We start from the raw sequence: 57,671 nt of genomic DNA, 5'->3' as shown, positions 1-57,671 counted from the left end.
TACCCGGCTTGGTGCATGAAGAAGAAGATGGTGTTCTTGAAAAAATGATGAATACTAATTTATATAGTGCTTATCATGTTTCGCGTGGCGTTATCCCGCAAATGAAGAAAGATCGTAGCGGACATATATTCAATCTATGTTCAGTAGCGAGTATGAAAGCATATCCTAATGGGGGATCATACAGCATATCAAAATTTGCATTATATGGGTTATCCCAAGCTTTGAGAGAAGAGTTGAAGGAGTTTGATATCCGTGTCACTTCTATATTAGCCGGGGCGGTGAGAACACCTAGCTGGGATGGGGTGGAATTACCCGAGGAACGATTTATGAAACCATCCGATATAGCTGAAACCATCCATACGACTTATCGGTTGAGTGAGCGTACCGTAGTAGAAGATATCGTATTAAGACCGCAACTAGGAGACATATGATTCATACGTATTGTAATAGCCTTACTGATTATTCAAGAAGAAAAACGCGAGAAGTTTTTATTGGAGATGTTCCATTAGGAGGAAACAACCCCATAAGAGTTCAATCCATGACCACCGTGGATACAATGGATACGATGGGATCAGTGGAACAAGTACTACGAATGGTTGAGTCCGGCTGTGAATACGTGAGAATCACCGCTCCGAGCATCAAGGAAGCACAGAACCTGGAAGAAATAAAGAATGAGTTACGAAAGCGAGGTTGTGATGTGCCTTTGGTTGCGGACATTCATTTCACTCCTAATGCAGCAGAATTAGCAGCTAAAATTGTTGAGAAGGTGCGAGTGAATCCCGGCAACTATGCTGATAAGAAGAAATTTGAGCAGATCGAATATACGGATCAGGCGTATGCAGATGAATTGAGGAGAATCGAAGATAAATTTTCGCCGCTGGTTGAAATTTGTAAAGCCAATAAGACTGCTATGCGAATTGGAACCAATCATGGTTCACTCTCTGACCGGATTATGAGTAGGTATGGGGACACCCCGCTGGGGATGGTAGAATCTGCATTGGAATTTATCCGGATCTGTGAAGCGATGGATTATAAAGACCTGGTGATCTCTATGAAAAGTAGCAATCCTCAGGTGATGGTTCAAGCCTATCGATTATTGGTTAATAAACTGGATGAAGAAGGTCTTGAACCTTATCCATTGCATTTGGGAGTAACGGAAGCCGGGGAGGCAGAGGACGGCCGAATTAAGTCTGCTGTTGGAATAGGAACATTGCTTGAAGATGGATTAGGAGATACGGTTCGTGTCTCACTAACAGAGGAGCCTGAGGTGGAAGCTCCCGTAGCTCAGATCATGGTTGATCGTCTACAATTCAAGGCTCAGCAAGAAATAATAGAACCAGCCAATGGCTGGCCAATTAACCCCTTTGAGTATCACAGAAGAACGACAAGTGAAGTACTCAATTTTGGTAATGAAAATGTGCCGAGGGTGATCGCAGATTTTTCTAAAAAGTCAAAGATCGAACTGAAGGATTTGAAGTCGATTGGTCATTCTTATTTACCTGAGTTAGACAAGTGGGGGATGAACGATCTAGGGGCAGACTACATTTATACAGGATCAAATCCAATCCAGTTTATGCTTCCCAATGGTCTGAAAGAGGTCATGGACTATGATGTATGGAAATCTTGTAGTGATCAAGTAAATAAGTTTCCATTAATAACTGATTTACAAAGTGTTGAAGATCTTAATGAGAAGTTAAACTTCATATTAGTTGATACGGACCATTACGACCAAACAATCTTTTGTTTTGTGGAAAAAAGTGCCAATTCAGTGCTTGTACTGCATTCTGAACAGGCTCACGCCATTGCAAGTATCCGAAGGTTTGTAGTAGAGCTATTAAATCAAAATATCCAGGTACCTGTGGTCTTGCAACAGTCATATCCTGATCTTTCTGAAGACGAATTAATGATCTATGCCTCTACTGATGCGGGTACTTTATACATTGACGGGATTGGGGATGGGATCATGCTTTCACCTGAGAAAACTCCTTCAGTCGAGCAGTTGAAATTGTATAACAATACGGCCTTCGGAATCCTACAGGCGGCTCGTACCCGGATTACAAAAACGGAATATATCTCATGTCCATCTTGTGGTCGAACGCTCTTTGATTTACAGGAAACCACCGCCATGATTCGTAAGCGAACTGATCATTTGAAAGGTGTTAAGATCGGTATTATGGGATGCATTGTAAATGGTCCCGGTGAAATGGCAGATGCTGACTTTGGGTATGTCGGTTCCGGCAAAGGAAAGATCACACTTTACAAAGGGCAGGAGGTTATCAAGCGAGGTGTTCCTTCCGAGCAAGCACTGGACCAACTCATCGAGTTGATTAAGGAACACGGGCGGTGGGTAGAGCCGGAAGGCGTGGAAGCGTAAATATTATTCAAGTTTTAGATCTGACTATTTTGATTGAATCCCTTTACTATTAGCCAAATTCCAAGAAAAACTTCGTTCAATCCTAATGGCATCATGATCATCATTCCTCCTGCTGAGGTGCCAAAGATGTTTGCTGTGATTTCAATAAATAGTAGGGTTACCGCCAGGAAGCCCCATGATGCAATCCATTTTGGAATAAGCCTCGAATAAAACAATAAACCATAAAGAGACCAGGCACCAAGACAATAGATCAATAGGCTGATATTTTGAATATTACCTCTTATATTTCTTAAATAATACGCTAAGGATTCAAGATTAGATGTTTCAGCAATGGTAGCATCTCCAATTTCACTTCCTATTTTTAGTAACCCAAGCAATAAAATTCCACTAATCATAAAGCCAACCAGTTCAGTCAGTCGTTGACCAGCATACCACAGAGCTACTCGCTCACTGAATCGTTTCAATACAGGAAAGAATAAAATTGCAATTGCAAAAACAGATGCACCACAAAGTAGATCTAATAGCATTGCACCCCTTACCAGATTTTCATTGTCAGAGAGCTCGTTGAGATAATTGGTTGAATATAAGATAGGTTCCAGAATGACACTGTAACTAAGTACTGCAGCGACCATTTGAACGATATATAAAACTCCAATGATCTTTGCTGTTTTGTTGATACTCATCCGATTAGCTTTTAGTATAAAGTATTGATGAGCAAAACGCTGGCATAGTTGCTTTAAGCTTACAATTTTTTATGGATACATTCAGAACTTAAGCCAGGGAATATAAGTGACGTGCTTACGACAAAGGGTTTAAGACAACCATTGACGAGGCTCAACAATTTTTGATCTTTATAGGAAAGCGGTAAATTGATTAGGTTCTTAAAAACATAATATCACCAATGCCAACCAAAAAGATCTGGAAGAAAGTTCTCGATGATGCTTCAAAGTTGAAAGATGATCGGGTAATGACCGTTACCGCTGGCCACAAAAGTTTTTGTCTTACACGCCATAAAGGAAAATTTGGATGTCTGGATAACAAATGCCCACATCAAGGCGGACCCTTAGGTGAAGGATCCATCGAGAATGGCTTGCTAAGGTGCCCATGGCATGGGTGGGATTATGATCCGATTTCAGGGAAGGCTCCCGGATTTGACGATGGGGTAGAATCATTCCCAGTGGAAGTACGTGATGATGGAGTCTATGTAGAAATAGTGGAGGAGGAATCTAAAGAGCGCACCGTATCCGATGTAATGATCGAAACCATGGTCAATGCAGGCGTTACACATGCCTTTGGGATGGTAGGTCACTCAAATCTTGGCGTTGCAGACGCAATGAGACGTCAGGAGGAATTAGGTAAGCTAAAGTTTATCGGAATTAGACATGAAGGTGCAGCTGCATTTGCAGCTTCAGCTTATGGAAAAATTACAGGGAAGCCTGCTGCGTGTTTTGGTATTGCTGGACCAGGAGCTACCAATATGTTTACCGGAATGTGGGACGCAAAAAATGATCGCGCACCCTTATTAGCACTTTCAGGTCAGGTGCAAACACAGGTAGTTGGTACCGGAGCATTTCAAGAAGTGGATTTGGTTTCAGCTTTCGAGTCAGTAGCTGATTTTAACCATCGTGCACAATCGGATAGTAAGCACTCAGAATTGATGGCCCTCGCGGTAAAGCATGCTATAGTAAATAGAGAAGTTTCTCACATCACCTTCCCAGATGATGTTCAGGTGATCAGTTCGGATAGTCAAGCAGGTTCACTTGAGAACAGAATAGCTGATCATAAGATCATTCCACCCAAAGAGGTGATTGATGAGGCGATTACTAAAATCAAAGCTTCCCAACGACCAGTAATAATCGTTGGTCATGGTGCCCGATTTGAGATGGAGGCAATTACTGCGCTTGCCGAGCAATTGAACAGTCCAGTTCTTACAACCTTCAAAGGAAAAGGGCTTATTTCTGATGGTCATCCGTTGGGATGTGGTGTGCTGGGAAGGAGCGGTACTCCAATAGCATCCTATTTTATGAATGAGGCAGACTTGCTGCTTGTATTTGGAGCTTCCTTTTCCAATCATACGGGTATTACCTCCAAGATACCAACCATTCAAGTTGATTTCGATAGACTAGCATTGGCAAAGTTTCATGCGATCGATGTTCCGGTTTGGGGTGAATTAGGAGAAACTGCCCGTATCTTCAATAATCATCTAGAGTCCATTAAAACAGAGTTTGAAGACCGAAGGCCAGCAATCAAGGAGCGTTGGGCAATATGGCGAGAAGAGAAAGCCAAACGTCTAAAGGAATCGAATAATAATGGCCTTAGCTCAATTGCAGTATTTGAAGCAATGAACAAGCACATTCCCGCTGATGCTGCCATAGCGGTGGACGTGGGTAATAATACTTACAGTTTCGGTCGCTACTTTGAATGTAAAAATCAATCGGTGGTAATGTCAGGTTATCTTGGTTCCATTGGTTTTGGTTACCCGGCTTCCATGGGTCTTTGGGCGGCTGTTGGACACGAAAGACCTATCGTGGCAGTAACCGGAGATGGTGGTTTCGGACAGTATCCAATGGAGATCACTACAGCTGTAAAATACAACATGCCGATAAAGCATATTTTGCTAAACAATAACGAACTTGGAAAAATATCCAAAGAACAGCGTGCAGTAGAGTTTGATGTATGGAAAACAAGCTTACAAAATCCCAATTTCGCAGAATTTGTCAACAGCTGTGGTGCACTTGGTATTCGCGTGACAAAAGAAGAAGAACTAGATGATGCATTTGAGCAATTGCTTGCCCACGATGGACCTGGGACAATAGAAATTATGACTGACGCATTATTAATCTAATATGTTTCAGTCATTCACCATATTGCTTAGCCTCGCCGGTCTCCTTAGCTATATCAACCATAAGTTTATAAAGCTGCCCAGTACTATAGGAATGACTATGCTCGCTATTATCATGGCTATTCCTTTAGGGTTGCTAGAAGTATTTAGTCCAGACCTATTTCATCAGACCTGTACCATTGTCACAACACTGGATTTCAAGACGTTACTTTTTGATGTGATGCTCAGTCTGCTACTATTTGCCGGAGCATTGAATTTGCAGGTGCGAGATCTCTCGATGGAACGTAAATCAATCCTGTCTTTTGCGACGCTTGGCGTATTGATCTCAACTGCCTTGATTGGCTTTTTTATCTATTGGACCACTTCTTTGATTGGTATTGAGCTTCCTCTTGGCTATGCATTGATCTTTGGTGCATTGATTTCACCGACAGATCCAATAGCGGCACTAGCTATATTGAAAGAGCTCGGGGTAAAGAAGTCTTTGGAAAGTAAGATCGCAGGGGAATCGCTTTTCAATGATGGCATTGGCGTTGTGGTCTTTGTGTCATTGGTCAATATCTTCACTATGAGTGAAGAGGGAGTTGGTTTTGCTGAAGTGGTCAGCGTTTTTGCTGAAGAAGCAATAGGCGGAATGGTTGTAGGAGTACTACTCGGGCTTATTGGATTTCAATTGCTCAAGTCTATTTCAGATGAGCCTAAAATAGACATTATGCTTACGCTGGTGATATCAATGGGTGGCTATGCATTGTGTGCAGCGCTTGGGGTGTCAGGTCCGTTGGCAATGGTATTTGCTGCATTGATAATTGGTGAAAAACTAAGAGGAAGCCTTGCGTTTTCTTCTGAAGGAAAGAAGGAAATGAATGTTTTCTGGGAGGTGTTGGATGAAATTCTTAATGCCGTTCTCTTTGTTCTTATTGGATTGGAGGTTCTGATACTTTCGTTTGAATGGAATTTTTTACTGGTTAGCGCTCTGGCAGTACCTCTTGTATTACTAGCCAGGTATATTACTGTGTTGGTGCTTTCTAGACTATTTCCAGATAAAGAAGATTCAAACCCAGATGCTACTTCCAAAATTCTTACTTGGGGTGGTTTACGAGGCGCAATCTCTGTGGCATTGGCGCTTTCACTTGATCCTTCACCATATCGGGAGTTTATCCTTTTTGTCACCTATTCCGTGGTGGTATTCTCTATTCTGGTACAAGGCTTAACCATTAAAGGAGTTGCAGAGAAATTAAAACTGACAGTAAAATGAGAAAAATACTGTTTTACATCATGCTCTTTCCTGTGATAATCTTTGCGCAAATGAAGGAAAGCGGTGTAGCTCCTGGAGCCAGCATGGTGCTAGGCGAACATACTGGAGTGAATCTTCGATTTCATTATTTCCCCAGTCATAAAATGTGCTTTGGTTTTGAGAGTAACCTTTTCCCAAAGTCAGGGCATTCGCTTTCTGAAGGAATGGAAATTACATTCAATGGTCACTTTATTTTCGAGATGTCTGAACACTGGGGTCTTTATCCACTGTTAGGTGCTGGTTGGAAAAATTTGAAAAATGAATCTGGATTTAGAGCATTGACAGGCGCGGGTGTTCATGGAAACTATGGAAGGTTAGCACCATATGTAGAGTACATATATAGCAGTGGGTTTGAACCAGAAGGAATTTTTATTGTCGGTACATTTTTCACATTTAAAATAGGCAAAGAATAGACTATGATTGACTTTCAGCATTTAAATATCCCTGTTAAGATTGCCTCATTTAGCGATTTGGCTCAGAAGGAACCGACTCATGCACAAGTCTTGGGCACAGATTTGGTTATTATTAGATACGGCGAGGAAGCCTCAGTCCTTTATGGAAGGTGTCATCATCGGGGGGCCTTGCTGGCAGATGGATTCATCGATGGGAAGAACCTGATCTGCGGAGTTCACAACTGGGACTATCGATATGATACAGGTGTTAGCGCTTATGCACCAGATGAAAGGCTCAAGAAGTTCAATCATAGCATCAAAGATGGAGGTCTTTATATCGATCAGGCTGAGATTGAGGAATTTGAAGACAAAGAGGTTCCGCCTCGATTCAATGAGGATGAATACCTGGGCAAGTATCAGGACACGCACCCAGAAGCACCTGAGCCTTACAATGCGTACATCCAATCACTAGCTAAGAATGGCTTGAAAGAGTTTGGTCATCATGGACAAACTACAGCCATGGGAGTAGAACGTGATTTGCTCCCCAACTGGAACGACATCCAGTTTTTACCAGCTCAGCTGAGCAGAAAGCCATTATTGGATGAAGATGACATAGACACTTCAGTCATCATTGGTCCAAAGGCTAAAAAGCCACTCAAATTAGATATTCCACTATTTGTATCAGACATGTCTTTTGGTGCACTCTCGAGGGAAGCTAAAATCGCTTTGTCTAAAGGAGCCGAGATGGCGGGAACAGGTATTTGTTCCGGAGAAGGAGGAATGCTGGAAGACGAGCAAAAAGAAAACTCGAAATACTTGTATGAACTAGCTTCGGCTAAGTTTGGCTTTTCGTGGGATAAGATGAAGAAAGTACAAGCCTTTCACTTTAAAGGAGGACAAGGGGCTAAGACGGGGACCGGCGGGCATTTACCAGGACACAAAGTAGTGGGAGAGATAGCTGAGGTTCGCGGACTAAGCGAGGGTACTTCAGCTATTAGCCCTGCAACATTTACAGATATAAAGACCGCCAAGGAATTTGCAGCTTTTGCAGATACAGTACGTGAGGAAAGTGGAGGTGTTCCTATTGGCTTTAAGATTGCTGCTTCTCGCATTGAGGAAGACATAGATTTTGCTCTGGATTCGGGTGTGGATTATATCATTTTGGATGGACGAGGAGGAGGAACCGGTGCGGCTCCCATTGTGCTGAGAAACCACATCAACGTGCCAACTATTCCTGCATTGGCGAGGGCCAGAAAACACCTGGATAAGGTAGGAGCAGAAGGGATTAGCCTGGTTATTACGGGTGGATTACGTGTTCCGTCTGATTTTGCGAAAGCCATGGCGATGGGTGCTGATGCAATTGCCGTTTCAAATTCCGCGTTGCAGGCCATCGGGTGCCTGGGTATGCGGGCCTGTCATACTGACAATTGTCCGGTAGGAATAGCTACGCAAAAACAAAATCTGAGGTCAAGACTAATAATAGAAAAATCAGCTGAGCGCCTAGCAAATTATTTCACTGCATCAGCCAACTTAATGAAAGTAATTAGTCGTGCTGTCGGGCATGATAGCTTATCCAAGCTGAGCATGGAAGATTTATCGACCTTCGATCGCGACATGCATCATTTAACAGGAATTCAATACGCCGGTGTGAAATCATGATACAAGTTATAGATGCATTTTTGGGAATACTCGCACTCTACCTCATTTTGGGATTAGCTTTTAGTATATACTTCTATGCGAGAGGGGCATCCAAAATTGATGAAGGAACTAAGGGAACACCCTGGCATTTTAAATTGATCATTTTACCAGGCGTGGTGCTTTTATGGCCAAGCCTGTTCATCAAACTTTTCAAAAGACATGACTAAAAACCTGCGCAAGAGGCACTTGATTGTATGGATCATCATTGTTATAGTAATATCCTTTTTGATGATAACCGCACGAATGAATGCACCTGTTTTTAAGGGAGATCAACCAATAGAACAAGAGAGCCCATGAGTGTTTCCTACACGTCCATACTTTGGAACAAGAATAAGAAGCGGTATGATCTGGCCATATTAATAGTCATTGTACTTTTTATCGCCTCCTTCACTATTCTGAATTTGGTTACGAATCCTGAGGTCACATTCGAGACAAACCTGATTCGGTCATTCGGTTGGCTGTCTATTTTGCTTCTGCATGTAATTCTCATCATCGGTCCGCTCGCGCGTTTGAATTCTAAATTCAACATCATTTTGTATAATCGGAGACACCTGGGTGTCACGATGTTCTTGATGGGACTCATTCACGGCGGATTTAGCATCCTTCAGTTTCATTCACTGGGGAATATGAACCCGATCCGATCGGTGTTTTTATCCAACCTGAAATATGATTCGCTGATGTACTTCCCTTTTCAAACGTTGGGCTTTTTTGGTCTCATTATTCTTGCATTAATGGCTGTAAGCAGCCATGATTTCTGGTTAAAAAACCTTGGGGTTAAGACTTGGAAAGCACTTCACATGCTAGTATACGTGGCATATGGGCTATTGATTATGCACATCTTATTGGGTGCACTTCAAAATGAAACAAGCCCGGTCATCTTTGGTATTGTAGTAGTAGGATTTGTCTTGGTTGCGGGACTACATATAAAAGCTGGCCTGAAGGAGCGAGGGTTAGACAAAGAGATCAGCTCGCATAAGGTCTACATCCCGGTTTGCACAGTAAATGAGATTGAAGAAGACCGTGCAAAGATATTTACCTTAAGTGGGGAGCGAGTTGCAATATTCAAGTACAACAATAAGATATCTGCCATTAACAATGTATGCAGACATCAGGGAGGGCCACTTGGAGAAGGAAAGGTAATAGATGGGTGTGTCACCTGCCCATGGCATGGCTATCAGTATCTGCCAGGGAATGGTCAATCTCCACCACCATTCACGGAGAAAGTAGAAACATATAGGTTGAAACTGGAGGGAGACTTGGTGATGATTGATCCTAGACCCAATGAACCTGGGACAGAAGTAGAACCAATAATGCTATGAAAGACGACTTTTATATAGGCTGGAGCAATGAAGCTCCCCAAAGCCACACATCAAAAGCAAAGCTCTTTTTTGTAGGGGTATTGATCGGTATGGTATCCATTGGTGTGATTTATGTAAAAAACCAACATGGATACATCGATAGTATTTACGATTATGGTATCATTCAAGAATTTTCCGGCTATTTGGTGAAAGATCCGATCTGGGGATTGAGAGTAGAAGAAGATGGTAAGATCAAGACAATTCCCTTGGTAGGTTTTGGAAAAATGGGGCCTGACCGGACACTTTCTAAGATGATGGAGACTCATGAGCTGAAGGAAGGAACCATGGTCACGCTCAGAGGTATGGTATTTCATTATCAGGATAAATATTGGATGGAGCTAACGGAAAGAGAAAATAGTCTTGTTTCAGCAGGTAGCCAGACGATGGTTGATCGAAATATAAGAATGATAGGTTATAAAGAACTAGAGGGTGAAATTGTAGATCCTAAATGTTTCTTTGGGGTAATGAATCCAGCAGTAAAAGCTGTTCATAGAAGTTGTGCCATTCGTTGTATTTCGGGTGGTATGCCACCGCTTTTAGCTATTCGTGAGAATGGCATATTTGTAGATTACTATTTTCTACATGGCAAAGAGATGGAATCCATTGCAGACCAGATTTTACCCTATGTAGGCGTTCCTGTAAAAGTCTCTGGAGTAGCTGCAATTTATGATGACTGGAAATCTCTCATAATCGATGTGTCCTCGCTCACTTTGAATAAAGAAAGCGAGACCTCAGCCATCGCCTTTTGTTACTAAGGGATTAAATTCACTATAATAAGACCTATTTAGAATTTAACTTGTTTGGGAGTGGACGCAGAGAGGTTAGATGTGTATCACAGAGACGGAATAGCCATCAATGGATATGACGTTGTAGCTTATTTCACAAAGAATCAAGCAATCAAAGGTCAGGCGAAGTACGCGTGCCTTTGGCGCAAGGTGATGTGGCAATTTAGCAGCGAGGGGCATTTGCAAATGTTTAGCGAAAATCCTGAAAAATATGTACCTCAATACGGTGGATTTTGCGCATTTGGTATGTCCAACGGATACAAAGCAAAAACTAAATCAGAATCTTTTTCCATTATTGACGGAAAGCTTTATCTCAACTTCGCCAATTATGTGAAAAGACGGTGGACGGAAAAGCATAAAGAGCACATTCTGTCTGCCAATCACCAATGGGATAAGACCAAAGAATCAATTCCAATCAAAGCTCATCCAATACCAATCTGGTGGAAATACAAGCTTTTGAAGCTCATAGGTAAGGATTTGTTTGACTGATGCATGCAACTCCTCAAAACCTGCAGGGTCTTTATTAAAACCTTAACCATATGTCTGTATCTTTTTCTACCATAGCTTCCTTATTTGCCGGGTTACTAGGCTTTATTGTCTTGCTCTTTTTTCTTGGAAGCCAAAGAAGATCTCAACATAGATTTCTTATTTACTTTCTGTTGATATTAATCTACCTGCAGGTGTATTCTTTCACCTTTCATTCAGGATTGATGTTAAAATTTCCTGCTATTTTGAATACAAACATTCCGCTGGTTTTTCTTCTAGGACCTTTTCTGTATACCTATATATGTCACTTGCAGCAGAAAGCTCTTTCGAAAATATCGCTGGCGTTTCATTTGATGCCTTTCATCTTCGTTGCTCTATATTTTTTTAATTTTTACTTGCAGGAGGAGGGCTATAAATTCAATATTTTAGCAAATGAGATAGGAGCAGAATTGGTGACCAAACCGTACAATAAAAGCTTCCAATCCGATCCTTGGAATTTGAATGGATGGATTGTCGTTGAAATTCAATGTTTACACTTATTTGTCTATGGCATCTTATCGTATCTAAGTTTAAGAAAATCTGAAATACGATCGAAATGGCTTTTGCTGCTAACTTTTGGTTTGATCTTAGCTGCTATGATTTTGTTTTTCACTCAAGGAGGAGTGATTAACGGTGTACGTTTTTTAGGCACATTCCTGCCAAAGCCTTCTAATGATTTATTTGCTGCCATTTTACTTTATGTTGCTGCCATTTATTTGATCATAAACCCCAAAGCTTTCATAAAGTATATTCCAAAGTATAGAAAGTCTTCCCTCGATGAAGATTGGAGAAAGCGGAAAGCAGAAGCTCTACTTACCACACTTGAGAAGAATAAACTCTACCTTAATACCAACCTTTCACTTCAACTTGTCGCAGACGTAATGGGAATAAAGAAACACCACTTATCTCAAGTAATCAATCAGGAACTTGGGTGTACATTTTTTGAACTCATAAATCGATACAGAATCAAAGAGGCCAGACATGTCTTGAGTCAGGAAGAAGATTGTAAAATGGAAGCCTTGGCATATCAGTTAGGATATAGATCAAAGTCTGCTTTTTTTAATGCTTTCAAAAAAGAGACAAGTCAGACACCCGGCCAGTTTGCCAGAGGTATTTAGTTTTTCCCGTTCCGTAAAAACCCAATTTTTCAGGATCTGTTCATTAAGGCTTACAGTGTGCCGTATCTATGTCTTATGAAAAGGACATTTTTATTGATTGCATTACTTGCTCAAGGACTAGCAGGTTGCACACAACTCACGCCAACAGAACAGATGATTAAAGATTTGGATTATCTGAATAAAAAGATCCAAAGACAATTCGATTCATTCACACCCATTGTAAAGGATAATTTTCAATCTGAAATAGCGACGATAAAATCAAACCTTAGTAACCTAAAACCATACGAATTTCCGTGTGAAATCATGCGCGTGCTTTCCATGCTAAAAGATGGGCACACGGAATTAAACATAGGACAATTGAAGGTGGGGTTTCATAGATTGCCATTGCTTTTATACAATTATGAAGGAGACTTTCGCGTGGTTGGAGCACATGAGAATTATGCAGAGTTGTTGGGAGCTAAAATTGTTTCAATATCTGATACGCCAATCGATGAGGTTTTTGCCACGCTCAAGAAACGAATGTCTGCCGACAATGACAAGGAATATCTGCATGCGGGCCCAGGCTATTTGATACTTACAGAGCTTTTGGCTTGTATGTCTATTACAAATGATCCGCAGAAGGCACGAGTTTCGTTTGAATCAACGAATGGAGATCTCATCCAAAAAAACTTTGAAGGATTAACTGCTGAAGAATACCAAAATGGCAATTGGAGGTACGCTAGAGAGAGCGAACCTCCGCTATATCTAAGCAATAGAAAAGACAGTTACTGGTATCATTGGTTAGCCAAGGAAGGTGTTATGTATGTTCATATATCACGATTGAATAATCAAAAAGGGACTTCATCCATTAAGAAATTCACTTCCACACTATTTGAAGAAGTAGACCAAAAGAGGCCTTTCAAGCTGATCATAGACGTTAGGCTAAACAACGGCGGAAATTATAACCTTAGCAGACCGATCGTAGAGGCTATTAAAGAAAGGGAGTGGTTGAATCAAAAAGGAAAGTTGTGGATGATCACAGGAAGACGAACCTTTTCTGCAGCAAGCGCAATGGCCATATTTCTCATTAAAGAGACTGAAGTTACACTTATAGGTGAATCAGGACGAACACATCCCAATCAAGCTGATAACAATGAATACATGAGTCTTCCATACTCTGATTACCTGATTGAATATACCACTAAGATTAAAAAACACTGGCCCGAAAGGCCTCAGCTTACTATGATCCCTGTGGACATTGAAATTCTACCAGATTTTGAGTCGTATCGGCAGGGAAGAGGTATAGTAATGGAATATATTCTTAAGCAGTAAAACGTGATAAATGAGTCACAGTCCTCTTTTGTCTTGACTCATGTCTTCACCTCTGCATATCCTTCTGTTTCAGTAAGCGCTTTATTTATGTCATGGACGATAATATCCAATTCTTCACATGCTTGATTAAGGATTTTGATGAGTTCATATTGCTCCGGATTATTTGTAAAGTCCATTTGGTTCAAGATATTAAGTGTGCCCATAACTTTTGCCAATGGAGCTCTTAGCTCATGTGAATTTTTAAATGAATATACCTGAAATTGGACCATTTGATCCAATATTTTCTTGGTACGCTTATCAAGAACATTTTCAAGGTTTTTATTGATAATGGTTATCTCTTTATTAGCAAGCACAAGCTCACGCGCCTGTTTCTCAATCTTCAGTTTTTTATCAAGCAGCTCTGTTGTGAATTTTTCATTCATCCTTTTAAAAAAGATCATAGCTGTTATAAAAATACAATATGCTGCTATAGCAATTGCACCAAAGCCAGGGTAGTTCCTAGAATCAAATCCCATTTCATAATAACCAACACCGGCTACTTTATGGATAAAATCGAAAAGGACCAATGGTATCAAGCTGCTGAGTATACCAATGGTCATATAGAATTTTTCTTTAAAGCTAAAAATCAGAATAGGTATAATTGAAGTAGCCAGAATGAATAGCCGAGTCATGTAATACATCGCTTCATCAATCTGAGTAATATCAAAAAGCTTATTGTTTATGGATACGTAAAAGGGAAAGACAGAACACATTAATGTCAACAGAAGACGACTTGCTGTTGACCATCCTATACGATTTAAAATGAAGATTCCTGAGAAGGCGGCAATATTTCCAAATAGCAGCTTTTGATTAAAAAAAGTAAAGCCGCTGTTTTTATAATTGAATAGGTATAAGCCTAACAAAATTAAGAAAGTGATGAAAACAAGGCGATTGGTAAAAGTGATGTGTCTGGCTTTATTCGAGTCAAAAACTTGCTCTACTCCATTATGTGAAATGAAATCCCAAAGTTTTTGAAGCTTACTAACCATTAAGTATAAGATAAGTGAATTAATTGAACTTAATAATGATGAATTTGTTTCACAAATAATAATTCGAACAATAATACTGACAGGGCTCTTACTCAAATGATTAAATGTGGTTTACAAATTCTGTAAAAACCTCCTTGTGTCTGTCAAGATTTAAATCCGGCGATACCGAAACCCGAGCGATATAATCCTTATCGGACTCTTTGGTTGTTCCTTGAGTGGATGTTGCGGGAATGGTCCAGTAGCATCCTTTCAGCTGCCCATAACTCACGCAGTACTTGCTATCTTCGGGAATCTCAGTGATCATCATTTCAATGAGCTTGTTATTCAACCCTCGTTTGTAGGCTTCTCTTTCATTCTCAGAATCTCCTTTGGTGGGAAGGTCCAATGAAAATACTGATGGGGTAAAACCTTCTGCCGCAAGCTCTTCAGATACAAAATTGATCTTAGCTGTTGGTAACGTCTTTTTGATGAATGTCACAAACTCTCGTGTGTTTGCATATGCTTCGGCAATCCGTTGAATCATTGAAGGCATTTGTTCTGCAAGGATGGTTACCTGTAGATCCGTAGCTTCATTATCACAGAGTTTAAGATGCTTTTCTATTGCGTCCATCAATCCCTCTGCCTCTTTATTTGCCACACAGTATCCAGCGGTACACTTACCTCCACTTGGAAATTTCGAACCACTCACATATGAGATCGCTCGTGAGGTTGAGAGGTAACCTTTCTCCGTAAGAAACTGGATATTTGGACAAAAGGTCTGATCCAAAATAAAGACAGGATCAATAGCCACTTTACCTGCAGTTGTAGTTCGTTTTTTACTTAATACGGCCTTCAGCTCTTCCATTTCAGGCACTTCAACTCTGGGATTGGTAGGAATCTCCGCGATGATAAAAGGAATGGCATCCTCATTGGCCACCTGATTTAATATTTGTTCTAAACTTTGAACCATATCATACTCACCATCTACGTGAAGGTCTACGACATTTACCGCCTCCAGGCATGCGGCTACCCGTCTGGCCTGATCGTTTGTACCTCCATAACAATTGGTGGGAACAATGAATTTAATGGACTTACCAGGGTGTGATTTGATAGCATCATCGATCAATCCCATCATGATGGCGTACTGAATGGATAGTCCACTTGAGCCAATCAACGCTTTTGACTGGGTGCCGGTAATGGATTGGATGGTATCTACAACCATAGCTTTATCCTTTGAAACATCCTTTGAAGAGTCCGCTAGTGATCCGCTTCCTGTTAGCTGTCTCAATGCTTTTAGGCAATTAGCGGGAGTCATCGCAATGGTTTCTCTACGTCTAACATGCTGAATTTCAGAGATGTAAGATGAATTTTCCTCACCATTAATTAATAAGATACTGCCCCAATTCTTATGATTGGTGATGAAGAAATCGATATCTGCCTGTAAGTCGAATTGATCAAATTCTTCCGCCTTAGTTACGAAAATCGTACTGCCATTATATGCTTCGAGTTGAGCGATAGAGGCCACTTCTTGCAATTCGAAATGGTACCCGTAGACTCGTTTTATTTCATTGGCATTGAATGCCGGAGGCAGCTGATCTGTATAAACAATTCGGGTATTTCTATTGTCCAGCAAGTTCTTTCTCAGTACAGCCAGAATAGGAATCGATCTGGATGAAAAACTGATGACATTATCCGGATGCGTATCATTCAGATTCGCGATAGCCCACTCCAGCACTGTAGATAATGGATGTCCAAGTCGGATGTAATCATATGCGGTTGGAAGCTGGTTCAAGGCAGCAGCGTCTGAGTTACTATCTTTATACAGCATTTCAAATGCTTCCAGAAATTCAGTTTTTGCCAATTCCTCATTGTAGATATCTAGTCGATGAGTCGTCAGATTTATCCAGTCGGATGGTACGTTTTTCAGAAGGTCTTTGAGGTAGTTCAGTAACTTATCGCTATTCATCGTTTCGGATGTTGTCTATTCTTTATTAATGCTACAACCCAACTTCTTTCTTTAATAATTCCCTGAAAGTCGAATTTAGCGCGCGCAAAGATAAGGACCTCATTACAGAACCTTTAGGAATAATAGGCATTGATTCTGTTGCTTAGCCAATAGATTGTGCTTTAAGTCACTTTGATTAATTTGAAGAATTAACCACCTTGACAAATGCAATACTACGACCCAAACACCCTTTCCTTTATTCTTAATGATGTACACCAACTTGAAGAGCTGCTAAAAACAGAACGGTTTTCTGCTTACGACAGGCAATCGATTGATCTGTTGTTGGATGCAGTAAAGGATTTCAGTGACTCGGCATTGCATCCGTACGTTAAGGAAATGGATGAGAAGCCTTCATACTTCAAAGATGGTCGTGTTAAAATTCATGATCAGTTCGGGCCAATTTTTAAAAAGGCCGGAGAAATGGGCTTGGTTGGTGCATTTATGGATGAAGAAGATGGGGGAATGCAGTTGCCATTAATTGTATTCAATGCATTGTATTTCATTACTGAGGCAGCTAATAATCATGTTTCTGGTTATTTGGGACTCACAGCAGGAGCATCTAATCTAATTATCAACTTTGGTACGGATGAACTAAAACAGAAGTTCGTACCCAAGATGCAGGAAATGCAGTGGGGTGGGACCATGTGTCTGACAGAGCCTCAGGCAGGCAGTTCGTTATCAGACATTACTTCGTCGGCCACACCTAAAGGAGATGGTACTTACTCGATTAAAGGACAGAAAATATTCATCTCAGGAAGTGATCATCAGTTCGCTGACAATTTTGTGCATCTGGTCTTGGCCAGAGTTGAAGGAGCGCCTGCAGGGACAAAGGGTGTCTCGCTATTTGTCGTACCTCAGTACCTGGTAAATGATAATGGCAACATTGGTGATTATAATCATGTAGACATTGTAGGTGAACATGAAAAACTGGGTCAAAGAGGATACTGTACAAATCATTTGGCATTTGGTGATAGCGGTGAAAGTATCGGATATTTGGTAGGTCAGGAAAACAAGGGATTATCCTACATGTTTCAGATGATGAATGAGGCACGAATAGCTGTTGGTCGTGTGGGTACCGGGATTGCGTCAGCTGCCTACTATACCTCCTTGCAATATGCGAAAGAGCGTCCACAGGGTCGTAAGCTTCAGGGGAGTGGCAAGAAAGATCCGAGTCAGGAGCAGACCCTGATTATCAATCATCCGGATGTGAAACGAATGCTATTGCATCAGAAGGCAATTATGGAGGGGAGTTTGAGTGTCGTATTACAGTGCGCGTGGTATGTAGATAAACAGATGACTACTAGCGGAGATGAGAGCAATAATTATCATTTATTGGCCGAACTACTAACGCCAATTGCAAAAACCTATCCGTCTGAGAAAGGAAAAGAGGCCGTAGATACAGGGCTACAAGTTTTGGGAGGCTATGGATTCACTATGGACTTTATTCTGCAGCAATATTTGCGGGATATTCGCATCTGCTCCATCTATGAAGGAACCACTGGTATCCAATCGTTGGATTTGCTGGGACGAAAAGTGACGATGATGGAAGGTGCGGCTTTGAAGCTATTAGCGGGAGAGATCGAAACGACAATCAAAGCGGCAATGAGTAATGAGAAACTTAAGAGCTATGCATTGACATTAGGAGAGGGTACTAATCAGATTGAAACATGTCTCTCTCACCTGATGAAATATGCAATGGAAGGGAATCATGAACGCTACCTTGCCGACGCTACCATCTTCATGGATCTGTTTAGTATAATTGTGATTGGGTGGCAATGGCTAAAAATGGGAGTAGCGGTACTGGATCAAGATGAATCATTTAAGCAAAGCAAGCTGTATACGCTGGACTACTTCTACAAGTATGAGATGTCTCGCTTCAAAGGACTGCAAAAAACCATTTGTCACGACTCAGATGTAACTTTAAAGATGAGTGCGGAGATGTTTTGAGCCCAAAATCTTACAATGTGCTTAGCTGTGAGTTGCGTCCCCGGCTCCTCGTGGGTAGCGAATGCTTTCAACCATTTCCTGTACCTCTTCAGGAGGCGCAGGATAAAACCTGGAAATGGTAAATGAAATTACAAAGTTGACTACCATAGCAACAGTACCAAACCCCTCAGGTGAAATCCCAAACCACCAGTCATCCTTTGTGCCACCACCGAAAAGACCAAGTTTATATTTCATCATATAGAAAAGCATTAGGAGAATACCGATCACCATCCCAGCAATGGCGCCCTCCTTATTCATGCGTTTATCAAAAATACCCAGGATGATGGCGGGGAAGAAGGAAGCTGCTGCTAAACCAAAGGCCAGAGCCACTACCGCCGCAACGAAACCCGGTGGATTAATGCCAAAATATCCTGCAATGCATACCGCTATTACAGCTCCAATTCGAGCCCAGACTAATTCACTTTTTTCGGAAATATCCGGTTTGATCTGCTTTTTAATCAGGTCATGTGATATGCTTGCAGAAATCACCAACAGTAATCCAGCAGCAGTGGAGAGTGCTGCTGCCAGCCCACCAGCCGCAACCAACCCAACCACCCAGTTGGGAAGTTTGGCGATTTCCGGATTGGCCAACACCATGATGTCTCGATCGATGGTCAGTTCATTTTTGTTTGGGTCTGCTACATATTGGATCTTGCCGTCTTTGTTCTTGTCTTCGAAAGAAATGAGTCCGGTCTTCTCCCAATTGGAAAACCATTGAGGCATTTGACTATAATTCTTTTCTGCCACGGTTTCAATCAGGTTAGTTCGTGCAAAGGCAGCTATTGCCGGAGCGGTTGTATATAGAATCGCGATAAAGATGAGTGCCCAACCTGCGGACATCCGTGCATCACGTACCTTGCTAACGGTAAAAAATCTCACTATCACGTGTGGTAATCCTGCGGTACCCACCATTAAGGCAAATGTGATAGCAAATACATCAATCATCGATTTAGAGCCACTGGTATATTCGGCAAATCCGAGTTCTTTATGCAATCCATCCAATTTGTCCAGTAAGTAGGTCCCATCTGACAAAGTGCCCCCAAATCCAACCTGCGGGATGATGTTCCCAGTTAGCTGAAAAGAGATAAAAAAGGCAGGTACCATGAACGCAAATATGAGTATACAGTATTGTGCAACCTGGGTATAGGTGATCCCTTTCATTCCACCTAAGGTTGCGTAAAAAAGTACGATGATCATCCCGATAAACACGCCAGTATTGACAGGTACTTCAAGAAAACGAGCAAAGACCACACCCACGCCACGCATTTGACCTGCCACATAAGTAAAGGAAACGATGATAGCGCAAATTACAGCTACGGTTCTGGCAATATTGGAGTAGTATCGATCCCCGATAAAGTCCGGTACGGTGTACTTACCAAACTTCCTTAAGTAGGGGGCAAGCAGTAGCGCCAGGAGTACATAACCTCCAGTCCATCCCATGAGGTACACAGCCCCATCATACCCCATAAAGCTGATAAGTCCGGCCATTGAAATAAAGGATGCCGCTGACATCCAGTCGGCAGCTGTGGCCATGCCATTGGCTAGTGGAGAAACGCCTCCACCTGCCACATAAAAATCATTGGTGGAAGATGCTCGTGACCAGATCGCAATGATGATGTACATGGCGAAAGTGATTCCTACTAATGTGAAAGTCCAGCTTTGTACGTCCATTATTTGGCTATTTTTCGTCTACATCAAATTCTTTATCCAGCTTGTTCATCAACCGGACATAAACCAGTATAAGAATCACAAAGACGTAAATGGCTCCTTGTTGCGCAAACCAGAAGCCGAGTTTAAAACCTCCAATTCTAACACTGTTTAAGTTATCGGCGAAAAGAATTCCAGCACCATACGATACGGAAAACCATATTGTGAGGAGGATTAATAAGTATTTGAGGTTTCTGGACCAATACTTTTTTAGGTTGGGTTTCATGGTATGATTTAGGATTAGCAGATCTTCAAGTTTAGCAAAATAGGAAGAAATGCTTGAGAAACCTCGTTGACTGATAGCTAAAGTATAGGAGCAACGTGTTGAAAGCTAAAGCTGATAGTTGAGTTCATAGAAATGCGAACCATCGGATTGGTTGATATTTAAGGTACCGTTAATATTGGCTAGGTCTTCTGTACCCGAACCTTCAAGAATTGCTATTTCAAGTGTTTGAGTTTCTTCGTTCATGAAACCTTTATGTGCCAGGGTAAATGCACCTTTTTTTCCACCAACAGTGCCTGCAAACTCCTCAATAGCAAAATATATAGCTGCTCCACCTTCAATTCGCTTACTGATCATCTGTCCTGAAGCTTTTCCGATCATGTCTCCTTCATAGGTTTTGTTAAGCATAAATCTTCCGGCTGGTACCTCATCAGATTGAGGAGTCATATTGATTTCGAATTTCCCTTTTGCTATCATAATTAACCTCTTTAAGAAAATTAGAATTGCACGTTGTACTTTGCTTCAAATTGTGGAGGGATATCTTCTTTGTTTTCACCCAGGTTTTGTCTTAGATCTATTTCTATACCTCTGGCAATTGTTGATATAGGTACATCATTTGAAGTGCCTTCAAACGGATTATCACCTGTTCGTCCGATGCGTTCCATGGTGTGGAATACCCAACCCACGGCGGTGTAGACTGGTATCGAAAACCATATGAATATTTTTCCTATCGCTGGATATGAATCAGAAAGATTTGCTCCAATCTCCATAAATTGAGGTACAAGAGCCAGTGGCAGGAACATAAGTAAAATCCACATAAACCAATGGTTGAGGGTTGCAAACTGACGTGGGTAGGGGAAGTTCTTTATTCGCTCACTTTTACCCTGTAAATCGAAAAGATCTTTAAGTACTCCTTCCAATTCCAGGAAAGCAAATTCCCAGATTAGTCCTGACTCTTTTAATCTTCGGAGGTGGTGCGATTGCTGATAGAGTAAGGCAGTCTGTTTATTGTCTTTACCCATGATGTCCTCCATGTCTTCTTTGGAAAGATATGGATTTAAGTCTTCCGCTAAAGTTGTGAGTCGCTCTGGTGGGCGAATGCCCCATTCCTGATTCGTTTTCTGATTCACTGTGGTTTCCCATTGTTTTTGAGCACGCATAGCGTGACGTAGGGCTGTCATCCAGGCAATATGCCTGTAGGTAAGTGTCTTTACTTCGTTGTGAAGCTCTTTATCTGATAGCTTTTTGGTTGCATGTTCATTGTTGACCATATCCTGGATGAACATGCCAAAAGAGCGAGAAGTGTTTACTATGCCACCCCAAATTTTGCGAGCTTCCCAAATACGGTCATAGGTTGCATTATTTTGAAACCCAACAATAAACGCCACTGCAGTACCAATCAATGCAATAGGGGTCCATGGGATTTGGAGCCATTTAATATCCAGTAAAAAGTAGGCAAGAACCCATCCGGTAATGATGATTAAAATTCTTAGCGTATCAAATCGGGTCCAGATCGCTAGTTCAGAAAATTTATAGGTTCGTCGGGTATACATGGACAGTGGTAATTGACGCTTTCAACAAGGATCAATATGCTATTAGTTCAGCTGCACTAAAATAGTAATACTTGATGATATTCAGTTTTCAACAATACACCGTGCAGTCATGATGATTTAATAAGCATCAAGATCGTATGAATGACAGTTTTGACGTAGCTAAGTTTTTTTTACAAACTCAGATTTGAGCGCCATTGAACCAAACCCATCGATTTTACAATCGATATTGTGATCTCCATCTGTCAGACGAATGTTCTTCACCTTTGTGCCTGCTTTTATGGGTTTTGGCGCACCTTTTACTGGTAAGTCCTTAATCACAACTACTGAGTCCCCATCCTGAAGGGTATTCCCATTTGAGTCTTTTATCACTGTGGTGTCATCTACAGACTCCTCCTCATTCCATTCATGACCGCACTCCGGACACATCAATAGACTATCTGAAGGATAGGCATAGGGAGATTTGCAATTGGGGCATGGTGGTATCTCTGACATACCTGCAAAACTATTAAATCATCCTTTGACAAATTTGTATTCGTTGAGTCCTTTTTTTGACCCTACGCTATAAATACTTCTGTGCATTTAAGATCTAATTCCGCTTCGAAATCTTAGGCAAAAGAAAACCCGTCTCATTTTGAGACGGGCTTATTTAACCAATTATTATGATGAATTTACTATTCAACATTTATTACCCAGGTAAGGTCAATATCGGATTCTCCATCAGTTGCTGTGGAGGTTCCTGATTTAATACCAGGTTGGTGTTTTAGGATAACTCTGAAATCACCGTTACTTGATGTCACGTCGGATGTGGTCCATGTGGTTGAGAGTCCAACAGGGTTTCCATCCGCATCCTGGTCGTTATAATTAACATCATCCGATCGATTATCCACGTTACCATCTCCAGAAGGATCGCTGAAAATGTCATTTGTAAACTCAAAGAAGAACAAATGTTCATCGTCTTCTTCTTCAATTTCTTCTGTAATATTTTCTCCCTCTTCTGTGTTTTGAACAGTAATCTCTAGGGTATATGTCGTGCTTACATCCAATACGATTTCTTGTAATTGAAAATCAGCTGCTCCTTCTCCATCAGGGTCTGTCGCAGTAGCTATAACGGCTGTTCCACCTCCTTGTGGGATGAAAGTAAGGATGACCAAGTCAATGACTTCTTCTTCATTTTCCTCTGCGGGAACATCATCGTCGCTGCAGCTAGTAAATAATCCTCCAGTAACAATTATCCCGGTTAATAAGTATGATTTAAGGTTCTTCATTCCATTCTTTTTTATGCAATAATATTGCAAGTATACCGTGCGTTTTTAATAAATGCAACAATGTTGTAAAAATTAAAAAGAATAGCTTATAAATGCTTTCAGGTGGATACCTAAATCATCTGCGAAGTAGCGAGACTGATCTGTATATCTGCGGTAGGAAGTATTCAATAAATTTTGAGCTGAAACTTGAACGTTGAAATTGTTTTTCTGGTATTTAATGGCTGCATTCATGAGAAAGAAAGCACTTGGTGCAGATAGAAAATCAAAGGTTGCTGATCGATCAAATTCAATTTGCTCCCCTTCGGTAAACCTGTTCGCAGCAATTACAGGTGGCTGATGAGTTTGTCTTGCAGTCCAGGAGGGATTTAATGTTACGGTGAAATCACCAAGTTTTCGAATTAACTCTATTTGCAGATTGAGAGGAGGTATGCCAATGAAAGGTTGGTTGCTGGAAACATCTCTGGCATAGACATATGATACTTTCAATTCGCTTGATAGGTTTTGCCTCCAGGTCTTTTTAATATCCAGGTCTACTCCGGTGTAAAGTGCGTCTGTTTGATCATGAATGAAATATGGAAAAGTTCCCCTTACAGTATTGGTTAACCCATAGGGTCTAATAAAGAAATAATTTTGAATCCAATTGATATATGGAGTGAATTCAACACTTAATTGATCACGCTGAATGTCCAACGTACTAATCCACTTAACACCTCGTTCACTCTTAATTTCTTTTTGATCCTTTTGGAGAACTACTGCAGTAGAAATGCTGTCCTCTGAAGGAAACAGTTCATACCTCCAGAGTCCAAACTCAATGATGTTCTGGTGCTTTCCAAAGCTATATAGTTCATTGATATTCGGAGCTCTCCATGCTGTACCAATGTTTGATCGAAGAGAAATGTGTTCATTAAAGCGATGGATAAAACCTGAGGTAAAAGTAAAATTCTGATAATTCAGATTGTCTCTGTAGATATCATTGCTCGAGTCTCTTCCTCGTACATTCATGTTAAGAAAGTCAAATCTTACACCTAACTCATAAGTTATTTTTTCCTTGGTATATGATTCGATTGCGAACATTCCAAAGTTGGTATTATTATAATTCGGAACGAATGGTATGGTATTGGTTCCTGGGATGTTATCATTGTCTTGAGCGAAAAATTGAACTCCAACAGTTCCTGCCCAATTTCCTGAACTTGGGTGATCCCAGTCAAAATCAACCGTGTGGGTTTTCATTGCCAGATTGATTGCAGGACGGTCGTTATTTGTTCCTCTTCTTATATCAAATTCCCTTCTTTCGTTATGTTGAAAAGCATATTGAAGATCAAACTGCTGTTTTCCTAAGAAAATCGCTGTTTCAATTTTGAAAAGATCATGAACGGTTTCTTGTCTAGGTGTTCTGATCTCATATGAAAACTCGCGGGTATCATTCGGAATGTCTGCCCCAATAGCGTTGGCTAAATCAGTCAGATTACCGTTCACAGATCCTCGTAATATTCCAAGTTCTTGCTCAAAGTGACTGAAATACAAATCAATATCAATCCATGAAAAATGGTGGCGCGTGGCTGCAGAATAACCCATTTCTCTTTTTCCTGTATTTGTGAGATTATATTCTGGCGCGCGTAGGTCACCTTGTTTGGTTCCGTTAAAACTGATCATCCATGCGTTTTTTTCAAATCCAGCCTGAGCAGTCACTTCACCACTGATTGCCCTACCATTTGATTGGAAACCGGTATTAAATTCACCATTTAATTTGGTATTGTAGCTGGGAAGTTCCGGATTGAAAAGAATGACACCACCCAATGCGTCCGGCCCATAACGAACAGTAGAAGCACCTTTTATCAGCTCAATTTGATCAATTTGAGATGGATCAATCTCTGGAGCATGTTCAGACCCCCAGGCCTGATAGGAATGACGGACTCCATTATTAATAATAAGGACGCGATTAGAGTGTAAGCCATGAACAACAGGTTTGACAATGTTTTGCCCGGTTCGGAGCGTATAGACACCTGAAGCTTTAGCAAGTAAGTCACCAGCAGTGGATCCCATACCTTCCGATAAATCAACATCTATTTTTTTCGGGTTTAGTGTTTTTAATTCATGGGCATTTAATTCTTGCTCAACAACCACACTCTCAAGCAATGTTTCTTCTGAGGCCATGAAAATGATGGGCGTAGGATGATGAAAATCGTGGTGGTGGACCACAGTTTTATATCCAAGAAATCGTATTTCAAGGTCGATTTCATCCTGACAAATAGCTAGAATTTCGAATTGACCTTGATCATCTGCTACTGCTCCTAAGTTGGTATCCAAAACTTTTATGGTGGCGAAAGGTAGCGGCTCATTGGTGTCAATATCAAGGACTCTTCCTTTTACAGACCTATCGCATGGTGTTTGGGCATGGATCAGAAAAGGAGTGGAGAGTATAAGTAGAATAGAGAGAATTCTCATATTAGGCACAATTCGCGCATTTGCCATCTATAATCAGGTTAACTCCCTCAGCTTCATATCCATTTGGAAGTGACACTTTTGGCATGGACTGTTTTTCATCTAAACATTCTATTTGTCCGCAACTATTGCACTTAAAGTGGATGTGATTATGATCGTGATGATCAGGAGAGCAGGTATCATGACAAAGTCCGTAGGTTGCACTTCCGGTTTCATTCGGTATTTTGTGCAAAATGCCCGAATCCAAAAAACTATTAAGTGTTCGATAGAGTGTTACCCGATCATATTTTGTAAACCTGTTTTCCAGATCACCTTGTGAATGCGCACTTTTTTCATCCAGAAAATATTGCATCACATCTAGTCTGCAATCGGTGATTCGAAGGTTATGTTTTTTAAGGATTGTTTTTAAGTCTTCCACTGTGAGCACAAATATAGTTTATGCAACCTAATTGCATTAATTATTCGCAAACACTTTGCTTAAATTTGTAGTTCAACAGAATATGGAAAATCAAGAGCATAAAAATACCGAGCAGAAGGTCAATTATTTTGACTTTTCAGAAGTACTCACTTACTTCTTCAGGAAGAAAGACCCGAATCGGCCAAAGAGCTTTAACCTAAGAGCCATGCATACGATCAACAAGATCTCAATTTTGATGTTTTTGGGTGCAGTAATCATAATGATTGTAAGAGCGATCGGCAGAGCTTAAATTAGCTTCATGAAAAAAATACTCTGCCTAATCGCCTTAATGTCGATCATCTCTGTATCAGCACAAGATGATGATGCCATTGTTACCGATCGCCCCACTCAGTCTGCATCTTCCATGGTGATGCCCAGGGGTAATGCGTTAATTGAATATGGATTTATCCATGAAAAATCCGGAGATGTGTCCACTACCACTTTTGCAAATTTTTTGGTTCGGATAGGACTAATCGAAGGGGTAGAATTCCGCATCACGCAAAACATTCAGCAGCAATCCGATGAGCTAACTGACTCTAAGGTGAGCGGACTCTCACCTATTACCTTAGGAACAAAAATTCACTTAGTAGGGGAGCAAGGAGCTGTTCCTCAAGTAAGTCTACTTGGCCAGGTGACTTTAGCTAATGGAAAAAAACCTTTTCGCCCGAATGAAGCTATTCCGGAAGTCCGCTTAAATTTTTCAAATACACTCTCCGAATTTCTCTCGCTAGGTTACAATATTGGAATGTCCTTTCCTGAGGACAATACACAAACGTTGTATAGTGTGGTATTGGGCTATTCATTTCTACCCGGATGGTCGGTATTTGCAGAGCCGTATGGATTTTTTCAAGATGGTACATCAGATCACAGGTTCAATACAGGTTTGATTTATCTCTGTTCGAATAATGTTCAATTTGATATTTCAGCTGGCGTAGGACTTTCAGATATTTCCCCGGATCATTTCATTGGATTTGGTGCGGCTATTGGATTTTAATTCCTGGCTAAACTCCAGCTAATCCCCAGGTATACTTCTCTTCCATGGATTGGAGAGTAAGCATAGGCCGTATCGAAATTATCACTAAAGCCGATATTCGTATTTGGATCGTTAGTTCCTGTCAAAGGAGACCAGGGCTGTACATAATCAAAAATATTCTGTACCCCTCCGTATATGGACCAGCCCTTATTTAGAGTTTTTGATATCTGTAAATTGTGAATGGCAAATGGTGCCGATTCTGTTGGTCTTGGGGTGGATAAAGGTTCGCCATTTTCATCCAGGTCGAACACTTCAGGTAGAGCCATTGGACCCGTCACTCTTGCCGTATACCCTATCGTCATTTCCCATGGTTTGTGAGTATAGTTGGCCGTAAAAATTCCCGTCCATTTTGGTGCGAATTCGATGGAGCGCTTTTCTCCATTTTCCTTTTCTGTCACATCCTGAAGGTTGAAACCAATATTAAAGGCAAGGGGAGATGCTAACTCTTGCTGAAGGTTAAACCCAATTCCCTTACTTACGGCATATCCGTCCGTATTGGAATACCTTATTTGACCTTCACTTTCATAATCAGGAGTGATTTTATTGGTGAAATAGGTGTAAAAAAGATCCACATCTAACATGCCCTGGCTTTGGCCAAGGGTATAGATATGATTTAGGTTAAAAGAAAAGTTGTATGACTCCTCAGGTCGCAGTTCTTCCTCAATGATCACTTCTCGTTGGCCGGTTACAAAGGCATGATCTTCTGTGAAGAGGTTTACGATTCTGAATCCGGTCCCAAAATTTGACCGAAGAGTCGTCCATTGCGTAGGTTTATATTTAAGGTTGAATCTTGGTGCAGGAATTACGCCATGATCCTCATAATGATCTACCCGTAAACCACTAAGTGCGGTAAATCTTTCTGATAGCTTCCATTCATCCTGGATAAAGACACCCGGTGTATATTGATTATCAGGTGCGTTTTCACCATTTATTTGTGTCGCGATGGTATTATCATCATAGGACTGATAGCGGGAGGTAATGCCTGTTGTGAGTTGATGATTTTTGATTTCTTTCTCAAATATGAAATTAGTAAAGGCAATTTTTTGAGAAGCCTTGTAGAAATCTGCACCATAGTAGCTGTCCTGCTCGTGTGTGCTTAGCGAGTAATCAATTCGTATATTCTCTGAAAGGTCAAACTCATACGTACCAAATAGTTCAAAGCGGTGTGTATAGATACTCTCACCATAGATTTGATCGTTTCCTCTCAGTCTTTGGTAATTACGATCTGCTAAGAACTCCTCGACTCCATTTCTTCGATCTTCATAGTAGTACTTGCCGGAAATAGAGAATTTTTTATTTGACGGACGACTGATATCCCATTTAGTAAATAAGGAAATCCGATCAAGGTTGATGTTGTCTCCAAATCCATCCCGATTTTCATCGTCAAAGTCATTGATGTAAGCATAATTGAGCCCAATAAACCCGGAACTTTTCCCTACACGAGGAGCTAACGAGAAGTTTCCAAAAGACTCGAAGTGGGAGGTGCCCATAACATCTGCTGAGAATACAGGCTGGGTTGAAGGATCTTTCGTGATAATGTTGATGACCCCAGCTACTGCTTCCGATCCATAAAGGGTAGAACTCGGTCCTTTTATGACTTCAAAACGGTCAATGATCATGCTCGGAATTCCATTGAGCCCATACACCGATGCAAGGTTACCATAGATAGGAGACCCATCCATAAGTATGGCTGTGTAGGGGCCGGGAAGTCCATTGATGGAAATACTATTGGTAAAACAAACACCACACGCTACCACCTCTTGCACTCCGTTGACGAGTGAAATGCCCTCAACCACACTGGTGGCTGCAGCCGGGATGTAAGTATTTAAGTGTTTGGCGGTTATTACCTCAACCTTAACCGGGGACTGAGAAACAAAGGTTGGTTGCATAGTGCCGGTTACAACCACCTCATCCATAGTCAGGGTACTTTCTTCAAGTTTGAAAATCATTTTAGAAGTGGTAGGTACGGTAATTTTCTCACGGATCATCTTAAATCCAACTGAGCGCACTTCCAACGTATAAGTTCCATTGGGCACTTGATCGATTGTAAAGTCTCCGTTTGCATCCGTCACTGCACCATATTCATGTTCAAGTAATTGAACAGTAGCTCCAGGAAAACCTTCATCATCAAATTTGACGGTTCCGGTTAATTGGGTCTGCCCATATGTCCACAGTGGCAACATGAGTAGAATTTTAACTCCGACTGGTATAAGATTTCTTTTTTCCATTGCGATAAGGCAAAACTATTAATTAGTTGAAACAAAACAAAAATTTAGATCAGTCTAAAAATAAGATTACAATAATTTCCCTTTACAAAAGTGAGTGTAGGTGTCATACTGAGGCTGTTGAAGTATCAGACTTCAAACAAAAGCGTAGGTGTCATACTGAGTTTATCGAAGTATCTGTGGGCTGAAAGGGGATAAGTTGATAAAGATCCTTCGCTTTGCTCAGGATGACATTCTGGAATGATTTCTCGCTAACAAAAAGGGAGCGTAGCTGTCATTCTGAGTTTATCGAAGTATCTGCGCTGTGGGTATGGTCAGGACCATGACTGATGAAGACCCATCACTTCGCTCAGGATGACATGCTGATAGTGAATTCCCAATCTCTTTAATCAAAAAGTGCAGATGTCATACTGAGCCTGTCGAAGTATCTGTGTGTAGACTGTGTGTGAACATGAAATGGATGTCAGTGATGAAGATCTTTCAACAGGATCATCAATACAATCTGGATTAATTTGAATAGGAATTTTCGTCTTAACTTTCCAACATGCATATTGAAGAATTCCGTGAGTATTGCCTTGCTAAGCCTGGTACAACCGAACATACACCTTTCGGACCAGATACGCTGGTGTTCAAAGTCATGAACAAAATGTATGCGCTTACAGGGATCGAAACCTTCGAATTTATCAATCTAAAATGTGATCCGGAATACGCTGTTGAGCTGAGGGAGCAGTATGATGGTTCTATCCGTCCCGGATATCACATGAATAAACAACAATGGAACTCTGTCTATACAGATGGAGGGGTCTCTGATAATATGATAAGAAAATTGATTGACCACAGCTATGAGTTGATAGTGGAGAAATTACCCAAGAAATTGAAAGATGAACTTAAAACCCTAAAAGATGGAAATTGAAATACATAATGAGGAATCCGAAACCAAGGGATCATACTATGTAGAAATTGATGGAAACCGGGTAGCTGAGATGACATACTCTGTTGCTGGCTCAGATCGTATCATTATTGATCATACGGAAGTGGGAGATGCCCAGCGGGGGACAGGATTAGGAGAAAAATTGGTATACAGGGCAGTTAAAGATGCAAGAAATAAAGGCATAAGCATTGTCCCGCTATGTCCATTTGCCCGTTCGGTTTTCAATAAAAATGTAGATTTAAAGGATGTGCTCTAGCGTGATGGCCAGGGAATCAAACTGACTTAAATCATTCCGAGCATTAATGTAGGTCATTAGGGAAGTCTTTCTTAGTCAATAGGTTTACTAATATCCATTTAAAACCTGATGCTATGAAATCTGCTAAATCAATAGATGCCACTGAGGGTCTTCCTGCTGAGACTATTCAGAAGCTCTCGACCACTAATCAGAAAATAATTGATCAAAATAAAAGGCTTCAGATTTACGAAGGTCTTCTGAAAATTAAGCAAGAACGAAAAACTAAGGATTTAGCCATTAGACCTATGTTGTTCAATATAGGGATGACCCTGAGTTTACTTTTTGTGATTACAGCAATAAATTGGAAAACCTACGATGTGAAAGGGTTGGTAAGTTTAGGTGAGGTGGAGTCCGACCTTAATGAAATCATTGAAATACCCCCAAGTAGCCAGCAACCACCTCCACCACCAAAACAACAGGTCTTTAAGATAGAAGAGGTGAAGGATACAGAGATCATTGAAGAAATAGAAATGACCCTGGATGTTGAAGTCACTGAGAATGAAGCGGTTGAGGTTATCGATTTTGTGGTGCCTGAGGAGCCACCGGAGGAAGTTGAAGAAATTTTTGTCATTGTAGAACAAGAACCACTTCCTAAAGACGGTTTGGATGCATTTTATGCCTATCTGGCCGATGAGCTCGATTATCCATCAAGAGCATTGCGGCTAGGAATAACCGGTTCAGTTTTTGTCGAATTTGTAATTGAAAAAGATGGGCGAATTACACAAGCCCAAGTTGTGAAAGGCATAGGAGCCGGGTGTGATGAAGAAGCCATTCGAGTCATTCAAAATGCTCCAAACTGGACTCCTGGAAAGCAAAGAGGTATTCCTGTTCGTGTTAGGAAAATTATCCCCGTTCGCTTCATGATGGCAGATAGCAACTGATCGTTAATTGATTAAGGATTATTCGGTGCAAATCTGTAATTTGCATAAAATCCCTAATCATGCGTTTATTGATCATTTTATGCTTTTTTACCCTGATTTCATGTGCCACCCAAAAGAAAGAACCCATGAGTGATGTAGGTTTTGTACATCTGGCATTGGGTGATTCATACACCATTGGAGAGGCGGTAAATGTGGATGAAAGATGGCCTGTACAATTAGCTCACAGGTTAAGAAAAGACTCCATTAAGATCGACCCGGTCATCGTGGCTACCACAGGGTGGACCACTGATGAATTAATTTCAGGTATCGTTAAAGCTGATGTGGAAGGCCCTTATGATTTTGTTACGCTTTTGATAGGAGTAAACAATCAATACCGTGGATATCCAATAGATCAATATGAGAGAGAGTTCAAGCAGCTCTTAGATCAGGCCATAAAGTTTGCTGGTGGAAACCCATATAATGTGATGGTTGTGTCTATCCCAGATTACGGAGTGACTCCATTTGCTAAAAAGAAACTGCTGGATGCCGATAAGATTGCCCGAGAACTTGATAATTATAATGCCATAGCGGAAAAGATATCTAAGCTTCGGGATGTGCAATTTATTGATATCACGCCTGGTTCAAAAAAAGCAAAAGACAACTCGTCTTTAATCGCTTCTGATGGTCTCCATCCATCGGGGAAGATGTACAAAATGTGGGTAGATCAGATGTATGATCACGTGTTTAACAATCTTTCATCCAGATAAATCTACTAAAAGTTCAATTTCGTCGTTGATTTATCGGTATAACAGAAAATACACCTATTTTTGATCCAAATCACTGCTTGTCACAACCATTCTCAATGAAGAGGCTGATCATTCTTGTGTGTTATGTTTCCCTGATGTCATGTCAGGACAAAGTGATATGCCCTGCATTTCAGAGCACCTATATCCTGGATGACTCCACCCGAGATGCCTATTTTTCATACGTGTGGCAGTTGGATGAAAACACTCGCAACCAATACCTCGCTCAGCAAAGAGGATCAGATCCGAATGACTCACTTGGAGTTGTTGCGCAACCAAAAACAGACTACTACGCCTATGCCGGTGAAAAGGTGGTGCCCTGGAGGGTACAAAAACAGACCAAGTACGGAATCATCAAGCACACACCATACCCAATCAAGAAATATCAGCTCAGAACGGCTCCTATGGAAAATGTATTTTCTCCAGAGCCGGTTTCGAATGATTTTGTAGCGTCAGACTTTGGCGTAGACTCCCTTTCATTAGTAGCTGATTCTCTACGTTCTGATACATTGACAACACAACCAGTTGCTGCAGTTGAAGATGATAAACCTCGATATTTATATGGGTATGACCCGAGTGATAATTTTAATGTAGAGCAGGAGTACTACAATAAATATTTCGGTAAAAAATTTATAGATAATCGTCCTAAACCAACACCCAGGGTTGTTCAGTTAGATTCATTAGGTAATGCGGTTCCGGATTCTACTCAAACAAAAACCCCGTTCTTCAAAGGCCTTTTCAAAAAGAAACAGAAAAGCGATAGTACGACAATTCCAGTAGAAACTCCTACTCCGGCACCTACAACAGAGGAGGGTACAGAGGAAGAAAGTGGAAATGGCTAATCCCCAACCATTAGTTTCTGTAATTCTACCCTTTTATAATGCACCTTTTCTTAAGGAATCCATTCAGAGTATACTAAATCAGTCATATTCAAATTTTGAACTGATACTTATTGACAATGCCAGTACGGATAATTCATCTGCAGTGGCAAAATCCTTTGAACATATATCCAATGTACAGCTGCTGAGGGAACCAGAAAAAGGAGTTGTTTTTGCATCCAATACAGGAATGCAAAGTGCTAAAGGCTCCTTGATCGTCAGAATGGATGCAGACGATATTGCGTATCCTAATCGACTCAAATGGCAGGTAGAGGCGTTTGAAATAGAACCCTCACTTGGCTTAGTTTCCGGCTTAGTTGAGTATATGGGTCCAAAGGAAAATGAGGGCTTCAGGCACTATGTAAATTGGCTCAACGATATTCAAACTGAAGATGAAATACGGATCAATCAATTTGTTGAGTTTCCAATAGCAAATCCAACTATCATGATTCGAAAGGAGGTTGTAGAACAATTCGGAATGTACGAGGAAGGAGACTTTCCCGAGGACTATGAGTTTTTTCTACGACTCCAATCTCATGGAGTAAAGATGAAAAAGGTGAATAAAATCATTTTAAAATGGCGTGATCTGGAAACTCGCCTGACCCGAACGGATGACAGGTATGCTCAGGATTCATTTTTTAGGATTAAAGCAAAGTATCTGGCACAGTGGCTGATAAAGAATAATCCCTTTCACCCGAAAGTTTATTTATGGGGTGCTGGGAGGTTATCCAGAAGAAGGAGTGAATACGTGATAGAAGAAGGAGTTCAGGCAGTAAAATTCATTGATGTAAAGGCAGGAAATCATACCATTCATTATTCCGATGTACCTGAAAAAGATGAGGCGTTCATTGTTTCCTACGTAGGCAATCGTGGAGCTAGGGATGAAATAAGAGACTTTCTGAATGGCAGAGGCTATATAGAAGGCATTAATTACATTATTGCATCATAATAAGTCTAAAAATTTTAGTATTTCATAATTTTTACTAATTTTAGCATCAAATACTAATTCATGCAGTTAGCAAAGGATTTGATACTAGATGATTATTATAAGCTCAAGATTTCTTCAAAGAAGTTACATTCCGGACGGTATCAAGTCAAATTCTTTGCCACGATCAGAAGAGATAAAGAACTTTATGGATACGTATTGGTGGAAGCGGAAGAAACCCTCAAATCTGTGATAAGTAGGATTAGAAGAAGATTGAAAGAGTTAGATAAGAGCGTAGAATACCGTCACTTTCACTTGTTTAATGTGGGTCAAGAAGCACAACCATCCAACCTAATCATTTTTGAATAATGGCACGAATACCAAATAACATCAAGTTTCTTAGAAAGAAGAAAGGCTTCACACAGGAAACATTTGCACAGACCTTGGGAATCAATAGACCATCTGTAGGTGCTTATGAAGAGGGTAGAGCAGACCCACGCCTGACTACACTTTCGAAAATGGCAGAGCTCTTTGAGGTGACAGTTGATGAATTGATAAATGAAGACTTGACGAAAGAAAATCGGGTACCCAAACAGAACGTGAAGGTTCTGGCTGTGACAGTAGATGAAAATGCGGATGAAGAATTCATCCAATTGGTGCCTACCAAAGCTGCAGCCGGGTATACAAATGGTTTTGCGGATCCGGAATACCTAACAGACCTCCCTCGGTTCCATCTTCCAGTCTTACCAAAAGGAGGAACGTATCGTGCTTTCGAGATTGCAGGAGACTCCATGCTACCAATTGTTTCCGGGAGTATTATCATTGGAAAGTACGTGGAACAATTGTCATACATACGAAATGGTAACACCTATGTGCTGGTTACACAATCTGAAGGGGTCGTCTACAAACGGGTATTCAACTACATTGAAGAGAAAGGCAAGCTATTTTTAGTCTCAGATAACAAGTCCTTTAGTGCATATGAGTTGGATCCTGCTGAAGTTGTAGAGATTTGGGAAGCCAAAGCTTATATCTCTGTAGAATTTCCTGATCCAAATACATCTGATGATTTATCTATGGATCAATTGATGGGTATGATTGGAAATCTTCGAAATGATGTCGAACGCTTAAAGAAGAGTTCTGACTAAACGCATTATTCCACTTCTTTCAATTTAACTTTGACCTTCAAAATGAGGGTCTTTTTTTTCATATTGATTTCTGCACTCATTTCTTGTTCTTCGCCGGACAAGGAAAAGATCACTGTGCCTAAACTTCATGCAAGCTTCTATGTCGAAGCGATGGATCAAATCAATGAAAAGTTGAATGCTGATCCCGATAATAAACAACTGGTTGATCAAAAACTCTTTTATTGTGAACAGTTAGACTGGCCAGCCACATGTATCTCAGCACTTGATACCCACAAGGAAATCCATGGAATGACCAATCAACTGGTTAAACAATATATCAACTACTACAAAAAGCATGAGCAGTACGATCTTTTATATGGAGTTTTAAATAGATGGATGGACGAATATGAGCTGAAGGATGAATTTCACCAACTTTACATAAAGGCTCTTGTGAGATCAGGAAAAACGACCAGAGCCATGGTCGAATTGAGAAACTATCTGATTAACCACAATGCAAATGAAGACTTTGCTTTTGCATCGGGTGAGTACTTACAATTAAAAGACACAGCACTTGCCGCTTACAACCTGGGAAAACTTTATAACTCATCACCGGAACATGACCTAATCTGGGATTATGGCAAAATTTTAATGAAATTAGGTTATCAGGAAATCGGGATATCTGTTTTAGAAAAATTTGCAATGAATCATCTGGATGATTTTCAGGTGCAACTGTCTTACGCATTGGCGCTTAATGAAACAGACAACATCCCACGAGCTCGAAAGGTGATTAAACCATTTGCCAACCAAGATACAGTGGCTTACTTATTAGCAGATTGGTATCTCGAGGATGCAATGTGGGACTCAGCCGGATATGTACTTACATCGGTTATTGAAAAAGATTCAACCAAAAGAAAACCCATTTGGAAAGCAGGTAGGTTGTACGAGGATCGCGGTTGGTACTCAACATCAATGAAGTATTATGAATTTTTGCTTGAATTGAACTCACAGGACACATTAGCTGTCCAAAGAATAGGCCTTATACAGCGAAAAATTGCATATTTGCAGCGCTTAAAATTTGAGGAAAGTAAGATTCCTGTATTAGAATTAAAATCAAAAAAAATTGAAAATTAATGAGTGATCAAATCACCATTACCTTACCTGATGGATCTAAGCGCACCTACGATAAAGGGAGTACAGCTTTAGATGTGGCCATGAGCATAAGCGAAGGGTTGGCTAGAAATGTACTTGCAGCTAAAGTGAATGGAGAAGTTAGAGATTCATTTCGCCCGATAGAAGAGGACGCTGAGCTTCAATTATTAACTTGGAATGACGATGAAGGTAAATCGACGATGTGGCATTCATCAGCTCATTTGATGGCAGAGGCACTTGAAGCTTTATATCCAGGAATAAAACTAGGCATAGGTCCGCCTATAGAAAATGGATTTTATTACGATATCGATTTTGGTGATATCGAATTCGATGCAGACAACCTTGCTGCTATCGAGAATAAAATGCTCGAGCTAGCCCGTGAGAAAAATGAATTCACACGAAGAGAGATATCTAAAGCTGATGCAATCTCATTCTACCAGGAGAAAGGGGATGAGTATAAACTTGAGCTAATTGATGGGCTTGAAGATGGAAGTATTACCTTTTACAATCAAGGAAATTTCACGGATTTATGCCGTGGACCACACATTCCTCATACCGGGTATATCAAAGCAGTGAAAATCCTGAATGTAGCAGGGGCCTATTGGCGGGGTGATGAAAATAGAAAACAGTTAACAAGACTGTACGCCATTTCATTTCCAAAACAAAAAGAACTTAAAGAACACCTGGAGTTATTAGAGCAAGCCAAGCTTCGAGACCATCGAAAGATCGGAAAAGAACTCGAGCTGTTTACTTTTTCAGATAAAGTTGGAAAAGGACTTCCGCTATGGTTGCCAAAGGGAGCTGTATTGAGAGAGCGACTGGAAAATTTCATGAGAAAGGCTCAACTGAAAGCAGGATATGACCAAGTAGTTTCTCCGCATATTGGTGGAAAAGAGCTTTATGTTACCTCCGGGCACTATGCGAAATATGGTGAGGATTCATTTCAACCAATTAAGACCCCAGCAGAAGATGAGGAGTTTTTGCTGAAACCAATGAATTGCCCTCATCACTGTGAAATTTACAAATCCAAACCCAGGTCATATAAGGACTTACCTATCCGATATGCCGAATTTGGGACTGTTTACAGGTATGAGCAAAGTGGTGAGCTACATGGACTTACACGGGTAAGAGGTTTTACGCAAGATGATGCACACATCTTTTGTAGACAGGATCAGGTAAAAGAAGAGTTTGCAAAAGTAATTGACCTGGTATTGCACGTGTTTGGTGCTTTGGGATTCGGAGATTTCACTGCTCAGGTTTCATTAAGAGATCCTGATAATCCTGATAAGTACATTGGTAATGATGAGGATTGGGATCGAGCAGAACGTGAAATTCAGGAAGTAGCTGATGAAAAAGAATTACAAACGGTCGTAGAATATGGTGAAGCAGCTTTCTATGGACCAAAGCTTGACTTTATGGTCAAAGACGCATTGGGCAGAAAATGGCAATTAGGAACGATCCAGGTAGACTACAGCTTACCTGACCGATTTGAATTGGAGTATGTAGGAAATGACAATCAGAAGCATAGACCTGTAATGATCCACCGTGCGCCATTCGGTTCAATGGAACGATTCATTGCCATTCTAATCGAAAACTGTGCGGGTGATTTTCCTTTATGGCTCGCTCCGGAGCAAATAGCGATCTTACCGATCTCAGAAAAGTATCATGACTATGCAAAGCAGCTTTACAGTGATATGCAAGAGCAGGACATTCGAGGGTACATCGATGAGCGGGATGAAAAAATTGGTAAAAAAATCCGGGATGCAGAAGTAAAAAAGATTCCTTATATGTTGATAGTAGGAGAGAAAGAGCAAGCCGAAGGGGCTGTTTCAGTGCGTCAACACGGTGCGGGAGATATCGGATCTATGAAAAAAGAAGAGTTTGTGAGTTTTTTCCACAATAAAGTGGCTGAACTTATCAATTGAGTTTTTGTTAAGAGCAAATAATCACGATATTTGCGCTTTGTTTTTATGTTCAACTAAAATAAAGGAGTACAATCGCTAAACTAAGAAAGAGAGGCCCTTCCAGAATCAGAAAAGAAGAGCCTTACAAGGTAAATGAGAAAATCACGGCACGAAAGGTAAGAGTGGTTGGAGACAATGTGAAGGTTGATGTTTACCCTATAGAGCAGGCAATCAAAATTGCACAAGAACAAAATCTTGATTTGGTAGAAATTTCACCAAATGCTGACCCGCCTGTTTGTAAAGTGATTGACTACTCTAAGTTCAAGTACGAGCAGAAGAAAAAGCAAAAAGAGATTAAGGCTAAAGCGCAAAAAACTGTAATAAAGGAGATTCGCTTTGGTCCTAATACTGATGATCATGACTTCAATTTCAAATTGAATCATGCCATTAAGTTTTTGAAAGATGGAGCTAAGGTGAAAGCTTACGTACACTTCTATGGAAGGACGATTGTTTTCAAGGATAGAGGAGAAATCCTGCTCTTAAAGTTTGCTCAGGCACTTGAAGAGTATGGAAAGGTAGAACAGCTGCCAAAGATGGAGGGAAAACGAATGATCTTATTCGTAGCACCTAAGCAAGTAAAAAAGTAATTAACGTAGAATAGAATAAAGTAGAAATGCCGAAACTTAAAACAAACTCTAGTGCTAAGAAGCGATTTAAGCTAACTGGTACTGGAAAGATTAAAAGAAAGCATGCATTCAAAAACCACATTCTAACAAAGAAGGAGACGAAGCAAAAGCGAAATCTTCGATACATGTCAGTTGTGGATAAGGCGGATGAACCAAACATCAAACGCCTGTTGAATCTGTAATTTTTTTAATAATTAGATCCACCGATTGGTGGATGGTTCATGTAAAACCCGATTATTGGCTGAAGTTTCCGTAAATGACGGGGCGCCAATCGTCAAAACAAAACAAAAATGAGATCAGTAAATCATGTAGCTTCAAGAGCTCGTCGTAAGAAGATGATGAAGCACGCCAAAGGTTACTTTGGTAGAAGAAAAAACGTTTGGACTGTGTCCAAAAATGCCATCGAAAAAGGATGGACGTATGCTTATCGTGATAGAAAAGCAAAGAAAAGAGAATTTAGAGCACTTTGGATTCAGCGTATCAATGCTGGAGCTAGAGAGCATGGAATGTCTTACTCTGTATTCATGGGTAAATTGAGTGCAGCTGGAATTGAAATCAACAGAAAGTCATTAGCTGATTTAGCGATGAACGAGCCCAAAGCATTTAAGGCGATCGCTGATAAAGTAAAGTAAAGATAAATACTCCTTGAAATTCATATACACCCTTGTTTTCTGTTGAAAGCAAGGGTTTTTTATTTGTAATTTTCACTAAACCATAATTATCGCTTTTGGCCGAGGCTATTTGTTCGTATACCGAATATCTTGAATTTGACTCAATTAAATTGTATAAAATAGAGCGATGTATTTATTATACAATAATCGATCTTTTAGTTGGAGGAATAAGTGTTAGAAGCATGTTTCACTCAGTAATTTTGATATACTAGATGGTCATTTTTGCAAAAAATGAATCTATACATGATGATCAATGGGTTACTCATGTCTTTTTTTGCGTATTTAATCTAAAGGCATAGAATAAATCCGAGAATAAGTTGTAAAATATTTACTTTAGTGAGTTGAAATTAACCGTCATAATTAAAATGTTGCAATCAGCGTTTAGAGCTTTATTAGTGATTCTTTTTATAGGAGTGTCACTGAGTGCTATATCACAAACTACAATTTACACTACCAACTTTAACACTGGTGATGAGAGTTGGACCAATACGGGTACAGATAATTTTGTCAGGGGTGACGTTGATTTTACAACGGGTGCATCCGGGAATTATTGGTCTCTACCAAATACAGGTGGGGGATATGCAAATAATGATGTTGCAGTCATTGAAAGCCCAATCGTAGACCTAACTGGCTTTGAATCAATGACATTTAGTATTGACATACGCTATGATACGGAAGCTGCATGGGACGGAATGCAAGTCGAATATTCTTCTGATGGAGGCACTAATTGGGTGGATTTAGGATCATTTGAGGAAACTGCCTATTGGTACAATGATACCGACGTTGATGCAATTGCTAACGGAGCTGACGGTTGGTCTGGAGATAATGGCGCTTGGCAAACTGCCACCATATCTGTTCCATCAATTCTGGAAAATAATTGTGAGGCTCAGTTTAGAGTCATATTTGAATCAGATGGAGCTGTAACTGACGTAGGAGCCGCATTTGATAATGTAATTATTACGGGATCTGCAATGTCTATTCCTACACCTTCAATTACAGCTGTTCCAGGTGATGCCACAGAAACATTTTTACTTTGGCTGCAGTCCGATAGTGCGGCTATTGCAAATGAAGCAAATGTGATAACTCAATGGGGCGATTGGAGTGGAAATACAAATGTGGCGCAGGCGGGAGATTGTGGCCCTACCTATACGACTAATCTGGTAAATGGACATGCAGCAATTACATTTGATGGAGTTTCAAACTACATGGACTTAGGTGATGTTCTCAATTTTGAGGGACTAACCGATAGCTGGTCAACTTTTGTGGTGTTCAATACGACTGGTGCAGCGGTTGGAAATCTACTAGCAAGAGCTGGAGCAGGAGGTACAGCTACCCGCCAATATCAATTGGCAGTTACTGCTGGCGGTCAAATTGCTCAATTAACAGGTGGAGATTTCGATGTAGGCACAACAGCCGCAAATACAGGTGAGTGGCAAGTTCTTTCATCCTTAACAAACACAACTGAATTTAATTCTTTTCTTCAGGGAGCGGCCGAAATTTCCAATAGCACAAATATTGGTAGTGTAACCGAAAATGAAAACTTTCTTATAGGAGCAAGGGATGACGGAGCGGCTCAACTCTTTGATGGTGACATTGCTGAAATTATAATTTTTCTAGGAGAGGTAAGTAGTGCGAAACGAAGAGATATTGAAACCTACTTAGCATTAAAATATGGTGTTACTCTTGATATTTCATCTCAGGATTATACAGTTGGAGGATCTTCAATTTTCGATAACGCAACGTTCTCAGGCTACAACAGTGATATTGCCGGAATTGGAATAGATGTCTCACAAGGTTTAAATCAAGAATCAGGGATAAGTGCATCTGGTTCTATTGTTCGAATGTCAAACTCGTCTGATTTAGATGATGCTGAATTTTTAATATGGGGGAGTGATGGTGCAGCTACAACAACTACAACAGGTAATACTCCGGCAAGTATTGATAATCGACTGAATCGAATCTGGCGTGTAAACCATGTAGGTGATGTTGGGACAGTAGATATCGCATTTGATATTAATACTTTGGGCTATGAAGGTCGAACCTTTAATTTATTGACTGTTCCCAATACAGCAACTATTCCGGCAGATTTTGGTACTGCAACCGTTTCAAGTGTTGGGGTAGTGGAAAATATAGATGGAAGAGATTTTGTTACATTTTCTGGTGTAACCCTTACAGATGAGCAATACTTCACATTAGGACTATCTGATGCCGTAACAGGTCCCGGTGATCAAACTGCTGATCTATGGCTAAGAGCGGACTTGGGTGTTAGCCAATCCTCTAATGCAGTTTCATCATGGTTAGATCTTTCTAGTGGTGGAAATGATGCCACCCAAGCAACAGCTGTGGATCAGCCCACTTATGTAGCTAATGCCATTAATGGAAATCCTGCAATAGATTTTGATGGTGGCGATGATTTGGATGGAAGTGCTGGTTTCTACACGCATGAATATTTTGTTGTTATGGAGCCTGATGTTGCTGTTGATGGGTCTGCTAATGGGTTTATTTTAGGTTTTGAGCCAGGTGAGTTTGGGGGATTCTTCGTTGGAACTCAAGCAGACGGCTATGTGCCAAACGATCGGGTTGTACATGCTATCGGGGATAATGGTGATGGTGATGAATACAGAGCAGGTTTAGAAACGGGAACACTTTCTAATGCCGATCAACCGATTTTGTGGAGTGTAAGAGAAAATGCTGGTTCTACAGCTACTGAAATAAGCTTGGACGGAACAGGACTTACAGTAAATAGTGCCTATACAGGAAACGCCCTATTAAATCTGTCCAATCAAGCTTACAGGCTAGGAAATAACTTATTAAATACAAACGGTTATGACGGGAGTATTGCTGAGGTAATCAGCTTTCAGTCCAGATTAAGTAATGCCAACAGAAGAGATGTAGAGACGTACTTAGCTATTAAATATGGCATTACTTTAGGAGATATGGCAACCGGATATACAATCGGAGGTACTGCCATTTACAATAATACAACCTACGCTAATGATATTGCTGGAATAGGAAGGGATGAATCTCAAGGATTAAGCCAGCTATCTTCTATGAGTATTTCAGGGCAGGCAGTAAGAATGCAGAATGCTTCTGACCTTGATGAAGGAGAGTTTTTAATTTGGGGACACGATGGAGGCGCAGCTTCATTACAGACCGGAGATGTTCCGGGTGGTGTTACCAATCGACTAACACGTATTTGGACACTTGCAGAAGTCAATACTGCAGGTGCTGTTGATGTAGGAACTGTAGATATAACATTTGATGTGGCAAACCTGGGAGTGCAGGCTGGAGGTACTTATCAGTTAATTATTTCAAGTACGGCTACAATGGCTTCAGGAACAGTTACTACAAGCCCTACGGTTTCCGGATCGTTAGTCACCTTTACTGGTGTTAGTGTAACTGATGGTGATTTTTTCACTTTAGGTGCAGACGATCCAACTTATCCAGGTGATGTCTCTGCTAATCTTGCCCTTTGGTTAGACGCAAGCAATGGGGTAACACTTAATGGAAGCGTAGTTAGTCAATGGTCCGATCAATCAGGTAATGGTAATCCTGCATCTCAATCCGATACTGATGCTCAGCCTATTTTTGTTAGTGAAGGTCTGAATGGAAACCCTGTCTTTTCATATGATGGAGTAGATGATGTTATTCGAGGTAGTGCAGGCTTTTATACCGTTGAGTATTTTGTAGTTACTGAACCAAGTGAAATATATAATAGCGGTGAATCCACCGGCTCAATTGTAGGCTTTAATGATGCGGAATTTGCACGATTGGGATTAGGTCCAACTTCCGGACAGATCACAGATGAAGTTATAACACATGCAGCTGGAAGTGGAGCGAATTACCGTGCGGCATTTACTTCAACAACGGCTAATTTAAACCAGCCTTCAATTATTAATCCAAGGTCGAATGCTGCAGCAACAGCACATGATATTTATTTTAATGGTGCTAATGTAAGGAATGCGGAAGCGAATGCAGGAACCTACACTAATTATACAAATACTGATTATGATGTAGGCAATGAGGTAAATTCGACTCCAAATTTTCCTTACACAGGTACCGTTGCTGAAGTTATTAGTTATTCATCAAGGTTAAGTGATGATGATCGAAGGGATGTCGCTACTTATTTAGCTATTAAATATGGACTTACTTTGGATATAACCTCTCAAGCTTATACTGTGGGAGGTTCAGGCAACCCAATCTATAATTCAACAGGTTATGCAAATGATATCGCTGGAATAGGTATCAATACCTCCTCAGCTTTAAATCAAACAAACTCCCAAAGTGAAAACCCTGGTTCTATGGTCAGAGTATCTTCTGCTTCAGATTTAGCGGATGGTGAATTTTTGGTCTGGGGGAATAATGGAAATGCCAATGATTTCACTACAGCAAATGTACCTCCTGGAGTCATTGAGATTCTTGAGAAAGTGTGGACCATTGAAGAAACAGGTGGGGATGGTGTAGGGACCGTCACTATATCCTTTGACCTTACCACACTTGGAATTGACATTGACAATTCTTCCATTAATTTGATCACAATGCCTGCAGGAAATACTGTTCCTACTGATTTTGCTACACAATCAACACTAAATAGTTCCGGAACCGTTTCAGAAGTGAATGGAAGAGACATAATTACTTTTACGGGAGTAGACTTCACAGATGGTGACTTTTTTACATTAGGAGGGGATATACAAACAACTTCTCCTGGTGGATCTGGCCTAGCTCTATGGTTTAGAGCAGACGAAGGCACAACTACTTCTGGATCTTTGGTTAGTGGATGGGCTGATCAAAGTGGAAATGGAAATGATTTGATCCAGGGCTCTTCAGCTGATCAACCAACTTTAGTCAGTAATGCAATAAACTTTAATGAAGCATTGGATTTTGCTGGTGGAGACAATTTAGAGGGATTGAGTGGTTTCTATACAGATGAATACTTTGTGGTTATCGAACCAGACAATGCCATTAACAATAGTTCTCCCAATGGATATGTTCTTGGTTTTGAATCCCAACAATCAAGTGGATTCTTTATTGGTGATGAAAACTTTGTTGGAGGTGATCTTTTTGGTCAAACCATGGAAGTGGATGGATATGATATTTCAGCTACATCACCCACATCAATAAGTAATGACAATGTAATTGTATTTAATGTCAGAAATAATGCGGATGCTGGTCCTACAGCTCAGGAAATGTTCGCTAATGGAACAGCTTACACTGAGACACTTGCAGGAACCCATGCGGATTTTACAGACAATCCAATTAGAATAGGTAATAACTTTGACGATGACAGGCCTTACTATGGACTGGTCGCTGAGGTGCTTAGTTATGATGCACGCCTAAGTGCAACCGTGAGAAGAGATGTTGAATCCTATCTTGCATTGAAATATGGTATAACCCTAGATATTTCAACCGAAAATTATACGGCAGATGGAACCAATATTTTCACTTATACAGGACATGATTTCGATATTGCTGGTCTAGGTAAACATCTGGATTTCGGATTAAACCAAACCAAATCCATCTCACAAAATAATGGTGTCATAATAAAGATGGAAGGTCTTTCCGATTTAGATGACAATGAATATTTAATATGGGGATATGATGGTGATACAGGAGGTAGTAAAACTGCACCTGACACCAATGAAAAACCAGCAGCATTTGACGAGCGTTTGCCGGCTGAATGGAGAGTTGCTTTGACGGGCAGTCCTGGAACAGTAACTGTTAAAGTTTATGTTGGAAACATCTCCAATTTCAGTGAAAGACCTCAAACTGCTTCGCTATATTCTCTTTTAATAGATACAGATGATGATTTCTCTGTCATTTCGTCATCAGTTTCTGCTTCATCTCTTGTCAATGATACGCTTACATTTAATAACGTGAGTTTTGCGGATGGCGATAGGTTCACACTCGCATTGCCTTCCCAACCGGATGTTACAGATTTAACTCTATGGTTAAAAGCAGATGTTGAGGTTGAAGAAGCGTCCGCCAACACTGCCGAAAACAACGATCTGATTCAATTCTGGAGAGATCAAAGTGGAAATAATAATGATTTCGATCAAAGTTCATTCTCGGTGAGACCTACATATTCTACCGACCAGCTTAATAGCAAACCAGTAGTGACCTTTGATGATGGTAATACTTACTTAGATCTTGCAACTACAAATCTAAATCCAAGAAGTATTTTCATTGTTTACAACGATATCTCAACAGATTTCAACACGACTCCATTTACCAATGATGACAATGATGATGGAACAGGAATAGGAGCTGGAGACAGTGATGGCACAAATATCTTTGATGTCACCAACACCCCAGCCGATGTAAGTGACAATGGAGCAAACTACGTTGATGGAACAGACATAGGTGATGGAACGACTCAGGCTCGACCAACCAATTATGAGCTGCACTCAAGAGTTTTTAATAGTAATCTTTCCAATGCCTCCTGGAATTATTATGTAGGTAATGATCGCGGTAATACCGGAACCACTATTAATGGAGGTGTTGCTGAAATAATGGTTTATACAACTGCATTGAGTAACACAGATAGAAGAGATGTTGAATCCTATCTTGCTTTAAAATATGGTATTACACTAGACATTTCAGCACTCGACTATACCTACAACAGTGGTACTTCTATTTATGATAATGCCACGTTTGCAAGCTACAATAATGATATTGCTGGAATTGGATCTAATTCGAGTTTTGGGTTTTCTCATTCAACCAGTACGAGTAACAATTCTGACGCAATTGTCACTATGAGCAATCCTTCAGCGATGGCTAGTGGAGACTTCTTAGTCTGGGGAAATGATAATGGTGCTACATCAGAAACTACTAGTACAGTTCCTCCTGGTATCGGGAATCGTGTGACAAGGAAATGGGGGATTAATGAGACGAATGATATTGGTACGGTTACTGTCACAATTGATTTATCAGGCTTAGGGTATGGTGCTAAAGATGTTTCTGATTTTACTTTATTAATAGATGGAAATACTGACTTTAGTGACGGGGTGCTAAGAACATATCCGGCACTAACGTTTAGTTCTGACGTCCTGACTTTCACAGGAGTGGATTTTACAAGCGCTGTGACCTTTGGTTTAGGAACAACCATAGATTTAGTTACTGATACAGATACGGACGGAATTCCGGATTATTTTGAATCTGCCTACGGCACTGATCACGCAGATGGAGATGATCCAGTTCCTGGGGGGTCCCCAAATACGGATGCAAGTACAGTAAACGGTGTATTAGGAGATGGAATAAGTGATGCGTTGGAAAGTATTTTGGTGACAAATGGCGCAACCGCCCCTGTAACCATATTTACAGACACTGATGGAGATGGAATCCCAGATCATATTGAAGTAGATAATGGTACAAATCCATTTTCTGCTTCATCACCAACATCAAATGGTGATAGCGATTCAGATGGTGACGGAATTCCTGATGGTCTAGAGGCATTGATTACAAGCGAAGGTGGTGCTGCTGATCCAGCTTTGGATACAGATACCGATGCAGATGGTATTCCAGACTACTATGAAGTGATGAATGGGTCAGATCCAAACGATGTGAATAGTCCAACTGCTAGTGGCGGATCGGACGGTGATGGAGATGGAATTTCTGATGCGCTTGAAGCACAGTTAGTGTCTGGTGGTGCTACTGCTCCAATTGATGTTACTACTGATACTGATGGAGATGGTATTCCGGATTACATTGAAGCGCAAACTTTTACGGACCCTTTCAACTCATCAAGTCCTGCTGCTTCAGGTACCCCTGGTGTTAGGTCTTTACAGGCTGATTATGTAGTATCGGGTGGTTCATGTATTAATATAAGTGGATATCAATGGATAGATGTATCTGATAATCTTGGAAATATTGTATTTTCAATTAATCCGGCAGGTAATAACCTGGGAAGTACATGTTGGGGAGTTCGTATTATCGATCCTACCGATAACAATGTGCGTGATAATACTGTAGATTATGTCCTGGATAGAAACTGGTATATAACCCCAACTACTCAACCGTCTAATTCAAATGGAGTATATATCCGATTCTATGCCTTAGCTGAAGAGCATACCGATCTGGGCGATGAACTACTTTCTGCTGAGTCTTTCACGTTTGATGAAGAAGCTCACTTGAGAATTACTAAAATCACAGGTGTCTCAAATAGCCTGGATCCATTCATTGCAGGAGGAACAAGGGTTAATTTAGATCCTGAGGTTCAGGATTACTCGACCAACGGAAAATCCTTGACCATTGGAATCACATCTTTCTCATCATTTGCACCACACGCGACACCAAGTGGTATAGAAGACCCATTACCTGTAGAATTGATGTCGTTTCAAGCCTCGATTCAGGATCAGTATATTGTTCTGGATTGGTCCACAGCTTCTGAGCTTAATAATGATTACTTCACTATTGAGAAGAGTAGTGATGGTGAAAACTTTGAAGCCCTTAAAGAAATAGATGGTGCAGGAAATAGTAACGAGAGACTTGATTATCGATTCGAAGATCGTCAGCCACTTTTAGGAGTGAATTATTATCGTCTGAAACAAACAGACTTTGATGGAACAGAAACCTATTCAGAGGTGGTAATGGTAGTCTTTGAGGGACAATCACAATTAGTTATCAATGTTTATCCAAACCCGACCAGGAATAAACTATCTGTATCTTTCTCAAGCGATTTCAACGTTGGAAGTCCGGAGATTCACCTGGTTGACTTAAAAGGGCAGAAGGTTGCTTCATGGATGATAGCTGCTGATAACAATTCGATTGAAGTAGATTTAGCTGAGTATCCTAAAGGCATCTATTTACTACAGATGGAAGTTGGGAATAGAACCTACAGCCATAAGGTGATCAAAAAATAGTGAGGTAGTTTTTTTAGACACAAGACACATAAAAAAGTAAAGCCCATTTCAATAGTGAAATGGGCTTTACTTTTTTAATGAGGGGATTATAACACAAGAAAAAAAGCATCTAAGAAAGACTGGTTTAGGGCTTTTATAGATCACTGGTCTAATTAAACGAATCTTCTACCATGAAGATAGAATCATAAGAAAATTACAATAAAAAAATCCCGACAAGGCTTGCCGGGATCATTGTGTTCAAAACAGCTCTTTTCACTCACTAATCGTCTCTTGATTGATTTCTTAGGCTTATCCGTTTATTGCTGATTGAATCAAGGTATGTAGGCCATAGGTTACAATAGCGTAATAGGCAATAACTGATGCAGTCACTATCATGTTGGTGGTCTCGGCTTCCTTCACTTTGGTATATACTCGATTCATAGTTTTTTAATTTAAAGTTCTGATACAAACTTCGCCTCTCACGATTTACAAATCCTGCATACTTACTTTAGAATATTGTTCGATTAGTTTCAAAACATACCCGCTTACTCCACCTCAGAGTCACTAAACGAGGACTCTGAGGTTGTATGAATAAATCAGGAAGCCACATTTTGGAAATCAAAAAGTAGACAATGTTGCAGATGATTTATGTAAGGGTTTGTGAAGGTGATCTGCGTGAAACATGCTTGAATCTTGAAGTTTAGACACAAAAAAAGCATTTTACTTTTTACTGTAAGTGTTTGATTTTAGAGCGGTCCGGATGGGACCGACACGTGTAGGCGGCACGCGTAGTGCGGCACGCGTAGTGTCGAACTCGCGACCTCCATAAACCATTAAATAAAAAAACCCACCTCAAAAAGAGACGGGTTGTGTGCTTTAGCGGTCCGGATGGGTACCGACACGCGTAGTGTCGAACTCGCGACCTCCATAAACCATTAAATAAAAAAACCCACCTCAAAAAGAGACGGGTTGTGTGCTTTAGCGGTCCGGATGGGTACCGACACGCGTAGTGTCGAACTCGCGACCTCCATAAACCATTAAATAAAAAAACCCACCTCAAAAAGAGACGGGTTGTGTGCTTTAGCGGTCCGGATGGGTACCGACACGCGTAGTGTCGAACTCGCGACCTCCATAAACCATTAAATAAAAAAACCCACCTCAAAAAGAGACGGGTTGTGTGCTTTAGCGGTCCGGACGGGACTCGAACCCGCGACCTCCTGCGTGACAGGCAGGCATTCTAACCAGCTGAACTACCGGACCGTGCAATAAAGCGTTGCAAAAGTAAGAGCTTATCTTTTCCTAAACAATACCTGATTGCGAATTTTCTTAAGAATATTTTTAATCCGTTTAGTCCTTTCAGCGTAAGTTTGTTGCAGCAAATTCAATCTTATGTTATTAGACTTTGAAAAACCAATTTCTGAATTAGAATCCAAACTTGCCGACATGAAAGAGCTAGCAAAGACTAGCGATGTGGATGTGTCAGATGCGGTCAATCAATTAGAAAAGAAAATTGTAAAATTGAAAAAGGAGACGTTTAGCAACCTTACCAGGTGGCAAAAAGTACAGCTTTCGCGTCATCCGGAACGACCGTATACCCTTGATTACATCTATGAGATCACCAATGATTTCATTGAGCTTCATGGGGATCGGACGGTAAAAGATGATAAAGCGATGGTTGGAGGTTTCGGAACGATAGGTAGCGAAACGGTTATGTTCATTGGTCAGCAAAAAGGACGCTCAACCAAGCAGCGCCAAATGAGAAACTTTGGGATGGCAAATCCGGAAGGGTATCGAAAAGCATTGAGGCTCATGAAGATGGCAGAGAAGTTTAATAAACCAATTGTCACGTTAATAGATACACCAGGAGCATTTCCCGGACTTGAGGCAGAGGAGCGCGGGCAAGGAGAGGCGATTGCAAGAAACCTGAAGGAAATGACCATGCTAAAAGTGCCTGTTATCTGTATCATAATAGGTGAAGGAGCTTCTGGTGGGGCCTTAGGGATTGCAATTGGTGACAAAGTATTTATGTTGGAGAATACCTGGTATTCGGTAATTTCTCCGGAATCATGCTCATCTATTCTTTGGCGCAGTTGGGACTATAAGGAGCAGGCGGCTGAGGCATTAAAGCTGACCGCTGATGATATGCTTAAAAACAAGCTCATTGATGGCATTATAAAAGAACCATTAGGCGGTGCTCACACAGATTTAACCGAAGCATCAAACGAGCTGAAGAAGGTCATATTGAAAGAACTCAAATCATTGTCTGCTAAAACTCCAAAAGAGCGGATTAACGAGCGAATAGAGAAATTTTCTTCCATGGGTGCGTATAACTAGTATGGCAAAGGTCAATTGGTCGGATCATTTATTTAACTTTTTGGCAGTGATATTAGGCGTCTCACTTGCCTTTTTTGTTTCAAGAGAATCAGAAAAATCGAAGCTTAAAGCTGAGTTCAACCAAAACATCGCGGCGATACTCGAAGAAGTAGAATCAGATATTTACACTTTTGAAGATTATCAAATTCCTGATAATAAGGCAAAATTGACTCTAATGAAGGAGGCGATTCAGATGATCGCTAGTCAGACTGGTGGAGACAGTATAAACGTCAAGATGATGTCTTTTTTTGATGTCAATAACTATGCGCCAACCAACATCACAATAAATAGTCTCATATCTTCAGGAAGACTAGATTTGATAAGTGACTTTGAATTAAAAAATAAAATTCTCTATTACCAGAATCTGGCCGAAGAATTAATAGCACAGGGAGATTTCCAGATCAATTTCTTAATGGATCAAATAACACCATGGTTCATAGAAAAAAGCCCCTATTTTATGGGTAACTTAAATTACATTGATCACTATAAAGGAGATGACTCAGCCGCCATCATGATTTTCTCTCTCCATACTTCCTTTGTTGAAAACAAAATAAGAAAATATGAGGCGGCTTTAGAAAACGCGAAGGAATTGAGAAACATGTTAGAGAAGTACAAGTCTGATAAAGGAATTGAATGATCAGTTGGATACTTAGAAACCTTTATAAACTTTTCGGTTGGAAAGTACAGGGACACAAGCCTGATGTAAAGAAGTACGTCATCATTGTGGCTCCACATACAAGCAATTGGGATTTTTTTGTAGGGTGGGGAGCAAGAAATGTCATAGGTTTCTATCCAAATTTTTTAGCTAAGAGAGAATTATTCAAAATCCCGTTGGTAGGTTGGTTCTTATCCTCCATTGGAGGAGTGGCTGTTGATAGAAAAAACAAGCGTAAAAGCACGCAGCTTGTTCAGCAGGTGGTTGATCTCTACAAGGAGCGAGAGGAATTCATTATGACCATTACCCCTGAAGGCACCAGAAGTTATTCTCCCAAATGGAAGACGGGTTTTTATCGGATTGCAGTTGAGGCAGAAGTCCCGATTGTAAAAATCGGGTTTGATTACGCTACAAAAACCGTGTATGTGGATGACCCCTTTTATCCGTCAGGAGATATGGATAAGGAGATGGAGGAAATCAAGGATTATTTCAGGCAGTTTACGGGTAAGAACCCTGAAGACGGTGTGAAATAAAAAAGCCTTCCATTTGGGAAGGCTTTTTTTATAATCTTTGGTTGTACAACTATTTCTTGGTAGTTGCCTTTTTCCGGGTAGTTCTTCTTTTTGGCTTTTCTTCTTCGATCACGTCTTCTACATCGGAAAGGATTCTTCCGCAATGCTCACACACGATGATCTTTTTCTTTTCTCTAATCTCAGCTTGCTTTTGCGGAGGAACTACGTTGAAACAGCCACCACATGCACCTCTTTTAACTGGCACTACAGCTAATCCATTTCTCATGTTCTTGCGTACCTTATCGTAAGATTTGATTAATCGATCTTCTACATTCTTAGCAGCCTTTGTTCGATCTTTTTCGATCTTTTGTTCGTCTGTTTCAGACTCCTTGATGATGTTCTCAAGTTCTTCTTTCTTACTCTTCAGATCTTTACCTCTTTCAGAAAGAGTACTCTTGGTTCCCTCAATCTCTTCTTTTTTCGCATCAATTTTTTCATGAGCTTCTTTGATTCTCTTTTCAAGAATCTGAATCTCCAATTGCTGCAATTCCATCTCTTTGGTGATAGCATCGTACTCACGGTTGTTTCGTACGTTCATCTGCTGCTCTTCGTATTTCTTGATCAGCTTTTCAGCATCCTTGATAGCAGTTTTATTTGCTGAGATGGACTCTTCAAGATTTTTGAGTTCTTCTCCTTGTTTATCAACTCGAGTTTGATAACCAGCGATCTCGTCTTCAAGGTCTTGGACCTCTTCAGGGAGAGCTCCTCTGATTTTCTTTATCTCGTCAATTTTTGAATCTAGTGCTTGTAGTTTTTCTAAAGCTTCCAGCTTCTTAGCTACTGTATTTTCCATTCAGTTTACTATAGATATTTGATTGGATTCGTGTCTACCTGCGACAAACGGAACGCAAACTTAGTGAAATTTTTAGTTAATGTATCTAGTAATAATTCTTTAGTAAATACTTCACTTTCATAGTGACCAATATCAGCAATGATGATTTGATCATTTGCCTCGAAAAAATCATGGTATTTGAAGTCTGCGGTAATGAATATATCTGCTCCTTTTGCAATAGAAGCATTTAATAAAAAGCTACCTGATCCACCACATACAGCTACTTTTGTGATTTTATCCGATGTTATTTTGGTGTGGCGAATGACATTTAGATTCATTTTATCCTTTAGGTCATTTAAGAAGGCTCTTGATTCAACTGGCTTTGGGAGATCTCCAATCATTCCTGAGCCAACTTCCTGATTAATGTTACTAAGTGGGGTGATGTAATGCGCTACCTCTTCATAGGGATGTGCATGAGTCATTGCTAAGAGAACCGAATGAATCTTATGATTAGCAACCAAAACTTCACATCGTGTCTCTGCAACATGTTCTTCCTGTCCAGTTTTGCCAATAGCCGGATTGCTTTCCTCATTTCCACGGAATGTACCCGTTCCTTCTACCTGAAAGCTGCAATGGTCATAATTTCCAATGTCACCTGCTCCGGCATTATACATCTCCTTCAATACTTTGTCTGAATGTTCATTTGGAACAAATACAGTTAGCTTAGAGAGCATTTCTTTTTTTGGAGCTAGAATCTTGGTATTGATCAATTCAATTTTATCTGCAATCTTTTTGTTCACGCCAGTATGTACATTGTCAAGATTAGTATGAATGGCATAGATCGCAATATTATGCTTGATCGCTTTTCGAATGCACCGATCTATCCAGTGCGAGTTACCGATCTTTTTAACTCCTTTGAAAATGAATGGGTGATGAGCAATAATTATATCACATTTTGATGCTATCGCTTCATCAAGGACTTCTTCAGTAATATCTAATGAGATAAGAGCCTGATTGATTTCATCAGATTTCTCTCCTAATAACAACCCAGAGTTGTCATATGATTCTTGGAAGCTTAGAGGAGCTATGTGTTCAAGGTAGTTTGTTAATTCTTTGATTTGCATAGTATAGGCAACTAACTTATTCTTTCAAGTTTAGTCAAAGTAAAATAGCCTTTAAGCAATTATGGAACATAATTCCACAGTCATTTTCGATAATCTATCCGGACAATGGATTCACACAGTATTGCAACATTAATTTTTTGGTATAATATTTCGATTTATTTAAATATGAGTTACAATATTCCGTATACAGATTTAAGTTTAGAATAATTTAGGGGTTTTTTGAATTATGTGTTGCCTTACTCACATCTTATTTCTTGTAAATGATGTGCTATGAAAACTTGTTTTAAACTTTTAACAATCAGTTTTTTTTTATTCTCTATTCTTACAGAAGCACAAGTCACTGTTTCAGAAGTTGATTCAGCAACATTAAAATTGAATGAAGAAAGTGATAGGGTGTATGCCAGATTAGGGCTCCGATATGGATTAAATTTCGCTGGTATGAAAGGATATGAAGAATGGAGGTATCGAGGGCCGAACCTTGCTAATATTGGATTAATATTACGTTTTAGGAAAGAGAGAGACTTTGTAGAGACGAATCTAATTTTATTGGAGACGGGAGTAAAATTTAACATTTCAAACCAGACTTCCCAAGGGCTTCAAGAGGGAAATGATAGACAGGTTAATAATAATCTGATGATGCCAATTATGTTTGGTCATCATTTCGGCCTCTTTGAAGAAGAAGGATTCTTTATAAAAGGGGGGGTATTCTTAAGTTACCTATTGCAAGCAACTTATAAAGTTCCTGATAATTCACTTCTTTTAATTCCAGACCCAAAAAAAATAGATAATATTGATGAATTTAATAGACTGGACTTTGGAATTAGTTTAGGAACAGGAATCGATTGGGAACATGTTGGATTGGAGTTAAGAGCTAATTGGGGACTTAGGAACCTGAATAATAACCCCTCAGATATTTGGCAATATGTAGACACTTCAAATGAAATTTATAGTGTACTATATCAACTATCTCTAAATGTGATGTTCTAATTTATCAACTTTAATTGTTGAGAATATCTCATTCTGAATTAAAATAGATTCACCTTCTTACAAGCTTTTATTATTCGGAATAATTTTTGTAAAACAAGTACCTAACACATTTTTCATACCTATCAATTGTTAACTTTGCGCGTGCGAATTTATTTTTTACTAATAGCGGTTTTATCAGCAGGTGCTTTGTCAGCGCAGATAGTGGATGACTCTACAAAGTTGGTTTATGGGCCAAAATCAACGGAGTTTACGACTGAAGAAGAGGTACTAAACAACCTTAATAATTATCAACGGATAGATACTTCCATTTATTTATTTGAAAGACAGTCTTACGTAGATAGATCCGCCAGAAAATTTCAAAATCTTGGAAATTTCGGAACTGCACTCTTTCCCATTTTCTATACACCACAGAGTGCTATAGGTAGAACATCCGGATTCAATGCCTACAATCGATACGCTTTTCAACCAAAAGATATCAAGTATTACGACACTAAATCTCCATACATAGAACTGTTTGTCTATCTGGGAGGTGGCAATCGAAACATTGTTGATATAGGGTTTTCAAGGAATGTGAATGAAAATTGGAACATTGGATTTGACGTAAGAAAAATAACTGCAAATAAACAGCTCGCTCCGGAAAATCAGACAGACAGACAGGTAATAGGAACCTCGTTTGTTGGATACACTCATTATAAACACGCGAAAGTACCTTACCAGTTTTTAGCTAATTATTCAAGCATGAGTCACAAAGTTTTCGAACTTGGAGGAGCCAGACCAACAAGTGATTCATTGCGAACGGATTTCTTTCTTTATGACAATGCACTGGTAAGGCTAGAAGAAGCTCAAGCAATTGTGAAGTCATCGAGATGGCATTTTTACCACGACTATCAAATTGCCAAGCAGTTTCAATTGTATCACACCTTTGATTATTTAAAGGAAACCAATATTTATCAGGATTTCGCCGGAGATACTGGGCCGGGAGGATATGACCTATACACTGACTTCTATACGGACTTTTTAATGGATGAAGACTCAACTCAGGAACGTTCTGTTTTTAGCTCGCTTTCGAATGAAATAGGCATAAAAGGAAATTTGTCTTCCGTTTTTTATCGGTTTTATTCAAAACTAAGATCTGTAGATTGGAGTTACCTCTTGTACGACCCGGAATCCAGGGCGTTTGAACAATACCTGGGTGGATTTGCACGATTTGATTGGCGAGAGAAATTTGCCGTTACTGCAAATGCTGAATACCTGTTAGGAGGAGGCTATAAGTTGGGTGGTAATCTTTCAAGTGATTTGTTGAATGTGAGCTACAGTTCAATGAATTATCGGGTACCGTTTATTTATTCAGATTATTTCGGAAATCATCACGAATGGCACAATGATTTTGATCCGGTATTCATGAATAAGCTTGAGGCCCAAATTAATCTAGACTTCAAAAGTTTTGAGATCCGACCCAAGGTTTGCTTAACTACCTACAATAATTTTGTTTACTTCAATGGAAACATTGATCCCATTCAATCAACAGATGCCTTCATTTCTTCCATAGGAGGAGATTTCAATCTTCGATTATTAAACTCCAAGCAGGAGGGATGGCATTTGGAAAATGAACTAATGGCTACCAATGTTTCTGGTGGAGCTTCAGATTTTGTGAGGATACCCGATGTATGGTTTAATGGTAGATACTATTGGAGAGGGAATTGGTTCAATGACCTTGTTCCGGTAGAGGTGGGAATAGATGCGCACGCCAGATCTGCCTATTTTGCCAATGCGTATGCTCCGGAGATTCAGCAGTTTTACGTGCAAAATGATCAGGAAATATTTGGTTATACAGCTGCCGATCTTTTCGTAAACATGAAGGTGGATAAATTCTTTTTCGCTATCAAGTGGACACATTTCAATCAACCACAAGATGATGGTTATTTTACTACACCTAATTACCCGGGCCAGCGAAAAGTGATTGACTTGATGATTAGATGGATGTTTTTTGATTGATGAGTATAGATAAAACAACACTTGGTTTAGAACTCCCAACAGATCCACGTTGGGTTAATATTGCAGAAAAAAATATTGAAGATATTTTAGTTGATCATGCCTATTGCGAACAGAAGGCGGCATCTTCATGCATATCGTTAATAATCATGTTTCCTGAACGTGAAAAGCTGGTTGATATCCTTACTCCGGTAGTGGCTGAAGAATGGGCGCATTTCGAATTGGTTATTGAACATCTTAAGAAAAGAGGGTTCTCACTAGGGAAGGCCCGAAAAGACGAATATGTATCCCGCCTGAATGGGATAATGAAAAAAGGAGGGACCAGAGACGAGCAGCTAGTAGAGCGGCTTTTATTAAATGCACTAATAGAAGCCAGAAGTTGTGAGCGGTTTAAGTTGCTGTGGAAGAATATTTCAGATGTGGAACTGCAACGATTCTACTACGACTTAATGGTTTCAGAGGCAGGACATTATCATAACTTCATCGAATTAGCAAAGGAGTATTTGCCGGAGAAAAAGGTGGAAGAAAGATGGAAA

General features: G+C 40.3%; 50 protein-coding genes and 1 tRNA gene (2 of these 51 cut by a window edge). 35 read left to right on the top strand and 16 right to left on the bottom strand.

Features of this window, described 5'->3' with window-relative positions; all coding sequences use genetic code 11:
* Positions 1-431 carry the 3' portion of an SDR family oxidoreductase gene (locus tag ACO05G_RS08750; protein ID WP_421765604.1) on the top strand. Its footprint begins 283 nt before the window's first position, so only the last 431 of its 714 coding nucleotides appear in the window; its start codon lies beyond the left edge, outside the window; its stop codon occupies positions 429-431.
* Positions 428-2,374, top strand: a complete 1,947-nt coding sequence (ispG, locus tag ACO05G_RS08745) for a (E)-4-hydroxy-3-methylbut-2-enyl-diphosphate synthase (protein WP_421765603.1) — start codon at positions 428-430, stop codon at positions 2,372-2,374. The genes ACO05G_RS08750 and ispG overlap by 4 nt, the downstream gene beginning before the upstream one ends.
* 14 nt (positions 2,375-2,388) lie before the next feature.
* Here the strand turns inward: ispG and ACO05G_RS08740 are convergent, their stop codons facing one another.
* Entirely contained in the window at positions 2,389-3,057 is a 669-nt protein-coding gene (locus ACO05G_RS08740; RefSeq protein ID WP_421765602.1) for a DUF4386 domain-containing protein, read from the bottom strand.
* Between the two features lie 218 nt (positions 3,058-3,275).
* Between ACO05G_RS08740 and ACO05G_RS08735 the strand changes: the two genes are divergently transcribed.
* The 10 genes from ACO05G_RS08735 to ACO05G_RS08690 all read left to right on the top strand — a co-directional run bounded on the left by ACO05G_RS08735 (position 3,276) and on the right by ACO05G_RS08690 (position 13,694).
* Positions 3,276-5,219 carry a thiamine pyrophosphate-binding protein gene (locus tag ACO05G_RS08735; RefSeq protein WP_421765601.1) on the top strand — a complete coding sequence of 648 codons (1,944 nt, stop codon included), beginning with the start codon at positions 3,276-3,278 and terminating at the stop codon, positions 5,217-5,219.
* 1 nt (position 5,220) lies between these two features.
* The gene (locus tag ACO05G_RS08730) at positions 5,221-6,468 is read left to right on the top strand and encodes a cation:proton antiporter (RefSeq protein ID WP_421765600.1); all 1,248 of its coding nucleotides are present in this window, start codon (positions 5,221-5,223) and stop codon (positions 6,466-6,468) included.
* Positions 6,465-6,920 carry a hypothetical protein gene (locus tag ACO05G_RS08725; protein ID WP_421765599.1) on the top strand — a complete coding sequence of 152 codons (456 nt, stop codon included), beginning with the start codon at positions 6,465-6,467 and terminating at the stop codon, positions 6,918-6,920. The genes ACO05G_RS08730 and ACO05G_RS08725 overlap by 4 nt, the downstream gene beginning before the upstream one ends.
* A 3-nt stretch (positions 6,921-6,923) precedes the next feature.
* A complete protein-coding gene (locus ACO05G_RS08720; protein ID WP_421765598.1) occupies positions 6,924-8,558 on the top strand; it encodes a glutamate synthase-related protein in 1,635 nt (544 codons plus the stop codon).
* A complete protein-coding gene (locus ACO05G_RS08715) occupies positions 8,555-8,764 on the top strand; it encodes a hypothetical protein (RefSeq protein WP_421765597.1) in 210 nt (69 codons plus the stop codon). Before ACO05G_RS08720 ends, ACO05G_RS08715 begins: the two co-directional genes overlap by 4 nt.
* Positions 8,765-8,890: 126 nt before the next feature.
* Positions 8,891-9,916: a Rieske 2Fe-2S domain-containing protein gene (locus tag ACO05G_RS08710; protein ID WP_421765596.1), complete on the top strand. Its 1,026-nt coding sequence runs from the start codon at positions 8,891-8,893 to the stop codon at positions 9,914-9,916.
* The gene (locus ACO05G_RS08705) at positions 9,913-10,710 is read left to right on the top strand and encodes a hypothetical protein (RefSeq protein ID WP_421765595.1); all 798 of its coding nucleotides are present in this window, start codon (positions 9,913-9,915) and stop codon (positions 10,708-10,710) included. The genes ACO05G_RS08710 and ACO05G_RS08705 overlap by 4 nt, the downstream gene beginning before the upstream one ends.
* Before the next feature lie 51 nt (positions 10,711-10,761).
* Positions 10,762-11,229 carry a YHS domain-containing (seleno)protein gene (locus ACO05G_RS08700; protein WP_421765594.1) on the top strand — a complete coding sequence of 156 codons (468 nt, stop codon included), beginning with the start codon at positions 10,762-10,764 and terminating at the stop codon, positions 11,227-11,229.
* 50 nt (positions 11,230-11,279) lie between these two features.
* Positions 11,280-12,383 (top strand): helix-turn-helix domain-containing protein, encoded by a 1,104-nt coding sequence (locus ACO05G_RS08695; RefSeq protein ID WP_421765593.1) that lies wholly within the window; start codon positions 11,280-11,282, stop codon positions 12,381-12,383.
* A 75-nt stretch (positions 12,384-12,458) separates the two neighbouring features.
* Entirely contained in the window at positions 12,459-13,694 is a 1,236-nt protein-coding gene (locus tag ACO05G_RS08690) for a hypothetical protein (protein WP_421765592.1), read from the top strand.
* A 38-nt stretch (positions 13,695-13,732) separates the two neighbouring features.
* Here the strand turns inward: ACO05G_RS08690 and ACO05G_RS08685 are convergent, their stop codons facing one another.
* Complete coding sequence (locus ACO05G_RS08685) at positions 13,733-14,722, bottom strand: histidine kinase dimerization/phospho-acceptor domain-containing protein (RefSeq protein WP_421765591.1); 990 nt, start codon at positions 14,720-14,722, stop codon at positions 13,733-13,735.
* 100 nt (positions 14,723-14,822) lie between these two features.
* Positions 14,823-16,667 carry a cystathionine beta-synthase gene (locus ACO05G_RS08680; RefSeq protein WP_421765590.1) on the bottom strand — a complete coding sequence of 615 codons (1,845 nt, stop codon included), beginning with the start codon at positions 16,665-16,667 and terminating at the stop codon, positions 14,823-14,825.
* A gap of 204 nt (positions 16,668-16,871) precedes the next feature.
* Between ACO05G_RS08680 and ACO05G_RS08675 the strand changes: the two genes are divergently transcribed.
* Positions 16,872-18,653, top strand: coding sequence for an acyl-CoA dehydrogenase (locus tag ACO05G_RS08675; protein WP_421765589.1), 1,782 nt, complete (start codon positions 16,872-16,874; stop codon positions 18,651-18,653).
* Between the two features lie 21 nt (positions 18,654-18,674).
* Here the strand turns inward: ACO05G_RS08675 and ACO05G_RS08670 are convergent, their stop codons facing one another.
* From ACO05G_RS08670 to ACO05G_RS08635, 8 genes are all read right to left on the bottom strand, one after another.
* A complete protein-coding gene (locus ACO05G_RS08670) occupies positions 18,675-20,363 on the bottom strand; it encodes a sodium:solute symporter family protein (RefSeq protein WP_421765588.1) in 1,689 nt (562 codons plus the stop codon).
* A 7-nt stretch (positions 20,364-20,370) separates the two neighbouring features.
* Complete coding sequence (locus ACO05G_RS08665; RefSeq protein WP_421765587.1) at positions 20,371-20,625, bottom strand: DUF4212 domain-containing protein; 255 nt, start codon at positions 20,623-20,625, stop codon at positions 20,371-20,373.
* Between the two features lie 105 nt (positions 20,626-20,730).
* The gene (locus tag ACO05G_RS08660) at positions 20,731-21,099 is read right to left on the bottom strand and encodes a DUF3224 domain-containing protein (RefSeq protein ID WP_421765586.1); all 369 of its coding nucleotides are present in this window, start codon (positions 21,097-21,099) and stop codon (positions 20,731-20,733) included.
* Between the two features lie 20 nt (positions 21,100-21,119).
* Complete coding sequence (locus tag ACO05G_RS08655; protein WP_421765585.1) at positions 21,120-22,175, bottom strand: bestrophin family protein; 1,056 nt, start codon at positions 22,173-22,175, stop codon at positions 21,120-21,122.
* A gap of 159 nt (positions 22,176-22,334) precedes the next feature.
* The gene (locus ACO05G_RS08650) at positions 22,335-22,667 is read right to left on the bottom strand and encodes a zinc ribbon domain-containing protein YjdM (RefSeq protein WP_421765584.1); all 333 of its coding nucleotides are present in this window, start codon (positions 22,665-22,667) and stop codon (positions 22,335-22,337) included.
* 179 nt (positions 22,668-22,846) lie between these two features.
* Complete coding sequence (locus ACO05G_RS08645) at positions 22,847-23,440, bottom strand: hypothetical protein (RefSeq protein ID WP_421765583.1); 594 nt, start codon at positions 23,438-23,440, stop codon at positions 22,847-22,849.
* A 72-nt stretch (positions 23,441-23,512) separates the two neighbouring features.
* Complete coding sequence (locus ACO05G_RS08640) at positions 23,513-25,912, bottom strand: TonB-dependent receptor (protein WP_421765582.1); 2,400 nt, start codon at positions 25,910-25,912, stop codon at positions 23,513-23,515.
* Positions 25,887-26,309 (bottom strand): Fur family transcriptional regulator, encoded by a 423-nt coding sequence (locus tag ACO05G_RS08635; RefSeq protein WP_421765581.1) that lies wholly within the window; start codon positions 26,307-26,309, stop codon positions 25,887-25,889. The genes ACO05G_RS08640 and ACO05G_RS08635 overlap by 26 nt, the downstream gene beginning before the upstream one ends.
* Positions 26,310-26,382: 73 nt before the next feature.
* On the opposite strand from ACO05G_RS08635, the gene ACO05G_RS08630 reads away from it, so the two are divergent.
* Complete coding sequence (locus ACO05G_RS08630) at positions 26,383-26,589, top strand: DUF6728 family protein (protein ID WP_348284381.1); 207 nt, start codon at positions 26,383-26,385, stop codon at positions 26,587-26,589.
* A gap of 9 nt (positions 26,590-26,598) precedes the next feature.
* Positions 26,599-27,333 (top strand): transporter, encoded by a 735-nt coding sequence (locus tag ACO05G_RS08625; RefSeq protein ID WP_348284380.1) that lies wholly within the window; start codon positions 26,599-26,601, stop codon positions 27,331-27,333.
* Here ACO05G_RS08625 and ACO05G_RS08620 read toward each other — a convergent pair.
* Positions 27,330-29,600: a TonB-dependent receptor gene (locus tag ACO05G_RS08620; RefSeq protein WP_421765580.1), complete on the bottom strand. Its 2,271-nt coding sequence runs from the start codon at positions 29,598-29,600 to the stop codon at positions 27,330-27,332. The two genes, ACO05G_RS08625 and ACO05G_RS08620, sit on opposite strands and share 4 nt — an antisense overlap.
* A 541-nt stretch (positions 29,601-30,141) precedes the next feature.
* On the opposite strand from ACO05G_RS08620, the gene ACO05G_RS08615 reads away from it, so the two are divergent.
* From ACO05G_RS08615 to ACO05G_RS08550, 14 genes are all read left to right on the top strand, one after another.
* Complete coding sequence (locus ACO05G_RS08615) at positions 30,142-30,510, top strand: MmcQ/YjbR family DNA-binding protein (RefSeq protein WP_348282120.1); 369 nt, start codon at positions 30,142-30,144, stop codon at positions 30,508-30,510.
* Positions 30,500-30,784 carry a GNAT family N-acetyltransferase gene (locus ACO05G_RS08610; protein WP_348282121.1) on the top strand — a complete coding sequence of 95 codons (285 nt, stop codon included), beginning with the start codon at positions 30,500-30,502 and terminating at the stop codon, positions 30,782-30,784. The genes ACO05G_RS08615 and ACO05G_RS08610 overlap by 11 nt, the downstream gene beginning before the upstream one ends.
* Positions 30,785-30,897: 113 nt before the next feature.
* Positions 30,898-31,704 carry an energy transducer TonB gene (locus ACO05G_RS08605; RefSeq protein ID WP_421765579.1) on the top strand — a complete coding sequence of 269 codons (807 nt, stop codon included), beginning with the start codon at positions 30,898-30,900 and terminating at the stop codon, positions 31,702-31,704.
* A 59-nt stretch (positions 31,705-31,763) separates the two neighbouring features.
* Entirely contained in the window at positions 31,764-32,450 is a 687-nt protein-coding gene (locus tag ACO05G_RS08600) for an SGNH/GDSL hydrolase family protein (protein ID WP_348282123.1), read from the top strand.
* A gap of 95 nt (positions 32,451-32,545) precedes the next feature.
* The gene (locus ACO05G_RS08595; protein ID WP_421765578.1) at positions 32,546-33,328 is read left to right on the top strand and encodes a hypothetical protein; all 783 of its coding nucleotides are present in this window, start codon (positions 32,546-32,548) and stop codon (positions 33,326-33,328) included.
* The gene (locus tag ACO05G_RS08590) at positions 33,321-34,313 is read left to right on the top strand and encodes a glycosyltransferase family 2 protein (protein ID WP_421765577.1); all 993 of its coding nucleotides are present in this window, start codon (positions 33,321-33,323) and stop codon (positions 34,311-34,313) included. Before ACO05G_RS08595 ends, ACO05G_RS08590 begins: the two co-directional genes overlap by 8 nt.
* Positions 34,314-34,373: 60 nt before the next feature.
* A complete protein-coding gene (locus tag ACO05G_RS08585) occupies positions 34,374-34,658 on the top strand; it encodes a hypothetical protein (protein WP_421765576.1) in 285 nt (94 codons plus the stop codon).
* Positions 34,658-35,434, top strand: a complete 777-nt coding sequence (locus ACO05G_RS08580; RefSeq protein WP_421765575.1) for a helix-turn-helix domain-containing protein — start codon at positions 34,658-34,660, stop codon at positions 35,432-35,434. The genes ACO05G_RS08585 and ACO05G_RS08580 overlap by 1 nt, the downstream gene beginning before the upstream one ends.
* Positions 35,435-35,476: 42 nt before the next feature.
* Positions 35,477-36,544, top strand: coding sequence for a tetratricopeptide repeat protein (locus tag ACO05G_RS08575; RefSeq protein WP_421765574.1), 1,068 nt, complete (start codon positions 35,477-35,479; stop codon positions 36,542-36,544).
* The gene (gene thrS, locus ACO05G_RS08570; RefSeq protein WP_421765573.1) at positions 36,544-38,487 is read left to right on the top strand and encodes a threonine--tRNA ligase; all 1,944 of its coding nucleotides are present in this window, start codon (positions 36,544-36,546) and stop codon (positions 38,485-38,487) included. The genes ACO05G_RS08575 and thrS overlap by 1 nt, the downstream gene beginning before the upstream one ends.
* A 71-nt stretch (positions 38,488-38,558) precedes the next feature.
* Complete coding sequence (gene infC, locus ACO05G_RS08565) at positions 38,559-39,113, top strand: translation initiation factor IF-3 (RefSeq protein WP_348282491.1); 555 nt, start codon at positions 38,559-38,561, stop codon at positions 39,111-39,113.
* Positions 39,114-39,139: 26 nt separating this feature from the next.
* Complete coding sequence (rpmI, locus tag ACO05G_RS08560; protein WP_089355937.1) at positions 39,140-39,334, top strand: 50S ribosomal protein L35; 195 nt, start codon at positions 39,140-39,142, stop codon at positions 39,332-39,334.
* A gap of 108 nt (positions 39,335-39,442) precedes the next feature.
* On the top strand, positions 39,443-39,784 hold the full coding sequence (gene rplT / locus ACO05G_RS08555; protein ID WP_348282130.1) for a 50S ribosomal protein L20: 342 nt from the start codon (positions 39,443-39,445) through the stop codon (positions 39,782-39,784).
* 404 nt (positions 39,785-40,188) lie between these two features.
* Complete coding sequence (locus ACO05G_RS08550; protein ID WP_421765572.1) at positions 40,189-48,681, top strand: T9SS type A sorting domain-containing protein; 8,493 nt, start codon at positions 40,189-40,191, stop codon at positions 48,679-48,681.
* Between the two features lie 288 nt (positions 48,682-48,969).
* Here ACO05G_RS08550 and ACO05G_RS08545 read toward each other — a convergent pair whose 3' ends face one another.
* On the bottom strand, positions 48,970-49,101 hold the full coding sequence (locus ACO05G_RS08545) for a hypothetical protein (RefSeq protein WP_348282132.1): 132 nt from the start codon (positions 49,099-49,101) through the stop codon (positions 48,970-48,972).
* Positions 49,102-49,846: 745 nt separating this feature from the next.
* Positions 49,847-49,920: transfer RNA gene (locus ACO05G_RS08540), tRNA-Asp, on the bottom strand.
* Positions 49,921-50,049: 129 nt separating this feature from the next.
* On the opposite strand from ACO05G_RS08540, the gene ACO05G_RS08535 reads away from it, so the two are divergent.
* The 3 genes from ACO05G_RS08535 to ACO05G_RS08525 are packed head-to-tail and all read left to right on the top strand — an operon-like array spanning position 50,050 to position 52,221.
* Positions 50,050-50,994, top strand: coding sequence for an acetyl-CoA carboxylase carboxyltransferase subunit alpha (locus ACO05G_RS08535; protein WP_421765571.1), 945 nt, complete (start codon positions 50,050-50,052; stop codon positions 50,992-50,994).
* 1 nt (position 50,995) lies between these two features.
* Positions 50,996-51,670, top strand: a complete 675-nt coding sequence (locus ACO05G_RS08530) for a hypothetical protein (protein ID WP_421765570.1) — start codon at positions 50,996-50,998, stop codon at positions 51,668-51,670.
* Complete coding sequence (locus ACO05G_RS08525; RefSeq protein WP_348282145.1) at positions 51,667-52,221, top strand: 1-acyl-sn-glycerol-3-phosphate acyltransferase; 555 nt, start codon at positions 51,667-51,669, stop codon at positions 52,219-52,221. Before ACO05G_RS08530 ends, ACO05G_RS08525 begins: the two co-directional genes overlap by 4 nt.
* Positions 52,222-52,270: 49 nt before the next feature.
* Here ACO05G_RS08525 and ACO05G_RS08520 read toward each other — a convergent pair whose 3' ends face one another.
* Together ACO05G_RS08520 and ACO05G_RS08515 are read right to left on the bottom strand one after the other, a co-directional pair.
* The gene (locus ACO05G_RS08520; protein ID WP_421765569.1) at positions 52,271-53,053 is read right to left on the bottom strand and encodes a zinc ribbon domain-containing protein; all 783 of its coding nucleotides are present in this window, start codon (positions 53,051-53,053) and stop codon (positions 52,271-52,273) included.
* 8 nt (positions 53,054-53,061) lie between these two features.
* Positions 53,062-54,156: a Nif3-like dinuclear metal center hexameric protein gene (locus ACO05G_RS08515; RefSeq protein ID WP_421765568.1), complete on the bottom strand. Its 1,095-nt coding sequence runs from the start codon at positions 54,154-54,156 to the stop codon at positions 53,062-53,064.
* 270 nt (positions 54,157-54,426) lie between these two features.
* On the opposite strand from ACO05G_RS08515, the gene ACO05G_RS08510 reads away from it, so the two are divergent.
* From ACO05G_RS08510 to ACO05G_RS08500, 3 genes are all read left to right on the top strand, one after another.
* The gene (locus ACO05G_RS08510) at positions 54,427-55,143 is read left to right on the top strand and encodes a porin family protein (RefSeq protein ID WP_348282148.1); all 717 of its coding nucleotides are present in this window, start codon (positions 54,427-54,429) and stop codon (positions 55,141-55,143) included.
* Between the two features lie 141 nt (positions 55,144-55,284).
* Positions 55,285-57,138 carry a putative porin gene (locus ACO05G_RS08505; protein WP_421765567.1) on the top strand — a complete coding sequence of 618 codons (1,854 nt, stop codon included), beginning with the start codon at positions 55,285-55,287 and terminating at the stop codon, positions 57,136-57,138.
* Positions 57,138-57,671, top strand: the 5' portion of a protein-coding gene (locus ACO05G_RS08500; protein ID WP_348282150.1) for a tRNA-(ms[2]io[6]A)-hydroxylase. The gene runs 66 nt beyond the window's last position; only the first 534 of its 600 coding nucleotides appear in the window; the start codon lies at positions 57,138-57,140; its stop codon lies beyond the right edge, outside the window. The genes ACO05G_RS08505 and ACO05G_RS08500 overlap by 1 nt, the downstream gene beginning before the upstream one ends.

Origin of the sequence: Ekhidna sp. (assembly GCF_965227465.1) — a bacterium.
Classification (GTDB): domain Bacteria; phylum Bacteroidota; class Bacteroidia; order Cytophagales; family Cyclobacteriaceae; genus Ekhidna.
The sequence above is the reverse complement of the archived record's forward strand: the minus strand, read 5'-3'. Positions and strand labels throughout refer to the sequence as shown.

Coding starts and splice junctions, on each gene's coding strand:
- ispG (WP_421765603.1), top strand. CDS start 428: ATGATTCATACGTATTGTAATAGCCTTACTGATTATTCAAGAAGAAAA.
- ACO05G_RS08740 (WP_421765602.1), bottom strand. CDS start 3,057: ATGAGTATCAACAAAACAGCAAAGATCATTGGAGTTTTATATATCGTT.
- ACO05G_RS08735 (WP_421765601.1), top strand. CDS start 3,276: ATGCCAACCAAAAAGATCTGGAAGAAAGTTCTCGATGATGCTTCAAAG.
- ACO05G_RS08730 (WP_421765600.1), top strand. CDS start 5,221: ATGTTTCAGTCATTCACCATATTGCTTAGCCTCGCCGGTCTCCTTAGC.
- ACO05G_RS08725 (WP_421765599.1), top strand. CDS start 6,465: ATGAGAAAAATACTGTTTTACATCATGCTCTTTCCTGTGATAATCTTT.
- ACO05G_RS08720 (WP_421765598.1), top strand. CDS start 6,924: ATGATTGACTTTCAGCATTTAAATATCCCTGTTAAGATTGCCTCATTT.
- ACO05G_RS08715 (WP_421765597.1), top strand. CDS start 8,555: ATGATACAAGTTATAGATGCATTTTTGGGAATACTCGCACTCTACCTC.
- ACO05G_RS08710 (WP_421765596.1), top strand. CDS start 8,891: ATGAGTGTTTCCTACACGTCCATACTTTGGAACAAGAATAAGAAGCGG.
- ACO05G_RS08705 (WP_421765595.1), top strand. CDS start 9,913: ATGAAAGACGACTTTTATATAGGCTGGAGCAATGAAGCTCCCCAAAGC.
- ACO05G_RS08695 (WP_421765593.1), top strand. CDS start 11,280: ATGTCTGTATCTTTTTCTACCATAGCTTCCTTATTTGCCGGGTTACTA.
- ACO05G_RS08690 (WP_421765592.1), top strand. CDS start 12,459: ATGAAAAGGACATTTTTATTGATTGCATTACTTGCTCAAGGACTAGCA.
- ACO05G_RS08685 (WP_421765591.1), bottom strand. CDS start 14,722: ATGGTTAGTAAGCTTCAAAAACTTTGGGATTTCATTTCACATAATGGA.
- ACO05G_RS08680 (WP_421765590.1), bottom strand. CDS start 16,667: ATGAATAGCGATAAGTTACTGAACTACCTCAAAGACCTTCTGAAAAAC.
- ACO05G_RS08675 (WP_421765589.1), top strand. CDS start 16,872: ATGCAATACTACGACCCAAACACCCTTTCCTTTATTCTTAATGATGTA.
- ACO05G_RS08670 (WP_421765588.1), bottom strand. CDS start 20,363: ATGGACGTACAAAGCTGGACTTTCACATTAGTAGGAATCACTTTCGCC.
- ACO05G_RS08665 (WP_421765587.1), bottom strand. CDS start 20,625: ATGAAACCCAACCTAAAAAAGTATTGGTCCAGAAACCTCAAATACTTA.
- ACO05G_RS08660 (WP_421765586.1), bottom strand. CDS start 21,099: ATGATAGCAAAAGGGAAATTCGAAATCAATATGACTCCTCAATCTGAT.
- ACO05G_RS08655 (WP_421765585.1), bottom strand. CDS start 22,175: ATGTATACCCGACGAACCTATAAATTTTCTGAACTAGCGATCTGGACC.
- ACO05G_RS08650 (WP_421765584.1), bottom strand. CDS start 22,667: ATGTCAGAGATACCACCATGCCCCAATTGCAAATCTCCCTATGCCTAT.
- ACO05G_RS08645 (WP_421765583.1), bottom strand. CDS start 23,440: ATGAAGAACCTTAAATCATACTTATTAACCGGGATAATTGTTACTGGA.
- ACO05G_RS08640 (WP_421765582.1), bottom strand. CDS start 25,912: ATGGCAAATGCGCGAATTGTGCCTAATATGAGAATTCTCTCTATTCTA.
- ACO05G_RS08630 (WP_348284381.1), top strand. CDS start 26,383: ATGGAAAATCAAGAGCATAAAAATACCGAGCAGAAGGTCAATTATTTT.
- ACO05G_RS08625 (WP_348284380.1), top strand. CDS start 26,599: ATGAAAAAAATACTCTGCCTAATCGCCTTAATGTCGATCATCTCTGTA.
- ACO05G_RS08620 (WP_421765580.1), bottom strand. CDS start 29,600: ATGGAAAAAAGAAATCTTATACCAGTCGGAGTTAAAATTCTACTCATG.
- ACO05G_RS08615 (WP_348282120.1), top strand. CDS start 30,142: ATGCATATTGAAGAATTCCGTGAGTATTGCCTTGCTAAGCCTGGTACA.
- ACO05G_RS08610 (WP_348282121.1), top strand. CDS start 30,500: ATGGAAATTGAAATACATAATGAGGAATCCGAAACCAAGGGATCATAC.
- ACO05G_RS08605 (WP_421765579.1), top strand. CDS start 30,898: ATGAAATCTGCTAAATCAATAGATGCCACTGAGGGTCTTCCTGCTGAG.
- ACO05G_RS08600 (WP_348282123.1), top strand. CDS start 31,764: ATGCGTTTATTGATCATTTTATGCTTTTTTACCCTGATTTCATGTGCC.
- ACO05G_RS08595 (WP_421765578.1), top strand. CDS start 32,546: ATGAAGAGGCTGATCATTCTTGTGTGTTATGTTTCCCTGATGTCATGT.
- ACO05G_RS08590 (WP_421765577.1), top strand. CDS start 33,321: ATGGCTAATCCCCAACCATTAGTTTCTGTAATTCTACCCTTTTATAAT.
- ACO05G_RS08585 (WP_421765576.1), top strand. CDS start 34,374: ATGCAGTTAGCAAAGGATTTGATACTAGATGATTATTATAAGCTCAAG.
- ACO05G_RS08580 (WP_421765575.1), top strand. CDS start 34,658: ATGGCACGAATACCAAATAACATCAAGTTTCTTAGAAAGAAGAAAGGC.
- ACO05G_RS08575 (WP_421765574.1), top strand. CDS start 35,477: ATGAGGGTCTTTTTTTTCATATTGATTTCTGCACTCATTTCTTGTTCT.
- thrS (WP_421765573.1), top strand. CDS start 36,544: ATGAGTGATCAAATCACCATTACCTTACCTGATGGATCTAAGCGCACC.
- rpmI (WP_089355937.1), top strand. CDS start 39,140: ATGCCGAAACTTAAAACAAACTCTAGTGCTAAGAAGCGATTTAAGCTA.
- rplT (WP_348282130.1), top strand. CDS start 39,443: ATGAGATCAGTAAATCATGTAGCTTCAAGAGCTCGTCGTAAGAAGATG.
- ACO05G_RS08550 (WP_421765572.1), top strand. CDS start 40,189: ATGTTGCAATCAGCGTTTAGAGCTTTATTAGTGATTCTTTTTATAGGA.
- ACO05G_RS08545 (WP_348282132.1), bottom strand. CDS start 49,101: ATGAATCGAGTATATACCAAAGTGAAGGAAGCCGAGACCACCAACATG.
- ACO05G_RS08535 (WP_421765571.1), top strand. CDS start 50,050: ATGTTATTAGACTTTGAAAAACCAATTTCTGAATTAGAATCCAAACTT.
- ACO05G_RS08530 (WP_421765570.1), top strand. CDS start 50,996: ATGGCAAAGGTCAATTGGTCGGATCATTTATTTAACTTTTTGGCAGTG.
- ACO05G_RS08525 (WP_348282145.1), top strand. CDS start 51,667: ATGATCAGTTGGATACTTAGAAACCTTTATAAACTTTTCGGTTGGAAA.
- ACO05G_RS08520 (WP_421765569.1), bottom strand. CDS start 53,053: ATGGAAAATACAGTAGCTAAGAAGCTGGAAGCTTTAGAAAAACTACAA.
- ACO05G_RS08515 (WP_421765568.1), bottom strand. CDS start 54,156: ATGCAAATCAAAGAATTAACAAACTACCTTGAACACATAGCTCCTCTA.
- ACO05G_RS08510 (WP_348282148.1), top strand. CDS start 54,427: ATGAAAACTTGTTTTAAACTTTTAACAATCAGTTTTTTTTTATTCTCT.